Genomic DNA, 50,845 nt, shown 5'->3' with positions numbered 1-50,845 from the left:
GTTCACCGAAATTGCGCCAGACGGGCTTTCAACGCTCAGGGTGACCGGAACTCCCCACGCCGCCTCCGGTGACTCCACGACCTGAACCAGCGGGCCGCTGGTGTGCGTGAACTGACCTGTCGTGGCGTTGATCGTCACGTTGCACCCGCCCGCGCCAGCCTTCCAGCGATCGTAGCCATACACGCCCGCGGCAAGCGCGCCGCCAGCGAACCCGCGCTGGTTGATCACCGGCACGCCGCAGTTGATAAGCATGTTGCTGCCCATCAGGCCGCCGATGTACGCGCTCGGAATGCTGTCACCCGGATTCAGCTCCGACGGCGCCACCACCGCTCCGCCGGTGGTCTTGAGGAACTTCAGGGGAATGATGTCTGCCATGTCAGGCCTGCGTCGCGAAGGGTGAAGAGGTGCCGTTTGCCAGGTACGCAGGCACGGTGCCGTCGGCGTTGAGCGGCACCGGCGAGGGCGAGCCGTTGGCGAGGTAGGCAGGCATGTACCTGCTCAGCGCTGCCGCGTTGTCGTGCACCCAGGCGCCAGCGACGCGGATGTAGTCCACTCCGCTCGTGCTGTTGAACCAGCGGTCGCCGTCGATGATGGCTCGGCCAAAGTCGCCCGCCACTGGTGCGGTCGCCTTGATGACGAAGTCGGGGACAACCACGGCGCCGGTGCGGGCGTTGACGCTGAGAACCGAGCCGCCGCTGGGCGCCAGTAGCTCGGTCCAGTCGCTCATCGTGCCGCTGGTGCCGCTGTTCTTGATGTAGGACTTCGACAGATCCGTGCGGACGGCGACGTCGCCCTCCTGGGCGGTCAGCGCCAGCTGCGCGGCCTGGCTGCCGACGACGAATGTCTCTGTGATCGCGATCGCGGGTAGCTGGGCGCTGGGAATCCTTAAATCAGCGCCCAGCGTTGCCAGCCCGTTCGGCTGCCCCTTCTGCGCCGTGATGCGCGCGTCTGCGCGCGCGTCGGTGAAGTAGAGGTTAGACCCCTCGGCCAGGTCGGTGGTGCTCGCAGGCTGCGTGCCCTCTACCCTCCCCTTCCCGTCCCGCGTGATCTTGACCAGCGCCGCGCCGACGCCGCTGTCGGGCAGGTCCTCAAGGCTGATCGTCGGGTCGCCAGCATCGCTGTCGGGGTTGGTGATGTCGATCCCAACGCCCGCCTGCAGCGACCGCGTCACCCATTCCCCGCTGGCCTGCCGCACCGCGAATCCGTTGGTGGCCAGCTTGGCCAGCTTCTGGATGTTGGCCGGCACTTCGCGGATCAGCTTCCAGACCGTGGCCGAGGCGCTCTGGTTGCTCGCAGGCGGGTTGATGATCTGGTCTGCGGTGAGTAGCTTCCCATCGGCGCCGTAGAGATTCTTGCCCAGCGTCGCGCCGTCGGTCGCATCACTGTTGAGGTGAATGACCCGGCCGAGCTGGTCCTTGAGCTGGATCTTCTTACCGGCCATTACCCGCCCCCGGCGCGGTCCGCAGCGATCACGGCTTGGCAGGCTCGGAGCTGGTCGTCGGCGTCACGCCCGGCTCGAACAACAGCTCCCGCAAAGCTCTCTCGGCGCTCGGCGGCCGCATCACGTTCGATGGCGGCGGCGGTAGCGTCGGACAGACGCTGGATCTCGCAGCTTGCCCACCCGTCGCGCAGCCGGAGCTGACCACTGCGCAGCTCAGCAGCAACAGCAGCAGGGACGGTCGCGGCCTCAGTACGGTCTTCTTCATGCTTCACTCCAATGTCGGCCACTGCAGCGGCCTGGGTGTGTTCGGTGGCGCGCACGTCGTTGACCTGCTGCACCTGCGCGGTGGCGGCGCCGGCCTCCTGCCGCGCTTCTTTGCCCTCGGCGCGGTCGCCACGCCAGGCCCAGCCGGCGCCAAACATTCCGGCGGACCAGCCCGCGAACAGCGCAGCGCCGATAGCGATCTTGATCGCGGTTGGACTCATTTCACCCTCCGGAAGGGCCGCGCGCCCTGCTGTTATTGCCGAAGTAGTAGCTGCCGATGCCGCCGTTGTTTGCCACCAGAGCTCCAATCAGCAGCATGAGGGCGTTCTCGTTGTTCGCCGGCACGTTCACATAGAGCAGTGCCGCCATGGCCATGCCCAGCAGGAAGACGTGCAGAACGGCCAGGCCGAACCGGGCAGCCCCTACATTTCGAGTCGCGAAGGTCATGCGGCACCTGCCAATGCGTGGATTTCCTCCAGCGCCCAGTGGTACAGGGGCTGGTCGATTACGGTCACACGGGTGATGCGTTTGTCACGCACCACCTTGACCTTCACCTCAGTGGATTGCTGGATGGCCAGCAGAACGAACCCGATGCGCTGTTTGACCGGATCCGGTTCCTGCATCACCGACAGGGCGTCGCCGACCATTTCGCGGACATTGGCCAGCATCTCGGCCGTTGGCCGGCCGCTTCGGTTATCCAGCACCAGCAGGACGCCCTGCAGCTGGCTGATCGGCGACACCTTCGCCTGCTTCTTGGACGCGGGCATCAGTTGTCCCGCGCGGCGTACCGCAGGTTGCCGGCCACGCGCCGCGTCCAGCCTTTGCCGAACGCATCGAAGGTGCCCAGCTTGGCGTAGAACTCCAGGCGCTCGGCGTTGAAGAGCAGCACCAGGTCGGCGGGATCGGCTTCAGCCACTGCGGCCAAAGTACGAGGTCCGATAATCCCATCGTCCGCCACGCCTGCAGCCCGTTGAATCCAGCGGACGGCGTTGCCGATGCCATGGTTGACTGCCGCGTCCAGCGCTTGGAATGCAAAGGCCCTTGGCAGCTGGTCGCCGCTCACCCGCTGCCAAAAGTCGCGGCGGTAGATGGCCACGGCGTCGGGCCGGGTCAGGGCCCGGATGTTCAGCTGGGGATAGGACCGCTTGCTGATTCCCCACTGGGTCTCGCCGCCCGGGTCCCGGGGGTTGTTCACGTACCCACCCTCATGGGAGAGGACCCGGTCAATGATCTCGTCGAATTGGCTCACGGCCGGCCCCTGCTGTTGATGGGGCCATGCTGCCCGGGCGCCGGGCGGGTTCAACGGAAGGCGCCTGCCCCCGGTAGGATTGGCGGTGCGACCCAGCCAATCAGCTACCGGAGACAGACATGGAAGAAATGAAGGTGTGGCGGGTGATGGTCCGAATCGGGGACAACATCGCCAACTGCGACATGGTCTACATCGAGGGGATACCCCATCTGGTCTGGGAATGGGCCTCGGACGCTGCCAACGAATATCCCAGCGTCACCATTCCTCTAGACCCGAAACACCTTCAGTTCAGCCCTGGGGCTGAAGGGTACGAGTTTGTATATGGCCCTGGAGTCGAAGAGCCCGGCTCTGCTTCTTGACCTGCCTGGGATTCTTGCGCGCGGCAGCACGCTTCAGGCGCTCCCATATGGGCTGCGCCTCTGCGTTGAGGGAGCAGACGAATCGAGTGCCGGGGCGTCGGATGGGTTCCATGACCCCACCCTACCCCCACTCCGATCCCCTTCAACGGACGGTGCTACGATGCCGACGGCCCTGGATTGGCCGGGGCGCCAAAGGAGAAGGCAATGAGCACCGAACACGATGGAAACGTCCTCGTCGATGAAGACTTGGTCCGCGCAATCTTCACCCACGCCGCTTCCCGAGCCATTGGCGGCTCTTATCTGAATCCGGCATTCGACGCGATGGCTGACCAGGCCCACGAGGCCGCAGCCGCATATGCCGTGTCCCTCGCCCGCCGCCGCGGCCAGGCCCAGGAAGCATGGCTCGACATCCTCTAGGGGTGACCAGCCGCTCCGGCCGCCCCACGCGGCCGGGTGCTACCATCCGGCCCATCAGCCGAGGCAGCTGGCATGGCAGCTGCCGGAAACCATCCACCAGAAAGGAAGCTCAGTGATTAAGAGAATTCTCACCGTTGTTGCATGCGCCGCGCTCGCAGGCTGCGTCTCGAACTCCGGGATCGTGCCCGATGGCCCTGACGGCTATCACATCGCAGCAAGAGGCCGGACTGGCTTCTCTTCATCGGGAAAGATGCAGGAGAAGAACTACAAGCAGGCTGCTGAATTCTGCGCCCAGAAGGGCAAAGTGATGCAGACGATGGCGGCCGACTCCAAGCAGGCGCGTGCCTTCGGCGGTTGGCCGGACGCGACGCTGCATTTCCGCTGCGTGACGCGCACAGAGTAACCCCATTGTGAAAAGCCACGAACCCAAGGGAGCGGGCACTGTTCCCGCGCTTGCGCCGCCACTCACCGTGCGGGCGTATGTCCAGCAACACTTTAGGGGAACCGTGGCAAAGTTCATCGCATGGGCGACGCTTGCCGCCCCGGTGACCATGGCCATCCGAATCCGCGAGAGCGGGTTTGCATGGTGGAAGGTGGCCCTCATGCCAGTCGCATGGGCCATGGCTTGCGCGCTGGCTTGCTTGTTGGTGGGATTGGTCCTGGCTGCCTCCGGATGGTGGAAGATCCACACCACCATCCGCCCCATCATCCCCGCAAGCATTGCCATGGTCGTAGGCATCCTTGCCTACGTCCTGATGGTCAACCTTTACTGACCTGCCCGGCTTTCCGGCGTTCCGCCAACGATCTCAATTTCCAACGGATCGTCCGTCCCAGCGGTTGCTGTGGCGGCCAGGTAGGCGGCCAGGTCGTTGGCCCGGCGAGAGCCGGGGGGTAGCCTCGACAGCTCGATCAGCGCCTTGCGACCGTTCGAGTCCACCATCATCCTGGCCACCTTGTTGAAGCCAGCGATAGGCGCCGCCGTGGCCACTCCCGCCTTGAGGCTCATGTTCTTCATTGCGTCAATGAACCCGTTCGAGGCATTCATCACCTCGTTGTAGGCCCCGGTGCCGCTGAAGTTGGTGCCGAACTTGTCGCCCATTCGCCGCGCTGCCTGGAGGGCGTCCATGATTTCCTCCATTTCGTCGGGGTTGAAGGTGGACTTCAGGCGCTCGATCCTGTCCGGCTTGTCGCCCCCCAAGGCTCGGATGAATCCGCCGGCGTTGAACGGCACATGGTTCGCGCCAGCCGAGGCCGGCGCGCTCTGCGCCTCGCTCAGGGCGTCCTCCACGATCATGCGCTTGTACTGCCCCCACACCTCCGGCTCGTTCCGCTCCATGAAGTAGCGGACCTGGGCCAGTTCCGAGGGCTTCATCGCGTTGATCCGCTGCACGACCGTCTCCGGCGGCAGGGAATAGGACGTGAAGCCATCCACATCCAGCTTGTCGCCAAGGAGGCGGCGCAAGGGGCTCTGCTCGATCTTCCTGAGCAGGTCAGTGTGGTTGCGGTACTCGTCGTTGGCTGCCTTCAGCATCTCGCTGGGCTTCATCACGGTTGAACCTTCCGGGACGATCCCGTTCTGTCCAAATCCGGCAGCCTCGTCCAGCCTCTGGCCTGCAGCGTCGATGTCATCGCTGATTGCGCCATACATGCGCTTGGCAAACGCCTTGTTCACATTGCGGTCGACGTTGCTCAGCAGGTTGGATTGCCCCCTGGCCGCTGCCCCGTAGGAACTGCGAGACTTTCGGGCGGAATCCAGGCTGAAGCCATCCTTCCCGCTCAGTTCGTCCAGCATGCGTTGCGCCTGCAAACGGACACGCCGCGCGTCCGCGCCAATGACGTCGGCGTTCTCGCCGATGATGTCCTGCAGAACCTGCCGGGTGCGCGAATAGTCGACAACGGGCGCGTCGCCGACCATCTTCCGGATCGCGCCGTACTGCTGCTTCGCCATTTCCTCCCGGCGTGCGCCCACGCTCTCCACCGCCTTGTCCACGGCACCTTGGACGCGGTCGCCGATGCCTTGCGGCGACGCACTATCCGGCGAAATCCGGTCCATGATGCGGTTGACGTTGTCGATCGCCTGGTTCGCGATCTTCTGGTCTGCCTCAAACGCAGTATCCGCCGAGAAAACGCTCTGCCTGGCCATGTTCTCCATCGCAGTCTGGCCACGGCCGCCGCTCACCATGCCCGGCGTGAAATCGATGCCGGTGCGCTGCGCCAGCGCTTCGCCGTCGGCCGCGTAGTCCTTGGCGTTCGCCCTGCTGTTGAAGAAGTTGAGGGCCCGGGCGGTGATGTTCTGCGGAAGAATGTTCTCGCCAAGCCGCATTGCACCACGGCCGGCCGCCGAGAGACCGCCGCCGAGCGCCGCTCCAATGAGCGTGTTATCCAGACGCTCACCATCCCTTGCTACCGGCTGGATGGCCCCTTGGATCGCGCCGCCCGCCGCCGCCTGGCTAATCGCTCGGGTAAGAGTCGCTCCCTTGGATGCCACACCGGCCGGCAGCAGCGGAGCAGTGTTCGCGATGTCGCCGATCACGCCGCCGAGGATGCCGCCTCCGCTGCTGGTTAGCGCCTGGCTGTCTACGCGCTCCTGATTCGTCTCCCGCTGGAGGTCGCGCGACATGCCACCGAAGTAATCGGCCGCGCTCCTGCGGAGCCCACCCAGGGTTTCACCACCGAAGTCCCCGAGCACATCAGCAGCACCCCCGGTGAGTGCCGACACCGCGTCGACGTACCCCTGTTTCGCGCCCTGGTACAAGGTCGGGAGCGAGCGGCCATAGCCCGCGACGAGGTTGCTGAGGAAGCTGGTGTCGTCGATTTCCCCTTGTCGCCGCTGTTCCAAGGCCTTTCGCTCAGCCTCCCAGCCGGCCTCTGACAGACGCCCATCGGCATGCCGCAGCGGAGGTCCGGCTTGCACCGTCGGCAGGGTCTGAATTTGCTCGACCTCGAAACCAGGCGGGGGCGGCGGCAGCGCGGGGGCGGCCGGCGCGGTGGGTTCCAGGATGAAGCCGGGGGGAAGCGGAGGCGTAGCCATTATTCGGGTACCCACTGACCATTACGGAGGACCACCACCTGACCGGTGTTGGGGTTGCGAGCGCGCTGCAAGGGGGATGCCGGCGGGCCGCCGAAGGCCTCGGCCGCACTGGTTGGTGCAACAGCTGCGGCGGCTGGTGCTGCGCGCCCCGCAGCGATGCGTGCGGAATTCACAACGGTGTTCAGCCGATCCTGCTTGTCCTTGACCGTGTCCGAGCTGTCGCCCAGCTGCGGGAAGAAGGACTTCCGATAGCCCTCGAGCTGCTCCTTCGTGTACGCCGCACCAGTGCCGAGCGTCAGCGCGGCGTCCAGGATATCCAGCTGCGCTGCCTCCACCCGCTGGCGCTCGCTGGAGTTGGCGAGATTTCGTGCGGTCTCACCGGAGAACGGAATGTTCCCTGCGAGCGCCGCCAAGATCCCCGGCTTTGCGGCGGTTTCGTCGTCAGCAATCGCGCTGTTCATTTGCCCCAGCGAGCCCTCAAGACGAGCCAGGAGCGTCGCCGACTTCCGCTCACCCTCGCTGGGCGCGCCGCTGGACTTCATCGCGGGGTCGGCCGGCCCACCCGGGATGAATTCCAGGTTTCCGTTGTTCCAGCGGTATCCCGAAGGCGCCTTCATTCCACCGCGGCCGCCGGCAGTATCAGCGCGGTCCAACACCGTGGCCTGCCTCGTGCGTGCGGCCGAAGCGTTGGAGTTTGCAGCGCTGGCGTAGCTCGCCGCTGCCGCTGCGTTCCGCTGGCCGATGGTCGACTGGCCCACAGGGGTCGTGTGGTACTGCTGGTCGGCCTCCAGATACGGGTTATAGCCGGTGCCATCGACGATCTTCGTCAGCTCAATCGGCCCCTTCGCCAAGCCCATGCTGTACGCGCCGGCTTCAGGCAGATTGCCGCCCAGGGCCGAAGCGACGATGCTGTCGCGGTTCCCGAACTCCTGCCCGGCGAGGCGAGCCGCAGCATATTCGTTGGGGTTGAGCCCTGATCCAGCGAAGGCGCCTGCGACGCGCGCATCGTTGGGGCTCCAGCCACTCGATTCGAGCGCTGCGGCAAGCCCAGTCTGCTGGTTCCGCTGCCTCTCCGCCTCCATCGCCTTCTCGCGGCTGTAGCGCGCGGTCTGCACCAGCTGGTCCAGCTGCGCTGCCTTGGCCATGCCACGGTCGTAGGCGTTCTGGCTGCCGGCACCGCCGAGTCCAGCCAGCGCCTGGCCAACGGAGGTCCAGCCCTGCGGCGGCGCGGCGTTGGCCTGGAGGATGCTCATCAGGTCTGCCATGTCAGTAGCCCCAGCGCTTGGAGTTGTTCGCGAAGATGGCGCCGTTGTTCGCCGCCGTGATGCCGTTGGCCTGGCTCGATAGGCCGGAGGCATCTGCCCCGCCGCCACCAGCGGCGCCGGCATAGGCATTGGCCACCTGGACGAAGGCATCGAGCCCCGGGTTGCGGCGGATTCCCTGCAGCCGCAGGTTGGACAGGAAGTCCTGGCCGGCCGAACGGTTTCCGATCAGGCTGAGCGCGGTGCTGAGCTGCGCGTTCTGCTGCTGCTCACCCTGCCGCTGCCGCACCGGCGCGTCGATTCGGCTCATCAGGCTGGCGGTGTCGCCGGCGTAGTCGCTGATCCCCAGCGCGGCGTCGTTTGCAGCCTGACGGTATGCATCGGACACGCCGCCGACCTGCCGCAGGCCGGACGTGGCCGAGCCCTGCGCGGACCGCACCTGATTCATGTACTGGTCCAGCATCGAAGACCGGCCGGCGTCGCCGTCGCTGGCAGCGCGGTCGGCGATGGTCTTCATCACCTCCTTGTCGGCCTCGTTCTGCCGCGCGGCACGCTGCTGGATCTGCAGGCCCAGCTCGTTGTCCTGACGCTTCTGGGTCTGGTGGGTGTTGTATTGATTCGCGGCGGCGCCGATGAGCACGACGGCAGTTGCTACCCAGGTCATTTCGCTTCCCCTTCGATTTCCAGAACCGCGTCGTCCGGCATGATTACGTAGGCCTCGATGCGCTCGAGGTCGGTTTCTTCGGTCAGGTGCGAGGTGATCAGCACGCTGTCCTCGTGTGCGTAGATGGCCCGCTTCATGCCGGGCTGCGAGTCGATCACGTGCGTGCCCTGCAGCTCGACCATGCCCGCCTCGGTGCGCACGGTGACGTGCCCGGTGACGATCAGGGCGTGCCGGTGCCGGTGCCGCTTGCCCACCACCAGCGTGCCTGCCGGCATCGCCAGCTTCCGCAGGTACTGGCCGGGGAGAAACGTGTGCTCCACCGGCAGATCCACCTGCGGCAACTGCGCGGTGGCCTCCTGCAGGAGCTGGATGTCGCCAAGCGAAGGGTTGCTGATCGGCGCCATCAGCGCGTCCAGCACCACCAGCGCGGTGGGAGCGTCTAGGCTCATCGCCCACCTGCCCCGGCACCAAAGCCGGGCTGATAGATCAGGCCGTAGGCGCGGCTGCCGCGGCGCTCATCTGCCATGTTCTTGGAGTTGGTGTAGATGTTGGCCAGGCCGCCGAAGACGTCGCCCAAGGCGTCGGCCTTCATCGCACCGCGCCCGCTCTCGAGGTTGGCCTGCATGGCCTGCGCCGCCTGCTGCGCGCCGCTGGTCAGGCCCATGCCGGTGCTGGCCTGCGAGATCAGGTTCATGCGGGAGGTGTCGTCGGCGGTGCGCAGGTCTGCCGCAGCCTGCTGCGCCAAGCGGTCAGCGCTCAGGATGCCGGACTGGTAGTTCTCGCCCAGGGTGCGGTTGGCGTCGATCGACGCGGTGCCGCCGGTGAGCCCGTTGCGCGCCATCGCAAACCGCAGGCTTCGGTCGGCCACGCCCTTCTGCCGCTCCAGCTCCTTCGAGTAGAACGACCGCGTCGCCGCCAGGAAATCGTCGATCTCTGCCTTGCGCGCAGCACCGCCGTAGATCCCGTTGATCTGGTTGACGGCCTGATCGATGTTGTTCTGGCGCCAGGATTCCTCCTGCGCCGCTTTCGTGGCCGAGCCGTTGCTTCCGCCGCCCATCATTCACCCCGCAATCTGGAAAAGTGGGCGATGTCCTCGCCCCTGATGCCGTAGCCGCGCGCCACACCCTCTGCCCGCATGCCCAGGGACCGCTCGAACCACTCGATAGCCTTCTCGCGCGTGGTCAGGGCGCTGGTCTGCACTCGGTGCGCCTGGGTGGCCAGCAGCGAGTCGATCAGCCAGCGGGTGGCCTTCGTCATCGCGCGCCACTGCTCGTTCCAGCCGGCCTCCGAGCCGACCATCCACGACTGCCACACGCCCGGCGCCACCGGATGGAAGCCGCCTGCAGCTGCCGGCATGCCGTCCCTCCCCACCACGGTGAGTGCGAAGGGCGCCGACTGCGCCCAGGTGTTGATCAGCCAGTGCGCGGCGGTGTCCGGGTCGTAGGTGCCGGTCCCCAGCACCGCCAGCAGCTGCGCCTGCTCGGTCTCGCGCATGACCTCGGCCAGCGCCAGAAGGTGGACCGGCCGGCACGGGATCACGTTGGAGGGCAGGTGCGCTTTCTGCATGGGCAGATTCTTCCAGCGCAGGCCGGGCGTTCAACGGATTCACGACATGCCCCGCAGGTCCTGCAGGTACAAGCTGAAAGCGTTCCACTGCCACTTTTCGGTACCGTCGTAGGTCAGGCGGACGGAGAACGACGGCGCCGACAGCGGCATCGGGATGACCATACCCGGCACCGTGTCGGCCGGCACGGTATACGGGGTAGTGAAGTAGCCGCCGTTGCTCTGGTCATAGCCAAAGGACACCGCCACGTCGCTGATGCCGACGATATCGAAGCCATATAGGTTCTTGGTCACGCCGGGCTGGCCGAAGTCGAGCCAGGACCACTGGATCTCGCCCTTAAACGGACCGACGATGCCGGGGGATGTCTCATCCCCCACCTCATCCTCGTCAAACACGTGGATGTAATCGCCGGACCGCAGGTACAGGTCGTCCCCGGCGATGCACCATTCATCGATGTTCAGCGCGATGGTGTAGCGCGACCAGGCGCCAACCTGACCGGTGGCGCTGATCGAGTACACCAGGATCGTCGAGGACTTCATCAGGCGTCCCAGGCCGTGAACCCGGCGGGCGGCGCGTACTGGAAGGGTCCGGCAAAGTTGGCCGTGGCCTTTGAGCCAGCCGAGTTCGTGATGGCCGGGTAGACCGCGTCCTGAACGGTGTTGAAGGCCGCGCCCGTCCCCGCTGCTGGATTCCCAGAGGCGAACCAAGTGCCGTTCTTTCCCCACCAGATCAGGTCGGCATCGAGGTCGACAGCGACCATCAGGATGTCGTTTGCAGCCAATGCTGTCCCATAAGCGGTGGAAGTACCTGCGCCATACTTGTTGCCGGAGTTTGCCAGCAGGCCCCAGTCCGAGTTGCGGTTGGTGCTCACCACGGGACCCTGCCCAACTTGCGCAGAGCTGGCGTTCGACTGCGCAACTCCAACGGTCGGCGTCCCAGCGCCCGTCACGACATCCATCCGTACTTCGAAGTACCGCTTCCCAGTGGAATTTGCTCGGCTGGCCAAAACCATGTTGCCGATACCGGAGTTGGTCGCTGTATGGGTCAGGCCTCCATTACTGATTACGCCTCCCATGGAGTTGTTGAAGACATTCCTGTCCCACACGCAGCGAGTCGAGAGAATGGCCAGGACCTGAAGAAGCGTCGCCTTGCAGGTGATGCCGCCTTGAACCAATGCCAGCAGCTCGGCGCCAGTGACAGCTCCTGCTTGCGGCAGAGCGGAGATAGGAGAATCGGCCATCGTTATGGCTCCAGGTGGATGTAGTCGAAGGATTCCTGCAGGATCGGATCGCCGTTCTCCTGCAGCAGAAGGTTGGATGGGCGAACGTCGCCGGTCCCCCGGAAAATCAGCATGTATTGTCCGGCTGCGGGCTGATACAGCCCCTTTGGCTTCGTGCCGGACGCGCCAACTTCACGCATGAGGCCGTCAACCAGCGGGTCGATCGGCATGCCAACATCGCCAGCCTGGTAGTTCGTAGAGCTCGCTGCGATGCCGATGGAACGAATGCCCTGCGAGGCCAGGAACAACAGGTCGTTCGACACCGGGGCGATGGAACGGTGCTGGGTGCTGCCGAGCGGCAGCGCGTCGATGAAGGCCATGCTGGCCGGGTCTTCGTCGATCTGCCAGAGCTGGAAGGCCTCGGAGTTGAACACCACCAGGTTGCCGCGGTACAGGCCCATCGCAGCGACCGGATTCGCGCCGTAGTTCTGCAGACCCGTTGGCAGGTACCCCGCGTCATCCGTGCTGGTCCAGTCCAAGGGGTTCACTGTGGCGCTATACCGCACGATGTCGTCGTCACCGGCAAACACCTTGCTGGCCCCTATGACCACAATGTTCGAATCCGGGCAGTTCTCGTCCTCCACCCGCCGCGACACGGTCTTCCAGTTGATCGTGCCGTCCTTGACGAAGCCGCCGATGTCGGTGGGCCACGCCGGTTCCGTGTCGCCGCTCACGTACAGCGGCGAAGCCTCCCAGGTGACGCGCGTCGATGCCACCGCCTCCCAGATGACCTCGTTATCGATGACCTGCTGGCCGAGGATGGGCGGCCAGGCCGGCTCGTCTGGCGCCGAGAAGCCTGATTCCGGCTGCACAGCCTTGTAAACCAGCCCATCGGGCAGCCCGGCGAACGTTCCCGACACGGAAAGGTTGTCGCCCCAGATTGGGTGGTTGTGGTCCGCAACCGAGAACAGCGCGATGCCTGCGCGCGCGTAGGCCGCACCTGCAGGCCGGGTGGCGGTGACCTTGGACTGGTGCCAGGCACCGCCGCTCCCGTCGCTAACGACGTTGCCGCGCTCCAGCGCGATCTGGACATCGTCGATGTCGTACCAGCGCACCTCCACCCAGCCGCGAGTGGCGCCCGCGATCGAGGCGCCCTGGTTGATCATCGCGGTGGCTTCGAACGTGCTACCGGTGCTGGGCACGACCAGCTGTGTGCGGTTCAGTGCCAGGCCGTCGGCTACGTTGCCGGGCATGCGCACGCAGTTGCCGTTTCCGGAATAGCCACCGGTGGTGGAGAACTCCGCGCCGCCCGTAAAGTCCCAGTTGACGTTGCCAGCGGCGAAGTCGCCATTCTCGACCTGCGCTGCGGTCGGCGACGGCGCGGTGATGGGCTGAACGATGTCGCCAGGCTGGTAGAGGGTGCCGGGTTGCCAGAGTGGGACTGCCATCAGCTGTTCCCCGTGCCGTAGCGGTCTTTCACGTCCGGCGGGACCGCAGGCGTGTCGGTGGTGTTGGTGCCGAGTGCGTTCTGGATATTGGCGTCCTCGAAGACGGTCTCGCCGGCGTTTGTCGGCCACACCGGCTCGGTGGTGCCAGAACGCGCCGAAGCACCGGTGGTCTCGATCACGGTGTACTTAAACCCGTTGTCGGTGGTTGGCACGACCACATCGCCGACGGCCCTGGCCACGTTGGGAGCCCAAGGCACGTAGCCGGACCTATCGCTCTCCAAGCGGTACGCCAGCCCGTTGCCATCGGTCGGGCGGACCAGTGCGCCGGGGAAGTAGGTCTTGCCGGGCTGCCAGATCTCGCCCTTCTCCAGCCAGTAGTGCACGTAGCGAGGGTCGGACGCCCCTTCGAACTCTGCGACGACGTATAGGTAACCGAGGAACGGCATCGAGAAGTGGATCTCTTTCAGCGGCGCGCCGGGCACGGTGGGGTGCCGCAGCACCTCGATTTCGACGTCGGGCGACGTGGAGGCGATGACGTCGTTGGCGAAGACCACGAACTTGCCTTGGAAGAACACCAAGCCCTTCGTGCCGGGCGGCAGGGCGTGGGAGATCCGGGTGCCGGGGCGCGACTTGATCGTGCGCGCAGCGGTGACATAGCCGTTAACCAGGTCGTAGACAGCGTCCTTGGACGCGCCGCCCTTGTCCCGAAGCCGGGTAATGCCGGCTTTGACGGCGGAGAGGGATTCCTGCTTCACGGGTTGTCCTCCGGCCAGCCGCCCACGGGGATCGGGCGCACGGCATTACGCGGATCACTGGTCCCGGGGATATAGCGGCGCGTCATGTGGCCACCGCGGATCAGGTCGCGCACGTAGGACTGCAGCTGCGAGGCATAGTTGCCGGCGTCTGGCTGTCCGTAGTGCGCCTTGGCGTTGGCCAGGGACAGCAGGAAGATGGCCTCCGGGTCCACAGTCGTGTAGTCCGTGCCGGCCTGCAGCGGTTCGAGCCCGAACTGGCCTTTGATCCGCAGCTGCCAGGTCGCATCCGAGGGCGCAGGCCAAAGCTCGATGCACTGCCGGATCTCGTAGTGGCTGGGGATTCCCGGGCCGCGTGCGGTGTACATCACCGGGTCGATGCCGCAGTACAGCGGGCGCCAGCTGCCGTCACCCTGCGAGATACCGGCCCAGGTGATCATGCGCGGGTCCAGCCGCTTCGTGCAGAGGTCAGCGTTGGCGTCCAGATCGTAGAAGCGCGTGCCGGGCACCAGGTCCCAGGTGTAGAAGCGCTCCCGGCGGAACACCGAGTAGCGCCGGAACAGCAGCTCCTGGGCGCTTCGGATGAAGTCGTCGAGCAAATCGGCCATGCCCGGCGGCGGATTGTCCGCCTGCGCGGAGAAGCCGAGGCGCCGCAGGAGCCGCTTCCGCATTTCGGCAAGCGTAGTGCGCTCGTAGTCGTCGTCGCACGCGCAGTTGTAGCTGATGGGGTCTGCCATGGGTGTTCCCAATGAAAAGACGGCCAGCAAGGTTTCCCCAGCTGGCCGCCACCCCCGCCGCCAGCGGAGGGTTACTGGTCGCCGGTGCGCTTCTCGCGCTCGGCTTCGATCGCAGCGTGGACGCCGGCGCGGTCCTTACCAGCCGCCTCTTCGTCCGCCAGCTGGTCCAGCTCGTCATCCGACAGGCCGCCAAGCTTCGCGGTGATCTGCGCGATCGTGCCGCTGGCCAGGCTCTCGTCGGCGTCGTCGTCCTCGTCGCCTTCATCGCTGGCCGGCTTGATGCCCGCAGCCTTCAGGCGCTTCTCCAGATCACGCAGCTTCGGATAGAAGAACTTGCGCGCCCGGTCGCCTTCGGGCGTCGGCTGGTACTTGGCCACCAGCCCGTCGAAGGCCTTCTGGGCGTCGAAGTCCTCGACCTCGATGTCCTTGGCCTGGTCTTCCAGCTCGTGCACCAGGTCCTCGCCGTAGATCTCTTCCAAGATCGGCTGCTCGTACTCCGGCACCAAGGCCGGGATCTTCGTGCTCGCGTCGCGGTCGATCAGCAGCAGCACGTGGGGGATCTTGACCTTGGCCATTACTGGACTCCTTCGAGCGTCAGCTCGGTGGCCGCCGCCGGCGCGGTGGTGACGTTGGCCCGGATGAAGTCGGGCAGGTCCGCGATTTCTACCGGGAAGGTGGTCGCGGAGTTGAGGGTCTGGATGGTGGTGTAGGTGCCGGCAGTGCCGTCAGCCTGCTTCGGCGCGCCCTGCAGCTGCACTACGCCGGTGCCAAGGCCGCCAGACGGGCCGAACAGCAGCCCCTCGCGGCCCTGACCGCCGAGCAGCGGGGTGACGTTCAGAGCCACACCAGCACCAGCGCTGACGGTGGCCGGAACAGCAATCTTTTTGATGTTGGGCATTTCAGGTCTCCCGCCGGCGAGGGGCTGCCCCGCCGGCTGATGTGGGGTCAGGCGATCGAGAAGACCGCGTTGCTGTTGCGCTTCTTCATGGTCAGGCCGTAGTCGGCGGTCTGCCCGAAGTAGTGCGTGTAGCGGTCGTAGACGCGCGGCGGCGTGCGCTTGACCATCCAGCGGCCCTGGACCGGGCGCAGCGTGATGGTCTTGCTGTTGAGGAAGTAGCCGCGCTTGGTCCACGGGTAGGTGATCGCACCCAGGCGGGCGTCGATGGCCTCGAAGGACGGATCCCACACGACCGGCACGCCCTTGAAGGCCAGCGCCTTGGTGGACGGGTCGACGGTGATGCCGCCGGTGGTGTTGATGCCCACGGTGATCTGGCGGGCCATCACCTTCAGCGCATCGGCCTGGATGGCGTCGTACATCGCCGCGCCCACCAGGATGAAGTTGGGCGCGCCCATCTTTCCGTAGGTGGTGGTCTGGCGCCACAGGGTTTCCAGGTGGCTGATCAGGTTGCCGGCGGTGGCCGTGCTGATGCCCATGTCGGCGAAGTTGCGCCAGTACGGCGAGGTGGCCGCATCGATGCCGCCGACGACGCCCACGTTCGGCGTGGTGCTGACCAGCAGGTCCAGGCCCGGCACAGCCTTCGGGTTGGTCGAGCCGTCCAAGTGGACTTCGATGTCCCAGTTTTCCTGGAAGCCATCTTTCAGCGCCGACCAGTTCTCGTCGAGCAGGTTGACGATCTGGATCTTCTCGGCATCCGACATGACCGCGTTCTTGTCGTCGGTCAGGATGATGCCGTTGTTGGCCAGCTCGGTCTCGTTCAGCGTGAAGCCGTCGTGCGCTTCGTAGTGCTGGTACGGCGCCTTGCGGACGGTGTCCTTTCGGTTGTAGGTGACTTGGTCGTCACCGGTGTAGTTCTGGTAGTTCGAGTCGTTCGAGATCCGCACCTTCTCGTTGAAGATGCCGTTGCCGAAGGTCGATTCCTTCTTGTTGGCGATCAGCCAGGAAGCGAACGGGCGCTCGGTGGAGAACTGGTCGATGGGGTCGTTTGCCGCGTACGACTCCATCTGACGGTTGGCACCAGCCAGCAGCTGGGCAGTGGTCAAGGGCATGGTTGTAGCCTCGAAGGGAAAGAAGGAGGCCCGTGGGGCCTTGGGTCTTTCCGCGTTCGAGGGGCGCGATGCCTCAGTACAGCGCTACCGGTGGCGAACCCGGCTTACGTCACACGCGGTGTCGGCATCTGCCGATGGGGGCGACTATGCGCGAGGGGTCGGTACTGTCAACGGACAAAAAGAAACCCCGCCGGAGCGGGGTCGTTGGGGTCAGGCTGCGGTTGGATGGTCGGGCCGGGGCGTGCCGGCGAGGTCGGCCAGGGAGTCGGCTTCGGTCAGCGCCGAAGCGGCGAGCCGGTCACGCAGGCGGAAGCCCAGCAGCGGCCAGATCTTCGCCACGGCGTTCTGCCGCGCGATGGTGCGGCCGATCTCGGCGTCAAAGTTCTCCGGACTGGCGCAGGCCGACTCACCTGTCACGGTGAAGCCGTTGCGCAGCGTCAGCACGCAGAAGGTCAGCAAGCCCAACGACTGAGGGGGCGGCAGGACTTCGCCGGGCTGGCCGCTCGGGTCATGGCACGGGGAGGCGTTGTAGCCGTCCGCCGCCGTGAAGTAGAACGCGCCAGTGATCTCGCCCTCAATGTGGGCCGGGGTCACACGCGGTGCGGTCAGCCCCTTGGCCTGGATCTGTTCTTCGATGCTCTTATCGTTCATAGCTGGCGGCTCCGTTGGTGGGTGTTTCGGGAAGAGCGGCCAGAATCCCAGCCACCCGCCCATGTGCAACGGACACGAAAAAGCCCCGGGGTTGCCGGGGCTGGTATCAGGTTTCTATAAAGCCGACGCTGCTTTTACAGCTCAGCCCCACATCCCGTACCGCACGATCAGGATGGCGTGGATCTGCCGGGCCAGCTTCGACGGCACCGGCCAGCTCATCGGCCCTGCGCCTGTGCTTCCGCCACGCCGAAGGAGAAGGCGTCTGCCGGGTTCTTCGGAGTGGCCGGCACGGCGGGCGCGGCGCTGGCGCGTGCCGGGTTGTTCGGGCGCGCGGCCACTGCCGGTGCTGCTGCCGGGAGGGCCGGAAGGCGCTGGTACGCCTGCTGGATCGCCGCAGCCCACTGTGCCGGCGGCAGCGTGTTCTGGATGATGTCCACCGTCGGCGCCAGGAAGGCGAATTTCTGTTCGAACTGCGGATCGGTGGCGCGCAGCTGCTGGCCAATGGCAGCCACAGCCTGCAGGCCCTGCTGCTCGGCGACCTCCGCCTGCTGCCGCTGGTGCTGGGTCTGCTGGTGCTCGGTCTGCAGCACGCCGCGCTGCCGGTGCTGGACCAGCTCGACGGCAGCGGCACGCTCCAAGTCGCCCGACCTCACCTTCTCGGCCAGGTCCGGGTGCGCGCTCAGCGGGTCGAAGCCCGGCGCCTCGCGGCCCAGCTTCTGGCCCAGGAACTGCAACTCGGCCTGCATGGTGTCGTACGCGCGATTCATGCGCGCCGGATCGCCGGAGTTGATGTCGGTCAGGTACAGCAGCGTGGCGCCGAACTGCTGCGGGTTGGTGCCGGTGCGCTCGATGGTCTGTTCCCAGTCGGTCACCTTGCCGGCGCGGTCCCGCAGGCTCTCGGCTTCGCTGGCGCGCTCGGACAGCTCGCGGAAGCGCTTCTGCGTGCGCTCGTTGGTGATGCCCAGGTCCTTGATCTCGTCGTCGACGGACTTCGGGGCCTCGGGCTGAGCAGGAACCGCGGCGGGCGCTGCAGCAGGCGCGGCGGCAGCTGCAGCAGCAGGCTGATCGCCATCGGCGGCAGCGGCCGGGGTATCGCCCTCGCCTTCCACAGCTGCAGGTGCGCCGTCATCGGCGGGCGGCACGACTGCCGGCGCGGCTTCAGACGTCTCCGCAGCGCGGGCTTCTTCCACGCCGGCGGAGAAGGCGTCCAGCTGCTCAGCGGCAGGCGCTTCGACCTGTTCGGCGACAGTCTGGTCGGATTCGGGGGCAGGCGCAGCGGCCTGCGCGGCTTCGTTCGGGTTCGGCATGGTGGTTCCTCGTTTAGGCGGCGGGGAGTTGGGGCGGCAGCATTTCGGGCGGCAGCTGCATGCCGGGGTCTTGCATGGCCATCGCGGCCGGGTCGTTGGCGGCCGGCACCGGGAGGCCATCGGGGCCAGGTGCACCAGGCATGCCGGGCACCACGGGCGTCATGGGCGGGGCCTGCGGGATGATCGAGTACGGGTCGATGCCGGTATCACCGGTGCGCTTGATGGTTTCCACCACCAGCTGTTCCAGGCTGTCGGCGATGTCCAGCGGCGAGGCGCCACGCATCTCGCCGATCTGCATCACCGCCTGCTGCAGCTGCGGCAGGAGCACCGACCACTGCTGCTGTTTCATGGCCGTGGCCGGCTTGCCCGAAGACCCGGCGCGGATGTCGACGGTGACCAGGGCCTCAATCATCGACAGCTCGTCGGTGTTGATCCAGAACGCCTCCGGGCCTGCGATGGCCACCACGTCGTCATGCGTCAGGCCGTTGGGCGACATGGCGCTCTCGGCGGTGTACTGGGCGAAGTCGCTCAGCACCTCGTCCAGCGAATCGCGGGCATAGCCGATGCGGGACTCTGTGCCCTGCTGCTGGATGTCTGCCTCGGTGGCGGTCTTAGCCACGGTGATCGTGGAGGACAGCGCCTCCTGGATGCCCCAGATCAGCTCCAGTTCCGAGCGGATGGTGGATGTGTCGTAGAGCGCCGGGTCGATCTGGTTGTACTGGATCGGGAAGACGACTGTATTCGGCGAGTTGCCGCTGAGGTTCAGCCCGATCATTTCCCCGATCGCACCAGCCGCCATCTTGCTCGCTTCCTGCTCGTCCACCGCGCCCGAGTCGAAACCCAATTTCGGAATGGCGCGACGGCGGTGCTCGCGGTAGTTGGTGCGGATCCGGTCGTACTCGTCCAGCAGCTCGCGGGAGCGGTCCACCAGAGACTGCGGGTGCCGGCGACCGTCGACCCACAGCGGAGCCCACTGGAAAAACGGATAGAAGCGGCTGGTGGCCTGGTCCGGCGTCACCCAGGCGCGCAGGTAGCGCTTCAGCCCCACCGCGATCGTGGCGAACTGCCGGGTCTTGAGGTTCCAGATCTCCCACAGGCAGACGCACGCCTCATCGCCGCTGGCCGTGGCCTGGCCGGCATTGCCGGTCGAGTAGGCGTCCGCATCGGTGTCGCTGATGCTGCCCGCGTCCTTCTCTTGGTCCGACGGGCGCACGTTGTAATACTTGGTCGCGCTATCCAGGCGCTCGGCGTGCTCTGGATACGCGGCCTTGGCATCAGCCACCGGCATGAAGATGCGCTGCGCGATCCAAGGGCTGTTCACGTAGTCGCGCAGGCACGGCAGCGACACCGCGCACTGCATGTCCTCCGCGCGCACGAAGTCGAGCACCAGGGCACTGGAGATCACCGTCTCCACGCCCTGCTCCAGGCTGGCCATCTGCTGCTCGTACATGGCGCGCAGCTCGTCTGGGTTCGGGGCGTCGCCCTCGGCCAGCTGCCGCTCGGTCGCCTGCAGCGCGGCGATCTGGTCGCGCAGCGTGCCGATCTGCTGCTCGGTGGCCGGATCGCGGCCGGTCTCGCGGTGCCATGCGGCCTTGAACCAGCCGAGACCCACGCTCAGGCCCGAGCGCACGAAGGGATCAGCCACTGCCTTGAGCCTGCCCTTTTTCCACAGCGATTCGATGACGATTTCCAGCGTTCGGGCCAGCAGCTTGGCGTCTTCCGTCCGGCTGGAACCGGCGCTGTCGGCCGGCTGCACGCTGGCCTCCGGGTTCCGGGCATACAGGAAGCCGGTCAGGATGTTCACGTACGTGGCCGCGATCGGCACCGAGACATCAAAGACCTGGGGGTCGGAGGAACCGCGGCAGTAGCGCCGGTCGCGCGCATAGCCCTTGCGCGCATGCTTGTCGAACTCGCGGGCGAACTCGATCCGCTTGTGCCAGGCCCCGACGTCGGCCTCTTCCTGCAGGATGCGGTTTGCCTCAGCTGCCCGGGCCTGCTCGGCCGCCGCGTCAGCGTCCAGCACTTCCACGAAGGCGAAGTCGGTGGTTTCGGGCGTCACAGGTTGCGTCTCCTACGGTCTTCCACGTCATTCGCGTCGTCGGGCCGGGATTCCAGCCATCTGCGGGTATGGGGCACCAGGGGGGCAGTCCGTTCAACGGATGGGCGCTCGCGGGCGCTGGCCACGGCCGGGAACCTGGTGTGGATGAAGTAGCCCAGGGCGTCGGGCGGATGGTCGAAGCCGGTGGTTTTGTCCGGCATGCCGTTCTCGTCGTATGCCTGCTTCTCCAGCGCCTCGGTGGTCTTCGGGCAGCCGTACGGGTTCACCAGCAGCCGGCGCTTGCCCTTCGCGTTGCAGATCATGGCGTTGACGCTGACCACGCGCGCGCGGATGCGGGGATTGGCGCCAGCCACCCGGACGGTGAAGCCCGCAGCCCGGAGCAGGCCCAGGTCAGAGACGCTGGCGTTGTTCGTGTGCGCGCTGCCGCCGCTGGCATCGGGGTAGACCGTGATGCGGTTCTCCGGGAAGCGCTCCCGCAGCGCGGTGATCATGGCCGGGGTGTCGCGGACCCCGGTCAGCTCTTCCAGCGCCATCGGCTGGTCGTTGCGGATCACGCAGACCACCGCGGTCATGTTCATCACGTTAAAGTCCATGCCGACGTGCAGCGCCTCACCATCCGCGATCGTGGCCGTGGTGCCGTTGAGCTTCCGGCTGAAAGCGCCGTAGACCGAACCCGTGGTCAGGTTGACGAACAGCCCCCGGATGTACGCCAGCACGAGCTGCTCCGGGTACGTCTCGAACAGCGATTCGATGTAGTCCTCTGGGAGGAACGCCTCGTTGTCGTAGGTACTGGCATGCACCTTGCCGTACAGCGCGGCCTTCTTGGGGTCGCTGCCGGGGATCTGTTCGAACTGCTCGTAGACGAAGTTGAAGCCCTCGGGCGTGGTCGTCACGTCGATGCCGTTCTGCAGGCCGGGCGCCTTCACGCGCAAGCGGGCGATGATCTTGCGCCAGGCCTCATGGGCCTTCTTCTTCTTCAGGGTGTCGATCTCGTCGACCAGCGCCTTGCCCACCTTGAAACCCACGATGCTGGCCGGCTTGTCCATCGATCGGCAGATGACCGTGCTGCGGTACTGCCTGCCCGCATACAGGTGCACCTCCTTGTTCGACTGGTTGATCTGGGCCCGCAGCCCCCAGTCGAAAGCCACTTCCTCCACGGTCGGGTAGAAGATGTCGCGGATCTGCGGGTAGCTGGGGGCGAAGTAGCCAGCCGGGATGCGCGGGAACTGCCAGGCGTGCTGGCACAGGGATCCGCACCCTACCCAGGTCTTCCCGGAGCCGAACCCACCCACGAAGGCGCGGAACTTGTGCGGCAGCGCCAGGAACTCGGCCTGCGGCTCGTTAAGCGTTGGCATTCTTCCGCCCGCTGATGATCTCGACCTTCACCGACGTGGGGACTGGCGTCTCTGCGGGTTCCACGCCCTTTTCGAGGCCGGCCAGCTTCGCCTTGCCCATCGTGGCTTGGACCATGGCGGCTCCCTGCCGCTTCCGCTTGGCCACGATGCGAGCCTCTTCCAGCTCCTGCAGCAGGCTGGCCATGGTCACGGAGTGGCCGACCAGCGCAACGGCCCGCAGCTCGGTGAGCCTTGCGGCTATCTTGGGGTTGTCCAGCAGTTCCTTGGCCGAGCGGTTGATGGTCTCTGGCTTGGCGTTCTTGGCGTTGTAGCAGAGGCGGTAAGCCTCGCTGGCGTTGCCGGTCTCGAGGTAGCGCTGGCAGAAACCCTCCTGCTTGGGGGTCAGCTCTCCCATGCCCGGGCACCCTTCCGAAGGTTGTCCGCCGCCCACAGCGGCTGCAGGTTGCTCAGCGCCCAGCATTCCCGGAACTGGGCGGGGTCGGTGTGATCGAACCACGCGCAGGGTTTGATGTGGTCCACATGCCACTGGCCGTAGTTCTCCCAGCTCATGCCGGGGGTGAACTGCGCCTGCAGGTGGCTCACCAGGTCTTCGGCCGAGTAGCCCAGCCGGCTGAACAATGCTCCATCCGACCTGCCCTTCAGCGCCGCCCACAGTCGTGCAGCTACTGCGTTGCGGATTCGCGCTGACGGGTTGGTGGCGCGATGCTCCCTGAGCGCTGCCGCCCGGCGGGCGGAAGCATTAGTCATCTGGAGCCGGTAGGCTTCCCGCTCATCGTCCGATGGGGTGAGTGCGGCGAGCAGCTCGTCGCTCTCCCACGCTGCGCAGGCAAGCTCGGCGAGGGTTACGCCAAACAGCGCGGCGATATCCTCTTCGTGCCAGCACCACAGAGCCAGCAGCCTGGCCTGCCTCAACTTCTCGGGGGTTGTGAGATCGGCAGTTCCCAGGGGGCAAGTGTCAGCGCGCCTACCGGACGCGCCCGCCGCAACGCGGCAACCCTGTGCTGCCTGCTGGCTGTTGTCGACACCTGCCGGCTGGTCGTCCCGGTACTGGGTAGCGCCCCGGGTGGCGCGTCCTGCATGGAAACGGGTGTGCATGTCGGAATTGGGCGTCTGGCGGTCGCTCATGGGTCCATTACGCCTGAGCCGCAAGGTGGTTCAACGGAGCCGGGTTGGCCTTGCCGCGCCTGCGCCGGGTGGCCAGATAGCACAGCGCCTCGGCGAATGCCCCGTGGAACCCCCACAGGTCGAACTGCTCCGGGGTGTCGCGAAGCTCGCGGCCCAGCTCGCCGAAGTGGAATGCCAGGTCCTCGGCGATGTCCTCCACTGCCGGGCATGCCGAACCGCTCCCGTCGCTGTGCCGGCCGGCGTACTCGCAGACGAACCACTCCGGGTGGGTGCTGGTCATGGTGTCCGCGCTGACCGACTCGCTGCGCAGGGCGTAAACCCTGCCCTCTGGATCGGCGAACACCAGCGTCCCGCAGCTCCGGGCCCGGCGGACCTCTTTCACCTTGGCCAGGGCCCGCTCTGCCACCCGCTGCACGTCAGCGCGCACGGACACGACGCCCACCGGCAGGCAGGGCCGGTTGAACTGTCGGTGCGGGGCCTTCTCCATGGTCCGGCCCCGCTGGAGGCTGGTTGCGGTGGTCATGCGCAGATCAGGTCGGCTCCGGGCGGACGGCGCTGACGGTGAACTCGATGTCCTCGGCCGCCCTGATGTATGCCTTGCGGGCCAGCGGGCTGGCTGCCGACGCGAGGCGACGGAGGCGTGTTGCGCATACCAGCACCGCGCTCGCCGGCACGAGCCCATCCGGCACCGACATGGGATTCCCCATATCGCCCTCGGGCGGAGTCAGGGAGGCGCGGGTGTTCCATCGGGCCACCGCAGCGGCCTTCGCGGCTTCATCCTGCAGCTTGTTGGTAGCCCACGAATTGCTTCCACTTTCCTTCATTTGTATGGAGCAATGCGTGCAACCGACACGCCACGTTTGATTCCAGACCTCGTTGCCAGAGTCGTACACGATGGATGCGGGCCGCCCGCAAAACGGGCACGGCTTCAGTTCGTTCTCGGTCATGCTCGCGGACTCCCGTAATCGAACCCCACCTTGGGCCGCACAGCATCGAAGTACAGATCCCACATGTCCTCCCACGCCTCTTCCATCGTGTTGCCGCAACCGGTTACGCCCATCCGGCGGCACCACCACTTGCCGTTCCAGAACCTCATTCGCGCCTTCATGCCGCATGCTCCTGGTTGTCGCCGGTCAGGTGGCTGCCCAGCTGGGTGTTTTCGTGCCACAGGGCCATCAGCAGCGCGTCGGCGCGGCCGTTGTCCTTCTTGCGGGCGAGGGTCTTGCTCTCGGTCGGGAAGCGAGTGATAGCCAGCAGGCGTGCCGCGTCCTTCTCGGTCTTCAGCAGGCCGAAGTGCCGCTTCCACTGGCTGGGGATGACGCGGGTCGTGGGGATGCCCAGCACCTCGAACACCGCCTGGAGCTTCCCGGCGGTCTGGCCGAAGCGGAAGGCGCTGGTGCCGCCGTCTGCCGGGCGTGCGCCCACCTTCTCGATGCAAGCCGAGACGTAGGCTCCTGGGTGTGCGGCGCGCTGCTCGCGGATGAACAGCACCACGGCGCGGGCGTCCACCTCGCCCCAGCCGTCCACGTCCACGGTTGGCATGTCCAGAATCGGGCCGGGCTCGCCGTCGATCAGCGTGGCCACCGCGCCGGTGAGACCCGGGTCTACCCCGAACGTGAGTCGCATGGTCATAGATTCCCCCTTGTGCTCATCAGCAGCAGTACGTTGCGGATCGTCACGTTCAGCGCGCCGATCTCGTCGAGTTTGTAAATCCGCCACATGGTCTTGCGGCCATGCCAGCCGTTTTCGCTCCCCTGGTGGCAGTCCTTGCACAGGGCCACGGTGGTGAAGTGGTCGCCCTGCACGATGTGGTGGGCGTCGCTGGCGCCGTCGCTGAAGCTGCCGCAGACGCTGCAGGGGCATCGCTTCACCAGATCGATGTGCGCACGCTCAGCCTTGGTGAGGGCCTTGGAGTTCTTCGTGCGCATCAGGCAGCTACCTCGGCGCGCTTCGCCCGCGCCGTGGCCAGAACTTCTGCGTACGCTTCGGGGTGCTGCCGGTCGAAGGCAGGGATGCTGCCGCGCGCCCAGCGCCCTTCGCCCTGCTGCTGCAGCCAGCCATCGGATGCGCAGAAGCGACGCGGGTCGACGCCGTGGGCGCGAACGCCCTTCGCCGTGGTGAACCCGTCCAGCTCAATGTCGGCCAGCACCTTCAGCGCTCCGATCTTCCAAGGTGTCAGGCGCAGCGGCGCCGGCACACCTGCGGCGACCAGCGGCACGATCTCGGGCAGTTCGCACCTTTGCTCAGGGTTCCAGTCGAACCAGGCTGGCTGGCCCCAGTCGTGCAGCGCACCGCCAGCGGTGTCCCATGGGGCAATGCTGCGCATGTTCTGGCGGTGCACTTCCCGCTGTATCTGCTCGCCGGGCTGGGGATTCCAACGCCCGCTGCAGCTGTCCGGCACCAGGACCTGCACGCCCAGCGAGTCGAGCATGCGGGCTATGCCGTGATTCGCCTCGGTCGTGCACGGAACCAGCACAGCGCGAAAGTCCGGGCCCCTGCCGTGTCCGCCGTACCAATGCGACGGCAGGATCTGGTCGGCCACCTTCGCGTTGAGCTGAAGCTTCGCCTCGATGCCGAGCTGGTGCCCGGTCGCCGCCCACACCGCGAGGATGTCGAAGCCCGCCGTTTCCGGATAGACCACCCAGCCGCCGGTCGAGGTGAGGCATTCGATCAGCCGCGCGCACAGCGCAGCCTCGGTCGGGTACAGCGCCTTGATCTCTGCTGCCTTCATGCTGCGGCCCTTCCCTCAGCCAGCCGCTGATCGCGCATCGGCGCCACGTCGCGCAGCCGCACCTCGTTGTCGGTCGCCCACCACTGGGCGTAGGTGATGAGGTCGGCCATATCGGCCACGGTCATGCGCCGGGTCTGCATCGAGAGGTTGACGATGCTGCTGCCGTCGAGCGTGGGGACGATGTCGCCCTGCTGCCGGTTCGACTCGCGCGCCCAAGCGTCGACGAGCAGGCGCTTCCAGCCCTCCCCGTCCATCCAGCGGCCGGCCCACTGCTTCTGCTGGGCGATCTCGCCGCAGATGGCGTGGAACATCGCGTTCTGCTCCAGGCTGCGGCTGGGCTTGTGCTCCTGCACGGTGACGCGCACGTCCTGGCCAGCTTCGAGGAAGCTGCAGGCGAAGTGCCAGGCCGCCGCCATGCGTGCGCGCGCATCGGCCGCGCGGAGGATGTAGGTTCCGGGCTTCATGCGGTCTCCCTCACGTTTTCGAGCACGCGCCGAGCCATGGACCGGTACCACGTGGCCAGAGCGCGGCCGATGGGCAGCAGGCCTTCCTCGGCTTCGACTGGCAGCAGGTCGGCCTCGATGGCCTCGGCCTGCTGGATGCACCACTGGGATCGTTCTGCGGGCGTCATGCGACCTCCCCGAGCTCATCGGCTGCGCTGCGATTGACGAAGGACGTGGAGCCGCCGTGCCAGGTCACCGGCACCGTGCCGATGTTCCCGTGGCGGTTCTTCACGACGTTGATTTCGGCTGGCGAGCGCTCGGCCTGCGGGTTGGACAGGTCGCGCCACAGCATCATGATCTGGTCGGCTTCCTTCTCGATTTCCGAGCTGTCAGCCAGGTGCTTCATCTGCGGTCGTTCGCCGTCGGCCTCTCGGTTCACCTGCGCCAGCGCCACCACCGGGATGCGGAGATCGCGGGCCAGGTTCTTCAGGGCACGAGCGATGCTGCCGACCTGCTGGTACTTAGGCGCGCGTGCCATCGAAGCAATCTCGATGCGCTGCAGGTAGTCCACGTACAGGGCGCGGATGCCGAGCTGATGCTTCCACCGGCGTGCTTCGCGGATCACCTCGGTGATGTCCGGCGACGGTCGATCGAGGATCCGCACCGGCATGGCGCCGTAGCGTTCCGCCGCATCCAGCAGCGCATCGACTTCCTCGTTGCGGAACTTGCCGGCACGCAGGCGGCCGACGTTGACGCGGGAGCCAGCAGCCAGCCAGCGCAGGCCCACCTGGTCCGCCGGCTGCTCGCCGGAGATCAGGCCCACCGGCCCTGCCTTCGCCGCGGCGGCGGTGGCGCCCAGCAGGAACCCGGTTTTGCCCATGGCCGGGCGCGCGCCGACGATGATCAGGTCACTGTCGTGGAAGCCGCCCAACGCCTCGTCCAGGTCGTAGATCCCGGTCGACACCCCGATCAGCTTGCCGCCGTTGCGCTGCGCCTCCAGCGCCTGCGCGATCGCGGCATCCAGCGCCGACTGCGCGGTGTGCTCGAAACTGCGGTCGACCGTGTGCAGGGCCATCAGCCGCTGGATCGCGGCATCGACCGCGCCGCCCTGCCGGGACTGCGCGCCGTCCTGCAGCTCCCGGGCGATGTCCAGCGCTTCGCGGTCGCGCCATGCTGCCGTCAGGATCTCGGCTTGGTAGGCCGGCTGGCTACTGGGGTACAGATCCCGGTCGGTACCGATGGCCGTTGCCAGGTCCCGAAGCCGATTGCTGCCCATGCGCTCGGCGACATCGGCGATCGTCACCGGGTCCACCGGCTTGTCCCCGGCGTCCATGCTGCGGATCAGCTCCCACAGCTGGCCGTGCCCTTCGTTGGCGAAGTGCGCCGGCTGCAGCGGCATGTCCACGATGCTGGACGGCCGAGCCATGGCCGTGTGCAGCACCTGGCGCTCGACCTGGTGCACCGCCGCGCGTTCGTTCTCGGCGAGGGTGCTCATGCGCTGAGCCTCGGCAGTGCGCCCTTCTGCGGCGCAGCGGCGGTCGGCTGATCCCGGATCCAGTCGGCGCGCAGCGATGCCCAGCCGCGTTCGCAGCACAGCCTCACCGCCGATTCCAGGCTCATGCCGGCCTTGGCCGCCTCGCGTTGCAGCCCGGCCACCGCCGTTTCCGTCAGCGGGAGCTTCTTGGCCTTCCGGACAGCGAGGAAGTCAGCCACCAGATTCTCGGGCAGCCCGGGGAGCAGTTCGGCAGCAACCTGCGCAGCGCTACCCTGACGGTTGCTTCTGACGGTTCTTGATGGTTCTTTACGGTTAGACGGCACCTCCTGCGGGGGTAGGCGCATCTCCTGCGGGGGTTTCGGCATCTCCTGCGGGGGTACCGACGCACCTGCTGCGGGGTGCATCTCCTGCGGGGGTGCATATGCTGCGGGGGTTATGCGGTAGGAAGTGTGCCTCCCATTCGACCGATCAGCAGTCAGGATCCCGGCCGCCTCCAGCCACTTGATCGCGTTCTGAACTGCGCGCTCGCTAAAACAGGTGCGCTCGGAGATCGTGGTGATGGACGGCCAGCACACGCCCTGGTCGCTGGCGTTGTCGGCCAGGGAGATCAGCACGGCTTTTGGGGTGGGAGGCATCTGCAGCGGCCAGCACTGCGACATGATCATCGTGCTCATGGCCACTTGATTCCGAGGCTCTGGGCCAGCGGCGCCATCGCCCTGGCCAAGTTGGTGAACTGGGCGATGGCCTCGGCATGCTGGGCGTCCGGGCAGGTCAGGAACTTCTCGACCAGGTAGTGCACCGGGGATACGTCACCGGTCTCCTTGATGTAGCGCTCCAGCTCGTCGATCGTCATGCCGCGCGGTTTGCCCGACGTGTCGCCGCCGGCCAGCTTCTCCGACAGCTTCGACGGCGCCAGATCCATCTTGCCGGCCACGGCCACGACGCCGCCGTGGTGCTGGACCTGCACCAGCAGCAGCTCTCGCAGGCTCCTGGATGTGTGGGTGAGTCCACCCTGGTAAGTGATGCTGAGGTGTCGCATGGATGCCCCTTGCTGGGTCGGGGGGAATCCCTGGGACGGTGCCGTCCCCCGAATTCCCCTGCTTGGTTCTGAAAATGGCCGCTCCCCAAATCGGAGAACAGCCAGTGGTGAAGTCGCTTCAACAGGGCCGGTCAAACGTCCTGTCGCTTATTCGGGTCGGTGGCAGGTGGTTCACCGTCGAGCGCGTCGGGCGGAAGGTGAACGTGCTGCCGGTGAAGCAGGCGGTGCGGGTGCCTCCGGACAATGGGACGGGCGTAGTTGTGCCCTTCCCCGCCAGGGGGCGGTGAGATGGGGGTGTCAGGGAGAGCTCTTGCGAGCCCGGACTTCTGCGACGACTGCAGCGATCACCAGAACGACCGCAGTGCAGCAGCCGTAGCCAATGAGGCCGGTTCCGGTCAGGTGGGCGAAGGTCATGGGAATGAGCCAAAGACAACTGATGCCAAGGCCCAAGGCGATTCCTTTGGCGAACGCGGACTTGAGCATTCAGATCACCTCGCTGATCGGGACGGCCTTTTTCCGACGTGCCGGTTCCTTCTTGGCCACGGGCGCAAACAGGTCTGGGCGCTTCTGCGCGGCCTTCCAGCACCACGCATCGGGGATGGGTTTGCCCTCGTCTCGGCCGGTCATCGACTGCCGCGGCAGGCCAAGGAAACGGGCGAACTCGGCGTTGGTCTCGATGCCGAGGGCGGATTTTGCTTCGGTGAGGGTCGGGTTCATGCCGGCAGTAAATCATTGGTTACTGCCGGCAGTCAACCATGATTTCCCCGTTTCCGTCAATCATTCGTTACATGACTATTGGCGCCCGACTCGAAGAGCTGCGTAGAACCGCTCAGCTGACCCAACAGCAGATGGCCGACATCGTCGGCACGTCCAAGCAGTACGTGGGTCGGCTGGAGAAGGGCCAGAACCAGACGCCGAACGGCGTCTTCCTGACTGAGTGGGCGCGGCACTTTGGTGTCAGCGCCAGGTGGCTTTCATCCGGCGATGGACCGCGCAATGCGGCGGTCGCCAGCCCGTCTCAGTCTGAGCGACCGGACTTCAGCAAGATGGCCGCGTCGGTCCTGCTGCTTCGGCACTACCTCGATTTCACCGGTGACCCACCGGAGTGGATCAGTGACGAAGTTCTGCTGGAGACGGCGTTTGAGGTGGTCGAAGAGTTCGGCGCGGAAGTGCGCCAGGAGAACGTCTTCGACCTGACGAAGGTTCTGGCAAAGCGAATCAGGGGCTCACAGGATGCAGAAGGACAAGTTCGAGGAACTCGCACAGCGGCTGGCGGCTAGGACCGCCGCTCTTCGGGGACAGGCGCAGCAGCGCCCTACCCTGCACGTCGTGCAGAACACGCCGGCAGCCGAGCGCGAGGACTTCCGCATGGACGTGGTGCTGCGTGAGTCCCACTGCAGGATGATTCGCCACTTCCGCCGGCGCTGGGGGCACCCCATGCAGATGGTCATCGACCAGGCCTGCTTCGGCTACACCGGCATCGAGCAGTTGCCGGACGACGACCTGATCCAGCTGCACAAGGACCTCGAACGCGCCGAAGACTGCATGCGTGACGGTGTGGCCTTTGAGGACGCCGGCCTCCTTCGCTCTCGGTACGGGTGACCAATGGGAATTATCTCCGCGCTGCTAGCAATTGCCCTCGCTTCGTCGCCCACCGCCGACGAGATAGCCGAGGTGAAGAAAGAAACCGAGGAAGCGGCACGCATCTATGCTGACTGCGCTGGTTTCTGGGACTACATGTCCAGCACCCAAGCGAAGGCGGGTCACCCGGCGGCGGCTGAGCAATTGAGGAATCTGGGGAACGGTGCTCAGACGGCCGCCCTGTGGCTCCACGCACAGACCCACGTGGTTGCTGGGGGCAAGCCGGTCAGGTATGGCACTTGGCTGCCCCTGATCGCTCCGCGCAGAGAGGCTGCCGCACTTCGAGCTTCAGCAATGGAAGAAGCATCAGACGCCGAGTGGCTGCGCAGCGAGGGCGAGAAATGCACCGCGATGCTGGAGGGCCAGCAGCAGGCAATCGACGCGATCCGCGCAGACACAGTTCAGCGGTCCATAGACGACCAAAACTGAACGAATTGTGCGCCGTTCAGTAAAACGTTCGCCCAGAAAGTAACTTTTCGTTGACTTCGTTAAGTAACCGATGATTTACTCTCCCCGTCGGCCCACTCCGGGCCATCCAACGGGTCGAGACCATGTCGCTCCATACCGACACAGATATCAGCCGCGCCGCGCAGCTCTCCTGGGACAACCTCAGCGAGGACGAATCCGGCGACCTGGCCAGCGAAGCAGCCGCCGATCTGGCCCGCAGCCTGATCAACGACCCGGCAGCGTGCCGCGAGGCTGAGCAGTGGACCGCTGGCACCTTCGATGGCGACCACTACACGGACGTGACGCTGGCGCTGCACCAGCTGCACCACACCGACCCGGCGGACCTGTTGGACTCGCCGCTGCTGGCCAAGCTGTACGAGCTGGCCAAGGTCGAAGCCGCCGCGATCGACGAGCAGCTGCTCGAACAGGCAGTGCAGCAGGTGGCGGCATGAGCGCCAGGAAGCTGTACCCACATCGCGATTTGATCAGCACGGACCCGGAATCCGTGCTGCGCTGGGCGGGAACGTGGTTGAGCGGGGAAGCCGCACACCACGCCGAGCTGCTGCGCGCAGCGGCGGACGCTGTTGCCGCGCGCGAAACCCAGCTCGCAGAACTGATTGCCGCAGATCAAGAATTCGATGTTGCGAGCGCCGAGCACGACGAATCTGCCTCCTACGACGACGACGGCGCATCCGTTCCAAAAGCCGTGTATGAGCGCATGAAAGCAGCATCGGCACGCCGGGCAGCTGCTCTCACCCGCGCCAATGGCGGTGTCGCATGACCGCTGACGACCGCGCCGCACACTACTTCGCCATCAAGACGATGGCTGCCTACTTCCTTGCCTTCTGCCTGGGAGTCCTCTTCGCCGTCATCTGCCAAGGAATCCTCAAGTGAGCCTCTACAACATGCTGTTCGGCAAGAACCCGCACTCTTCCCTGCTGCTGGCTGTGATCGGCCTGCGGGAGAACGACGTTGAGCGCCTGCGCGACGTTTCGTTCACCGATCAGAAGATCGAGGTGTATACGCGCACCGGTGGCGGCAACCGCGAAGACTACCCGAACCTGGCCATGCGCCGCGCGCCGGGCTGGGAAGGCAGCGTCGATGACGAGTTCGACTGCACCTATTGCACGGACACCTTCGCTGTTCCTGCGGAGTGGGCCGCTGATGTGGCGGGGCTTTCCGATGTTCTGACCAACGGCCTGCGCAGTGAATTTGGCCTGCACTTGGCGAAGACGCTTCGCCGCGAGCCGACCGAAGACGACCTCAACACTAAGGCATACCAGGAGGAACGCGAACGCCTCCGCGCCACCAGCCACAAGATGGCGAACGGCCACACGTTCGTGCCGCTCACGGACGCTGCCATGGAGGTTGCGCTCAAGCTCGCAGAAGCGAACGGCGGCGCGCTGCGCAGCTGTTGGGGAATCTTGCCCATCGTGTTGGAAATCAAAACGAACCACATTCCGTTCCCCAATGCTCTCGATCCGAAGGTGAAGACCGCGCTGATCCGGGCGGAGATCGACTACCCGCACTCCTGGCAGATCGACACGGAGTACTGGGCCCACTGCGTGGAGCGCTTCTCTGCCGACTACCCGCTGACGATGGCGAAGATCACGGAGGCCGTCGATTGCCATCTGTCGCGGCGGGCTGCGCGATGAACGACACCGACTTCATCAAGGGGATGCAGCAGGGCCTGCCGCCTATTGAACCACCCGGCATCGCGGGTCTGGTCGTAACCGAGATCCGCATGGACGGCCTGCTGCTGGGCAACGCGGACATCGAGATCAACAGCCACGAAGCGATCCACGGGATCTGCGCGGAGGAAGACAGCGATGCGTGACCTCCTCACCCGCACCGGCTGCCGCAACCGCACCGACTTCCTCGCCTTCCTCGCCGCGTACGCGCTGCTGGCCTACCTGGGCTGGCTGCTGGTCTGGCCGGCCTGATCTTCCCCGCCGGCGCGGCCGGCTCAACGAGAGGCACCACCGATGTTTGAGCTCAACGACGCGACCGCCAAGGTCGCCAACTTCAACCCTCGCGCCGAGCGGCATGGCGACGAGAACAAGCTGGCAGGCGACCTGAAACTGGTCGTGGCCGTCAGCAGCAGCGTGCTGGATTACTTCCAGAAGGGCCTGCGCCAGGCGCTGTACCGCAAGGCCGCGCAGGGCGAGCAGCAGGACCTGATCGACGGTAGCGACGGCCTGACGGCGGTCAAGTTCCCGAAGCTGGGCGCGCTGCCGTGGGACGAGGAATACCCGGGCTACTCCCTGCTGATCGGCGGTGGCCTGGGCCTGACCGATCCCCTGGTCATCAAAGACGTGACGCTCAAGAAGCTCTCCTTCGAACCCCTCGAAGGCGGAACGCTGCAGCTGACCTTCAGCGCCGTGTTCCACCCGACCAAGGCTGAAGCCGGTGCCTTGTGCGAGCAGATCAAGAACGAAGTGCAGCTGACCCTGGTGTCGCCGCTGAACCAGAGCAAGGGCGACAAGCCCGTGCAGGAAGACCTGACCGCCGCCGCGTAACCACCACGGGGCTGCGAGCGAATCCTCCGGGCTTTGAATTTGTGGCACCCGGCGCAGACCCTCCTTCTCCCCGCTGCCCGCTCCCCACGGGCAGCACCACCCCGCGCCGGCCGGGGCTCCCCAAGCCGGCACCTATCCCCGAGAACAAGGAATTGCCATGTTGAATATCAACGAAGAAGAGCTGCAGGCCGCGATTGTCGCGAAAGCCGCAGACCAGCTCGTCAGGAACGACGAAGACCTGTCAGGCATCGTTGCGAAGGAAGTGGGCCGGCGCATCAACGCCATTTTCGTGGATCGCGTCGAAGCACAGATCCAGGTCGCCATTGATGCTGCTGTTAACAACGCCTTCGATGAAGAGTACCAGCGTGTGACGCAGTGGGGTCAGCCCGACGGCCCGTCCACCACCGTCCGTAAGCAGCTGGAGAAAATCGTGAGCGGCTACTGGTCTGCCAAGGTTGATGCCAAAACTGGCAAGCCGTCGACCAGCGACTACTCCAGCGTGACGCGCGCCGAGTACCTGATGACCACGATCTGCGCCGAGGACTTCAGCGCCGCGATGAAGCAGAGCGCCCTGAATGTGACCGGCGCCCTGAAGGACGGTCTTCGTAACCAGATCGGCCAGCAGATGGACGTGATCCTCAACGAGCTTTTCCGGGTCAAGAGTCTGCAAGACCAAGGCAAGGTCGAAAAGCCCTACTGAACCCCGCAGGGATGCGACCGCTCGCCCGGCAGCGGCTCCGAAAGCCGGGCACCTATCCCACCGCGAGGCACCAATGAACCAGATGGCCACCATCGATGACTCGGTATACGGCACCAAGGACGCCTTCGTCTCGGTGCTGACCGACCGCTCCATCAACTTCGACCGCGAAGCCGAGTTTGCGCTGCAGGCGCTGTACGGCAACGACTACGCGATGAAGATTGCCAACAGCAACCGGCAGTCGGTCATCAACGCCGTGGTCAACATCGCGGCCATCGGCATCAGCCTGAACCCGGCGAAGAAGCAGGCATACCTGGTCCCGCGCGACGGCAAGATCTGCCTGGACATCAGCTACATGGGGCTGATGGACCTGGCCATCGACTCCGGGTCGATCCGCTGGGGCCAAGCCGAGCTGGTCTACGAAAACGACACGTTCGTTATGAACGGGATCGACCAGCAGCCCACGCACCGACGCGACCCGTTCGCCAAGGACCGGGGCGAAATCGTTGGCGTCTACGTGGTGGTGAAGACCGCCGACGGGGACTACCTCACCGGGGCAATGTCGGTCGATCAGGTCAATGAGATCCGCGACCGCTCGGCTGCGTGGAAGGCATGGATTTCGAAGCAGAAGTCGTGCCCGTGGCTGACCGACTGGGGCGAAATGGCGAAGAAGACGGTGGTCAAGCGCGAGTACAAGTACTGGCCAAAGACCGAGCGTCTGGCCACCGCGATCCACCACCTCAATACCGAGGGCGACGAGGGATTGGCGGTGCTGAGTGGCCAAGTCGTGGGCGCTGCCGCGCTTCCGCCGCCGGAGGACACCGAAGAGCGCCGCGCTCTGTACGCCAGCCTGCAGGACATCGCCACGGCCGGCATGGAAGCACTCTCCGAATCGTGGGGGAGGCTGACCCCGCAGCAGCGCAAGATGATCGGCGGTGCCGGCCTGGACGCGCTCAAGGCTGAGGCCGAGAAGGCCGGTGCCGAGGTGGTCGACGTCGAGAGCAGCGAGGCGCAGGCATGATCCTCTATCCCTGCGACCAGGGCAGCCTCGAGTGGCACCGTGCCCGCGCCGGCGTCATCACCGCTAGCATGTTCAGCACGGCCCGCAAGCGCGTGGGCGAGCTTGACGAGCGGCAGAGCCAGTACGTTGCCGCTGTGCGCGCTGGCACGCCCGAGAAGGCGGCAGCGGCTGCGGCCGGGTACAAGGTGCTGCCGAAGTCCGCGATCATCGAAAAGGCGCTGCGCGGCGAGCCCGTGGGCGACTACAGCGAAGAGGCCAAGAACTACGCGTTCCGCCTGGCCATTGAGCGCATCAGCGGTGAGCCGCTGGACGAAGGTTTCGAGACGTTCGCCATGCGCCGTGGCAAGGACCTGGAGCCAGCCGCCCGGGCCGAGCACGAGGTGCAGTCCGGTTTGATCGTGCAGCGCGCCGGCTTCGTGCTCAGCGACTGCAAGAAGTTTGGCTGCTCGGCCGACGGCCTGATCAGTACCGACGGAGGCTCCGAGTACAAATGCTTCATCAACCCGGAGAAGCTGCGCACCTTCCACGTCGACAACGACGCCAGCGAGGTGTTCGAGCAGGCCCAGGGCTGCATGTGGATCACCGGTCGGCATTGGTGGCACATCGGGCTGTACTGCCCGGCGCTGGAGCCGGTCGGCAAGCAGCTGTGGTGGCGCCGGTTCGAGCGGGACGAAGCATTCATCAGCGAAATGCGCGCGGACCTAGTGCAGTTCAGCCAGATGGTCGACCGCTATGAAGCTGGGCTGCGGGAACCCGCGAAGGCGGCCGCCTGATGGACGCCACGCGCTACCCCACCAGCCAGGAACGCTCGATCCGCGCCGGGCGTACCCGCGCTGCGCTGTACGCGCACGTCGTCGAGGGAAAGCTGGTGACCACCAGCCAGATCGCGAAGCGCGCGGGCGTACCCATCAAGACCGCATACGACCGCGCCAAGCGTGGCCCCTTCCCCCTCACCTGGGCGGCGCTGTGCAGCCGCAGGAAGCTGTCGGCATGAAGAAGCGCTGCACCAGCTGTGAGCGCCGCCTGCGCCTGGAGCAGTTCGCCAGCGACGGCAAGCGCGGCAAGTCCGCCACCTGCACCGCTTGCGCCACCGACAAGCGCCGCATGCGCGATCCCCTGCCGCCGATCCCGCGTGATCCGGCGCAGGTCCACATCAACAACGCTTTCAACCTGTGGCACGGGCCGGTGAGCCGCGTGCTGCTACGGAGCCACGCATGACCAGCATTCACGCACAGCCGGTGTTCGACGCTGCCACCGCGCGCGAGAAGGCGCAGCAGGCCGAGCAGCTGGCCGCCGAGATCGCAGCGTTCCAGCGCGGCGGCGGCAAGGTCCAGATCCTGGGCAACACCCCAATCGACACGACCTCCATCAGCCGCCGCCAGGTGGTTGAGGGTGGCGCCGACCGTCGCAAGGCCAAGAAGGGAGCGAACGAATGAGCCGCCAGCAAGCCACCCGCGCGCCGAAGCGCAACGACGGTTTCTCCTGGGGTCGGTTCCCCGTTGGCAGCACCGGCACCGTCACCTACCGGCTGTTCCGCCGCGACCACAAGGGCGCGCTGCACATGTCGATCCTGAACTTCTACCCGGCCCGCGACCGCCGCGCCGACATTGCCGTGGCCCTGCGGCACGCCTGCCACCAGCTGCGCGATCGCGTGGATGAAATCAACCTTGCCGCAATGGGAGTGGCAGCATGAACACCGAGATCAGTAATGCAGCAGTTCCTGGCGCGCCGACCCACTGCAAGGAGTGCGGCAGCACCGAGTTGGAATGGTTCTCACATGTGCGCATTCTCAACGCCGTGCAGCAGGGGCAGCTCAATACCCACGACGTGGGTTGCGTGTTCGTGCTTGGCTGCATTGAATGCTCCGAGTCGCTGAGCATTGTGAAAGCCGAAGATGTTGCTGGGCTGTTGAATGCCGCCCCTCCCGCTCAGGGCATCGACCTGGGCCAGGTCCGTGAGGCAGTAGAAATGGCAATGGAAGTGCCGATCAAGGATCGGACACAGCGACAGCGCCTGGCGGGTCTGCTGGCCCTGATCGACAGCCAGCCCACCCTGTCCAACGCCACCCCACCGCAGGACCTGCGAACGCAGCTGGGCGAGGTGCGCTGATGCCCGACGTCATGCTCTACCCGCTGAAGTACCTGATCGCCGGGTTCCTGCTGCTGATCGGTTGGCTGGCGTTCTGGCTGGTGGCCACGATCTGGCGCGCGGCCGTGGCAGCGCTGCGGTGGTGCTGGCGCCGGACGGTGGCCCATGGCTGATCTGGCACTCGACTTCGGCGACGCGGTGCAGCGCACTGCGCACGACTTGGCCAGCATGGAAGGCGTGGACCTGGCCAAGGCGCGGCCGGCCGTGGTTCGGCTTTGGGAAGCCCGCGGGCTGGCGTTGCACCACCTGTCCGCCGGCGACATGGCCGAAGCACTGAAGGTGATGGCGCATGCCACGGGCGGTGCCCGATGATCCACGTTGGCGACTGCCTTGAGGTGATGCGCGGCATGGCCGATCGGTCCGTGCAAACCTGCATCACCAGCCCGCCGTACTTTGGACTGCGCGACTACGGCGTCGACGGTCAGATCGGGCTGGAGGCCACTCCGGGCGAGTTCGTCGGCCGCCTGGTCGAAGTGTTCCGGGAAGTGAGGCGCCTGCTGCGCGACGACGGCACCCTGTGGCTGAACCTGGGCGACAGCTATGCGAGCAAACCCAACGGCAGTGTCGGTGCCACCGGCCTGCAAGGCGGCCTATCGCCCCACGTGTCCGTCCGTCAGGCCCACGCTCGCCGCTCGGCGCGCATCCCGGACGGGCTGAAGCACAAGGACCTGATGGGCATCCCGTGGCGCGTTGCCTTTGCGCTGCAGGAGGACGGCTGGTATCTGCGCCAGGACATCATCTGGTCGAAGCCGAACCCGATGCCCGAGAGCGTGGAGGACCGCTGCACGAAAGCGCATGAATACCTGTTTCTGCTGAGCAAGTCGTCCGATTACTACTACGACCAGAACTCAATCCGTGAGCAGGCAGCACCGAGCAGCGTCGCCAGGTGGGCACAGAACCTGGATGGCCAAGCCGGCAGCGACCGTGTCCCGGGGAAAACCAACGGTGCGATGAAAGCGGTCGGCGGGCGGTCGAAGCGGGACACCTTTGCTCGAGCTGGCAAGGTCGCGGACCACGTGGTGCCTGGCCAATCGGCTGCCCAGCACCGCTCCGACCGCGAGGAAGACACCTTCGACATTGCCTCGCGTAACAAGCGCAGCGTATGGACGGTGCCGACCATGCCCTTTAAAGAGGCGCACTTCGCGACGTTCCCGGAGCGCCTGATCGAACCTTGCGTGTTGGCCGGTGCGCCTGCCGGGGGGGTGGTCCTTGACCCCTTCATGGGCGCAGGCACGACGGCGGTGGTCGCAGAGCGCCTTGGGCGCCGCTGGGTGGGCTGCGAGTTGAATCCCGAATACGCCGCGATCGCCGAGGCGCGCATCCGGATTGCACAGCCGGGTCTACCACTGGGAGCCATCGCATGAACCCGCAGCTCTTCCCCCGCCAACCGCGCCGCATGAAACAGCCGGCCAAGGACATGCTGCGCGAGCAGCTGGTGCTGGCTGCAGATGAAGTGATCCGCCTGCGCGCGGAGAACCTGGCACTGCGCGACGCCGCACACCAGGCTGCCGAGCAGCTGCGCGCTGCCGTGGCCACGAAGTAACAGGAGAAAATCAGCATGGCCGACAGCCCCTACCTGTCCCGCGACGACATCAAGGACCTGTGCCGCACGCCGCAGCGGAAGCGCCAGGCTGCGTTCCTGATCCAGAACGGGATCAGGCACTATCTCGACGCACACGGCTGGCCCGTGGTGCTGTGGTCCGCGATCGAGGGAACCCCGGAGCCGAAGAAGGCGCCGGCCGAATGGAAACCGAACAAGGCAGCGTGATGGGAAGGAAGCCGACCAACCCCGGGGCGATCCCCAGGTTCCGCAGGCGCCGGCAGAAGTCCGGCGTGGTGCACTACTACTACGACCACGGCGGCAAGCCTCGGAAAGAGACGCCGCTGGGTAGCGACTACGGCCTGGCCATCAAGGCATGGGCCGAGCTCGAGCATGCCAGCACCATTCCCGCCGGCGCCGCGCTGACCTTCCGGCAGGCTGCTGACCGCTACCGCGCCGAGGTCATACCCACCAAGGCGCCCGGCACCCAAACCGTGAACCTGCGCGAGCTGGATACGCTGCTGCGGTTCTTCGACGATCCGCCTGGCCCACTGGAAGCGATCCGCCCCGTGCACGTCTTCAACTACCTGCAGTGGCGCAAGGCGAAGGTCAGCGCGAACCGCGAGAAAGCCCTGCTCTCGCACCTGTGGAACTGGTGCCGGAAGAAGGGCTACACCGACCTGCCCAACCCCTGCGCCGGCGTGAACCGCAACCGCGAGCGAGGGCGCGACGTGTACGTGGACGACGAGGTGCTGCAGGCGGTGTACGACGCCGCCGATCAGGTGCTGCGCGATGCGATCGACCTGGCCTACCTCACCGGTCAGCGACCGGCAGACGTGCGCGATCTGGACCGGCGCCACATCAAGAACGGCGTGCTGAGCTTCCGCCAGGCGAAAACCCGCGCACCCATCCAGCTGTCGATCACCGGCGAGCTGAAGGTGCTGATCGACCGGCTCCTGGCACGCAAGCCGCCGGAGGGTGCGCCGATCAGCACGCGGCTGCTGCTGGGTGAGGACTGGCTGCCGATCGGGAAGGATGCACTGCGCTACCGCTTCGACCGTGCGCGCGAGCGCGCGGGCATCGAGAAGGACGCCTTCCAGTTCCGCGACCTGCGGGCCAAGGCCGGTACCGACAAGGCCGATTCGGCCGGCGACATCAGGCAGGCGCAGCAGCAGCTCGGCCATCAGTCGGTGACCACCACCGAGATCTACGTGCGGAAACGCAAGGGCGCATTGACCACGCCGACGAGGTGACCGCAGGCCGCCATGCCCTCGTGATTCCAGTCGATTGCGGAGCGGCCCCAAAAATTGCGGAGCGAAAAAAAGGCTCCGGATCGCTCCGAAGCCTTGGTAATGCTGGTGGGCCGTGATGGATTCGAACCATCGACCAAAAGATTAAAAGTCTTCTGCTCTACCGACTGAGCTAACGGCCCATTGCATGCCCCGACTTCGCGCCGGGGGTGCGCATTCTAACCCATCTTGCGCCGCAGGCGTACCCCGGCGCGTCACGATCAGGCGTAGCGGGTCGGGTCCGGCACGCCGGCGTCGGCGAAGCCTTGGGCGCGCAGGCGGCAGGCGTCGCAGTGGCCGCAGGCCGCACCCGTGTCGTCGGCGTTGTAGCAGGAGACGGTGAGGCCGAAGTCCACGCCCAGGCGCACGCCTTCACGCACGATGTCGGCCTTGCTCAGGAACTGCAGCGGGGCGTGCACCTGGATGCCCGCCCCTTCCACGCCGGCCTTGGTGGCCAGGTTGGCCAGGGTCTGGAAGGCGCTGATGAACTCGGGGCGGCAGTCCGGATAGCCGGAGTAGTCCACCGCGTTGACGCCGCAGAAGATGTCGTTGGCGCCGAGCACTTCGGCCCAGCCCAGCGCGACCGAAAGCATGATGGTGTTGCGGGCCGGCACGTAGGTGACCGGGATGCCCTCGCCGCCCGCTTCGGGCACGTCGATGTCGTCGGTCAGGGCCGAACCGCCGATGCTGCGCAGGTCGACGTTGACGGTCTTGTGCGCGGCCACGCCCAGCGCCTTGGCCACTGCGGCGGCGGCATCCAGTTCGGAGGTGTGGCGCTGGCCGTATCGGACGCTCAGGGCGTGCACGGCGAAGCCCTGCTCGCGGGCCATGGCGACGACGGCGGCGGAATCCATGCCGCCGGACAGGAGGACAACTGCGTTCTTCATGAGGGTGTTTCCGGTGGGTTGCGGGAAAGCCAGCACGCTGTCCCGCGCCGGTACATCAGGGGCGTTCGAACGGGCTCAGCGACCCGGCTCGTCGTCCCACAGAAGCTTGTGCAGCTGCATCTGGAAGCGTACGGGCAAGCGGTCTTCGACGATCCAGTCGGCCAGCTCGCGCGGCGTGACCTGGCCCTTGCTGGGCGAGAACAGCACCATGCTGCGCTCGTTCAAGCGGTGCTCGCGTACCATCGCGCGTGCCCACTCGTAGTCCTCGCGACTGCACAGCACGAACTTGATCTGGTCGCGGCGGGTCAGCAGCGGCAGGTTTTCCAGGCGATTGCGCGCCATTTCGCCCGAACCGGGCGTCTTGAGGTCGACCACGCGAGAGACGCGGGGGTCCACGCCGCTGACGTCCAGTGCGCCCGAGGTCTCCAGCGAGACGTCCATGCCGGCCTCGCACAGCTTCTCCAGCAGCACCAGGCAGCGCTTCTGCGCCAGCGGCTCACCACCGGTCACGCAGACGTGCTGCACGCCCTGGGCCAGCACCTCGGCCACGATCGCGTCGATGTCCCACCAGGTACCGCCGTGGAAGGCGTAGGCGGTGTCGCAGTAGGTGCAGCGCAGCGGGCAGCCGGTCAGGCGCACGAACACGGTCGGCCAGCCGGCGGCATCGGCTTCGCCCTGCAGCGAGGTGAAGATCTCGGTGATCTTCAGGCGCGGCAGCGGGGATTGCACGATCTCGCTCGGGGTGGCGACGGCGTCGGGCGTGGTGGTGGTCATGATGGGAATCAGAGATTGCGTGTGTCGGAAACGACAGCAGCCACGCAGGGCGTGGCTCTACCGGGGTGTGGCGTCCGTGGTTCAGGCCGATCGCGTCGGTGCCAACGGGGAATTATACCGGCCTGGGCCGGGGGCTGCCTCAGCGGATCTGCTGGCCGAGGCGGATGGCCTGCAGACGGTCCTGCGCGGTGCGCGCGGCATCCGAGCCGGGATAGGTGTTGACGACCTGCTCCAGGGTGGCCTGGGCTTCGTCGATCCTGCCTTCGCCATACTGCGAAAGGCCGACCTTGAGCAGGCCACCAGAGGCCTTGTCGTGGGTCGGGTAGCGCGCCAGGAGGTCGCGAAACTGCGCCTCGGCGAGCGGGAAATTACGGGTGGCGTAGTAGCTCTCACCCAGCCAGTACAGGGCATTGGGGGTGTAGACGCCATTCGGGTACAGCTCCAGGAAGCTCAGGAACAGCTGCGCGGAGTCGTCGTACTTGCCGGCCTTGAGCGAATCGAAGGCGACATTGTAGGCAGTGCGCTCGTCGCCGCTGGCGGCCAGGCTGCCCGGATCGCCGTGTACGGAAGGCGGCCGCTCGGTGGCGGCCGCTGCCGGTACGGCGGGCTTGGGTGCAGCAGCGGGTGCATTCGGGGCCGGAGCGGCCGGCAGAATCGGGGCGCTGCCCCCTTCAATACGGTTCAGACGCCCGTCCAGGTCCAGGTACTGGTCCTGCGAGGTCTGCTTCAACTGGGCGTTTTCGTGCTGGAGCTGCTCAACGGTGCTCTGCAGCTGCTGCATCTGCTGACGCAGCTGGGTGACCTGGTTCAACAGGTCCTGGTTGGAACTGTTGTTGTAGGCCTGCTGTTCGAGCGCGCCAACGCGGTCGGCCAGGCTCTGCCGCTGGGCCTGCGCCGGTGCGGCAGCCACGAGGGCTGCCGCAACGACCAGCATCAAGGTTTTGATGCCAATGCGCATGGATTACTGCGCGGTGTAGACGATTTCGACGCGACGGTTCTGCGACCAGCAACCTTCGTTCGACTCGGTGCAGACCGGACGCTCTTCACCGTAGGACACGACGGTGATCTGGCTGGCCGAACCACCGTTGGCCTGCAGGGCCGACGACACGGCATTGCCACGACGCTCGCCCAGGGCCTGGTTGTACGCGCGCGAACCGCGCTCGTCGGTGTGGCCCTGCAGGGTCATGCGGGCCGACGGACGGTCACGCAGGTACTTGGCGTGGCAGGCCATCTGGGCCTGGAACTCCGGCTTGATCGCTTCCTGGTCCAGGTCGAACAGCACGACGCGCTGACGCAGGCAGGCGTCGGTGTCCAGGTCGCCCGGGCCGTACAGGCCGGAGGTCGACGGGCCGGTCGGCTGGGTGGTGCTGCCGGTGTCAACCGGAGCTTCCGGAGCTTCCTTGACCTTCTTGGAGCAACCGGCCAGGACGGCCACGGACAACAGGGAGACAAGCAAAACGCGGGAGGTCTTGTTCATGAAATACCTTTGAGGCTCCTAAAGCCGGATGTGGGATGAATACGTGCGGATCTTAACACTCTGTTAGCGCTTTGTACGGTATGGCGACCACGAAGGTTCGCGGACGTCACCGTCGGCCAGCACCAGGCGCTGGCGGACGCGCGCATCAGCCGACACCGCATAGAGCACGCCACGGCCACCTTCGCGGGCGGCGTACAACACCATGCTCGCGTTCGGCGCGAAGGTCGGGGACTCGTCCAGCGAGCCCGGCGACAGCGTGCTCCAGCGCGGGGAACCCAGGCTGCTGTCCATCATCGCGATCTTGTAGGTGTTGCCGCTGCCCTGCGCCACGACCAGCTTCTTGCCGTCGTAGGAGATGCTCGGGGTGGCGTTGTAGTTGCCCTGGAAGGTCACGCGCGAGGCGCTGCCACCGGTGGAGGGCACCTGGTAGATCTGCGGGCGACCGCCACGGTCGGAGGTGAAGTAGACGCTGGAACCGTCTGCGCTCCAGGTCGGCTCGGTGTCGATGGCGAAGTGGTTGGTGAGCTGGGTGAGCTGCTTGCTGCCCAGGTCCATCACGTAGATTTCCGGGTTGCCGCTGCGCGACAGCGACAGGGCCAGGCGGCGGCCGTCCGGGGAGAACGAGGGGGCGCTGTTGATGCCGCGGAAGCTGGTGACCAGCTCACGGGCGCCGGTGGAGATGTTCTGGATGTAGATCGCCGAATTGCCACGCTCGAAGCTGACATAGGCCAGGCGGTTGCCGTCCGGGCTCCACGACGGCGACAGCAGCGGCTCGGCCGAGCGGACGATGGTCTGCGGGTTGAAGCCGTCGGAGTCGGCCACCATCAGCGCGTAGCGCATGGCATCGCCCTTGCCGCTGGCGGTGACGTAGGCGATGCGGGTCCAGAAGGCGCCGCGAACGCCGGTGATCTTCTCGTAGATGGCGTCGGCCATCTGGTGGGCGACGTCGCGCATGGCATTGCCACGGGCGGTCATGGCCAGGCCGAGCAGGCGCTCGCCCTTGGGCACGTCGTACAGCTCGTACTCGACCCGGTAGGCGCCGGCGCCGGCGTCCATGACCCGGCCGACCACGATGTAGTTCTGCTTCAGCGCGCGCCAGGTGGCGAACTGGATCTCGCTGCCACGGGTCGGCTTTTCAACGATCTGGGCTTCCGGCAGGGTGCGGAACTGGCCCGAACGCTCCAGGTCGGCGCGTACCACCGAGGCCACGTCGGTCTGCGGCGCGGCGGCCGAGCCCTGGTAGGGCATGGGGACCACGGTGATGGGCAGCGCGGAGGCGTTGCCGCCGATGATGTCGATATCCAGGCCCCTCTGCTGCGCAACGGCGGCAAAAGGCAGCAACAACAAGACCGCGAACACGGCAAACCAGCGAGGCATCTTCTTCATGGGCGCTCTATAGGGGGAAAACCAGAACGAGGGATATCAGCACGGCGGTGAACCGTTTCGCAATGATGAACCAACCGGGTGTGAAATCCGAGTGGTCGCGGCGCTGGAAATCACGGCTCGTTAACGAAACCGCCCGGGACCTCAGTCCTGGGCGGTGAACGTAAAGTTGAGCTGGCGCGCGAATACGGTCTCGAAACCGCGGTAGGGCAGCGGCTGCGCGTTGAGCACCGCCGCTTCGATGGAGCGGCGGCCGGCCTCGTCGAACGGGCAGTCCGGGCTGACCTTGGCCGAGCTCACGTTGCCGCCGGGCAACTGCACGATTTCGATTTTGCAGCGCTGGCCGAACGGCACGTTGTCTGGACGGGTCCACGACGCCAGTACCTTCTGCTGGATGGCCGCAGCGTACTTGGCACGCAGGTCGTCGCTGGTGCCGCCACCACCGGCGGCCGGCTGCGCTGCGCCGGTGGCCCCGGCGGTGGACTGGCCGGTAGCGGCACGCGCGGCGGCCAGCTGGCGCAGCTTCTGCTCGGCCAGCTTGGCTTCCTTCTCGGCCGCCTCGCGGCGGCTGCGGATCTCGGCGATCTTCTTCTGGCGCTCGGCTTCGGCCTTGACGTCGTTGGCCTTCTGCTCCTGCTCGGCCAACTTCTTCTTCTGCGCGGCCTCTTCCTGCTGCTTGGCCAGGCGCAGCTTCTGCTCGGCTTCTTCCACGCGCTTGCGCTCGGTCAGGTCGATCTGCTCCTGGCGACGCTTGGCTTCCTGTTCCTGCTTGGCCTTCTCGGCGGAGATCGACATCGCGTTGACCGCGGCCTGGTCGACCGTGTCCGGCTGGGCGATGCGTTCCTGGGCATTCTGCTGCTGCGGGGTCGGCGCGTCCTGCGGGCGCGGCTCGGGCAGCGGCTGCGGCGGCGGCACGGTGTCTTCCTCCACCGGAATCGGCTCGGCCACCGGTTCGGGCAGGTCCGGCAGCTTTTCCGAGGCGCGCAGCGCCTGGCGGGCAGCGGCAGCCTCCGATGCGCTCAGCTGCAGGCTGGCTTCAATCGCCGGGTCGCCTGCTGCCGCTTCGGTGGAACGCTGCGGCGACCACAGCCACGCGGCGATGAACACCATCGCCAGCAGCAGATGCACGAGGATCGCCAGCGCGATCGGCAGACCCCACTGTTCCTCGGGCTGGCGCTGCGGGGGCAGGACGTCAGTTTGCATCGGTCGCCAGACCCACCTTTTCCACGTTGGCGCGCTTGATCACGTCCATGGCGGCCACGACCTTTTCGTAGGCCACGGCCTTGTCGGCAGCGACGATCACGCGCAGGTTCTTGTCCTGCGCGGCCATCGCGCCAAGCTTGGCCTGGAGTTCGGCGGCCTCCATCGGCGCCGGGTCCTTGGCTTCGGGCAGCTTCAGGCTCAGCTGGCCGTCCAGGCGGACCGAGACGATCACCGGGTCCTGCTTGCTTTCCAGGGCCTTGGCCTGCGAGCTGGGCAGGTCCACTTCAAAGCTCAGGGTGAGCAGCGGCGCGGTGACCATGAAGATGATCAGCAGCACCAGCATGACGTCGATGTACGGCACGACGTTGATTTCGGATTTGAGCTTGCGGCGCTTGCGGCGGCCGATGGCAGCGGTCATGGCAGAGTCCTTGTGCTGGGCGCTTACTCGTCGCCTGCGGACTGGCGCTGCAGGATCGAGCTGAACTCTTCGGCGAAGGTTTCAAAGCGGACCGACAGGCGCTCGACGCGGGTGGTGAAGCGGTTGTAGGCCCACACCGCCGGAATGGCCACGAACAGGCCGATGGCGGTGGCGAACAGCGCTTCGGAAATACCCGGGGCGACCGAGGCGATACCGGCCTGCTCGCCGCTGTTGATCATGTCGTGCATGGTCACCATGATGCCGAACACGGTGCCGACCAGGCCCACGTACGGCGCGGTGGAACCGATGTTGGCCAGCAGCTCCAGGCTGCGCTCCATCTGGTCCACTTCGCGGGTGTAGGTGGTGCGCATGGCGCGCTGGGCGCCTTCCAGCTGGGCGCGGCCGTCCAGGCGGCGCTTGTCGCGCAGGCGGGTGAACTCGCGGAAGCCCGCTTCGAAGATCGCCTCCAGCCCGCCCACCTTGCGGTTGCGGTCGGTGGCGGCGCTGTACAGCTTGCCCAGGTCCGCACCGGACCAGAAGCGGCTTTCGAACTCGTCGGCCTCACGGTTGGCGGCGTTGAACACGCGCGCCTTGCGGAAGATGATCACCCAGCTGATGAACGAGCCGACCAGCAGCAGCAGCACGATGATCTTCACCGGCAAACTGGCCTTGATCATCAGGTCCAGGTAATTGATGCCACCGCCGTGCGCGGCCTGGGCGACGGTCTGCGACGCGGCGCTGGTGACTTCCTGCGGCAGCGCTTCGACCACCGTGGCCTGCAGGGCCAAAAGCATTGCGATCATCCGTTGTTCCTCAATATGCGGCTGTTTGAATAACGTGGGGTTTCAGCGCGGCGTGGAGAGCATCGTCCATGCCGCGCGGCTTGAATGTGGAGGCGTCCAATGCCGCGATCTTCACCTGCGCGGTCAGCAGCGTTTCATCGCCGCGACACACCGCCTGTTCGAACACCATGCTGGCGCGCTTGCACTGCACCAGCGTGGCGGTCACCAGCAGCGCGTCGTCCAGCCGCGCCGGCTTCAGGAACTCGAGGGTCATCGACCGGACCGCGAACACCAGGCCATGCTCGGTGCGGGTGCGTTCCTGGCCGTACCCCAGCGCCCGCATCCATTCGGTGCGTGCCCGTTCCATGAAGGCCACGTAGCGGGCGTGGTAGACCACGCCGCCAGCGTCGGTATCTTCCCAATATATGCGTGTCGGCCAACTGAACCGCGCGTCAACCGGCATCGGGGACCTCCGCGAACAGGTCGGCCGGCGGGTTCTTCGGCTTCAGGCCCAGGTGGCGGTACGCCTTGTGGGTGGCCATGCGGCCGCGCGCGGTGCGCACCAGGAAGCCCTGCTGGATCAGGTAGGGTTCGACCACGTCTTCCAGCGTGCCGCGCTCCTCGGAGAGCGCTGCGGCCATCGATTCCACGCCGACCGGGCCGCCGTCGAAATAGTCGATCAGGGTGCGCAGCATGCGCCGGTCGAGGTCGTCGAAGCCTTCCGGGTCGACCTTCAGCATCTGCATGGCGGCCTGCGCCACGTCCTGGTCGATATGCCCGTTGGCCTTGACCTGGGCGTAGTCGCGCACGCGGCGCAGCAGCCGGTTGGCGATACGCGGGGTTCCGCGCGAACGGCGTGCGATTTCCGCCGCGCCTTCGGCGGTGCAGTCGATGCCGAGGATCGCCGCCGAGCGCCGGACGATCTTCGTCAGCTCCTCGGGGGTGTAGAACTCCAGCCGGTGCACGATGCCGAAGCGGTCGCGCAGCGGCGCGGTCAGCAGGCCGGCACGGGTGGTGGCGCCGATCAGGGTGAACGGCGGCAGGTCGATCTTGATCGAGCGCGCCGCAGGGCCCTCGCCGATCATGATGTCGATCTGGAAATCTTCCATCGCCGGGTACAGCACTTCTTCCACCACCGGCGACAGGCGGTGGATTTCGTCCACGAACAGCACGTCGTGGGGCTGCAGGTTGGTGAGCAGCGCGGCCAGGTCGCCGGCCTTTTCGATCACCGGCCCGGAGGTGACCCGCAGCGCCACGCCCAGCTCGTTGGCGATCACGTGGCTCAGGGTGGTCTTGCCCAGGCCGGGCGGCCCGAAGATCAGCACATGGTCCAGCGCATCGCCACGGGCCTTGGCCGCTTCGATGTAGATCGACAGCTGCTCGCGCACGGGCGCCTGGCCAAGGTAGTCGGCCATGCGCTTGGGGCGGATGCTGGCGTCGGTGGTGTCATCCTCGCGGGTGGCACCGGCGCCAATGATGCGGTCGTCGGTCATTTCCCGATTATGAGGCAAAAAGACGCGAATTCGACGTAGTGCCGGCCGCCGGCCGGCTCCCCGTCAAATTTCGACCTGCGCGCCCAATTCCACGAGACGATTCCCCGGAATCCGGAAGAACCCGGTCGCCGGTGCCGCGTTCCGGTGCATCAGCGCGAACAGCTTGTCGCGCCAGATCGGCATGCCGCGGTTGGCGGTGGCCACGATGGTCTCGCGGCTGGCGAAGAAGGTGGTGTCCATCGGGTCGAAGTAGATCCCGCCGCGGTCGCACGAGCGCATCAGCGCCAGCGGCACGTCCGGGGTCTCCATGAAGCCGAAACGCACGAACACGCGGTAGAACTCATCGCCCACCGACTCGATCTTCAACCGCTGGCCTTCCATCGCGTAGGGAATGGGCAGGGTCTCCACGTGCAGGAACACGTTGCGCTCGTGCAGCACCTTGTTGTGCTTGAGGTTGTGCATCAGCGCATGCGGGGCCACCGAAGGGTCGGCGGTGAGGAACACCGCGGTGCCCGGCACGCGTACCGGCGGGGCCAGCATCAGCCCCGGCAGGAACGTATCCAGGCGGATGCCGTCCTTGCGGATCTCATCGCGCAGCAGCTCGCGGCCACGCCGCCAGGTGCGCATCATGGTGAACAGCACGATGCCCAGCACCACCGGGAACCAGGCGCCCTGCAGCAGCTTGGCGCCGTTGGCGATCACGAAGCCCAGGTCGATGATGAAGAACACCACGCACAGCGGAATGATCCAGTAGCGCGAGGTCGGCCACAGCGCGCGGGCGACCAGGACCAGCAGCAGGGTGTCGATCAGCATGGTCGCCGACACCGAGATGCCGTAGGCCACCGCCAGGTTGGACGAGCTGCGGAAGGCCAGCACCAGGCCGATCACCATCACCGCGATGCCCCAGTTGATGCCCGGAATGTAGATCTGGCCGATGGTGTCGTGCGAGGTATGGGTGATGCGCATGCGCGGGATGTAACCCAGCTGCATGGCCTGGCGCGAGACCGAGAACGCGCCGGTGATCACCGACTGCGAGGCGATCACCGCGGCCATGGTGGCCAGGATGATCATCGGGTACAGCGCCCAGTCCGGCACCGCCTCGAAGAACGGGTTCTTCACCGCGCCGGGGTCGTTGAGCACCAGCGCGCCCTGCCCCAGGTAGTTCAGCACCAGGCACGGCAGCACGAAGAAGTACCAGGCGTGGCGGATGGGCTTTGCGCCGAAGTGGCCCATGTCTGCATACAGCGCCTCGCCACCGGTCACCGCCAGCACCACCGCGCCGAGGATGAAGATGCCGTGCCAGCCGTGGTCCATGAAGAAGCGCACCGCCCAGATCGGGTTGAAGGCCTTCAGCACTTCCGGGGCGTCAACGATGTTCCAGATGCCGATCGCAGCCAGCGAAACGAACCATACCGAGGTGATCGGCCCGAACGCCTTGCCGATCTTCTCGGTGCCGAAGCGCTGCGCGGCGAACACCAGCAGCAGCACCACCACGGTGATCGGCACGATGAACGCATGCAACCCAGGCGCGGCCACTTCCAGGCCCTCCACCGCGCCGAGCACGGAGATGGCCGGGGTGATCACCCCGTCGCCGAAGAACAGCGAGGCGCCGAAGATGCCCAGGATGCCGACCACGTAGGCCGAGCGCGAGCCGTTGCGCATGGTGCGCTGGGTCAGCGCCATCAGCGCCATGATGCCGCCCTCGCCGTCGTTGTCGGCGCGCATGATGATGGTGACGTACTTCAGGGTCACCACCAGCATCAGCGCCCAGAACGCGAGCGAGAGCACACCCAGCACGGTGTCGTGGTTGCCGACCAGGCCGTAGTGCTCGGAGAAGGCTTCCTTCAGGGTGTACAGCGGACTGGTGCCGATGTCGCCGAACACCACGCCGATCGCACCGACCATCAGGGCCAGGCCGCCGGCGGCCGGCGCATGGCCGTGCCCGGCGTGGCCGCTGTCGTGCTGGGAGGAAGAGGTGGACATGGAACTCCGGACAGGCGTCAGTCGATGGGGAGGAAGGCCGGCGCGCTCAGCGCAGCGCGGCCTGCAGGGCCTTGCGGATCACGGTGGCGACGTCGTCGCCCTCGCTGTTGGCATCGCGCGCCATGCGCGCCGCTTCGGCCGGCTTGTACCCCAGCTGCTGCAGCGCCACGGTGGCTTCGGACACCGGGTCGGTGGCCATCGCACCGGCAATCGGCGCGCCGCCCCCGCTGAAATTGGCCGCGCGGTCGCGCAGCTCCAGCACCATGCGCTCGGCGGTCTTCTTGCCGATGCCGGGAATGCGGGTCAGCGCGGTGATGTCGCCGGCCTGCACCATCCGTGCGAACTCGTCCACACTCACTCCCGACAGCACTGCCAGCGCGATCTTGGCACCGATCCCGCTGACCTTCTGCACGTCGCGGAACAGCCGACGCTCGCCCTCGCGCAGGAAGCCGTACAGCGAGACGCTGTCTTCCTTCTGTGCGTAGTGGGTGAACAGGATCACCTCGCGGCCCAGGTCGGGCAGG

The 50,845-nt window shown here is 66.3% G+C and carries 76 protein-coding genes and 1 tRNA gene (2 of these 77 only partly in view); 26 read left to right on the top strand and 51 right to left on the bottom strand.

From position 1 onward, the window contains the following. The 6 genes in view from C2U58_RS07870 to C2U58_RS07845 are tightly spaced (at most 1 nt apart) and all read right to left on the bottom strand, a layout consistent with a single transcriptional unit that may run on beyond the window. Positions 1-375, bottom strand: partial view of a hypothetical protein gene (locus C2U58_RS07870; RefSeq protein ID WP_102945323.1) — the 5' portion only. The gene continues 516 nt to the left of window position 1, outside the view; 375 of the gene's 891 nt are visible here — the first part of the coding sequence; its start codon is at positions 373-375; the stop codon falls past the left edge of the window. A gap of 1 nt (position 376) precedes the next feature. Next, positions 377-1,441, bottom strand: a complete 1,065-nt coding sequence (locus tag C2U58_RS07865) for a hypothetical protein (protein WP_102945322.1) — start codon at positions 1,439-1,441, stop codon at positions 377-379. Beyond that, on the bottom strand, positions 1,441-1,926 hold the full coding sequence (locus C2U58_RS07860; protein ID WP_102945321.1) for a hypothetical protein: 486 nt from the start codon (positions 1,924-1,926) through the stop codon (positions 1,441-1,443). The genes C2U58_RS07865 and C2U58_RS07860 overlap by 1 nt, the downstream gene beginning before the upstream one ends. A 1-nt stretch (position 1,927) precedes the next feature. Continuing rightward, positions 1,928-2,152, bottom strand: a complete 225-nt coding sequence (locus tag C2U58_RS07855) for a hypothetical protein (protein WP_102945320.1) — start codon at positions 2,150-2,152, stop codon at positions 1,928-1,930. Then, positions 2,149-2,472 (bottom strand): hypothetical protein, encoded by a 324-nt coding sequence (locus C2U58_RS07850; protein WP_102945319.1) that lies wholly within the window; start codon positions 2,470-2,472, stop codon positions 2,149-2,151. The genes C2U58_RS07855 and C2U58_RS07850 overlap by 4 nt, the downstream gene beginning before the upstream one ends. Further along, positions 2,472-2,954 carry a glycosyl hydrolase 108 family protein gene (locus tag C2U58_RS07845; protein ID WP_102945318.1) on the bottom strand — a complete coding sequence of 161 codons (483 nt, stop codon included), beginning with the start codon at positions 2,952-2,954 and terminating at the stop codon, positions 2,472-2,474. Before C2U58_RS07845 ends, C2U58_RS07850 begins: the two co-directional genes overlap by 1 nt. Before the next feature lie 119 nt (positions 2,955-3,073). Here C2U58_RS07845 and C2U58_RS07840 point away from each other — a divergent pair, with 119 nt between their 5' ends. The 4 genes from C2U58_RS07840 to C2U58_RS07830 all read left to right on the top strand — a co-directional run bounded on the left by C2U58_RS07840 (position 3,074) and on the right by C2U58_RS07830 (position 4,503). Beyond that, a complete protein-coding gene (locus C2U58_RS07840) occupies positions 3,074-3,313 on the top strand; it encodes a hypothetical protein (protein ID WP_102945317.1) in 240 nt (79 codons plus the stop codon). Between the two features lie 204 nt (positions 3,314-3,517). Continuing rightward, positions 3,518-3,730, top strand: coding sequence for a hypothetical protein (locus C2U58_RS07835; RefSeq protein WP_146033432.1), 213 nt, complete (start codon positions 3,518-3,520; stop codon positions 3,728-3,730). Positions 3,731-3,842: 112 nt separating this feature from the next. Further along, entirely contained in the window at positions 3,843-4,133 is a 291-nt protein-coding gene (locus C2U58_RS19830) for a hypothetical protein (protein ID WP_146033431.1), read from the top strand. A 103-nt stretch (positions 4,134-4,236) separates the two neighbouring features. Further along, positions 4,237-4,503 (top strand): hypothetical protein, encoded by a 267-nt coding sequence (locus C2U58_RS07830; protein ID WP_146033430.1) that lies wholly within the window; start codon positions 4,237-4,239, stop codon positions 4,501-4,503. Here the strand turns inward: C2U58_RS07830 and C2U58_RS07825 are convergent. From C2U58_RS07825 to C2U58_RS07670, 32 genes are all read right to left on the bottom strand, one after another. Next, positions 4,497-6,761, bottom strand: coding sequence for a hypothetical protein (locus C2U58_RS07825; protein WP_102945314.1), 2,265 nt, complete (start codon positions 6,759-6,761; stop codon positions 4,497-4,499). The genes C2U58_RS07830 and C2U58_RS07825 overlap by 7 nt on opposite strands. Then, complete coding sequence (locus C2U58_RS07820) at positions 6,761-8,026, bottom strand: hypothetical protein (RefSeq protein ID WP_102945313.1); 1,266 nt, start codon at positions 8,024-8,026, stop codon at positions 6,761-6,763. Before C2U58_RS07820 ends, C2U58_RS07825 begins: the two co-directional genes overlap by 1 nt. 1 nt (position 8,027) lies before the next feature. Next, the gene (locus tag C2U58_RS07815) at positions 8,028-8,687 is read right to left on the bottom strand and encodes a hypothetical protein (protein WP_102945312.1); all 660 of its coding nucleotides are present in this window, start codon (positions 8,685-8,687) and stop codon (positions 8,028-8,030) included. Continuing rightward, entirely contained in the window at positions 8,684-9,136 is a 453-nt protein-coding gene (locus tag C2U58_RS07810; RefSeq protein ID WP_102945311.1) for a hypothetical protein, read from the bottom strand. The genes C2U58_RS07815 and C2U58_RS07810 overlap by 4 nt, the downstream gene beginning before the upstream one ends. Further along, complete coding sequence (locus C2U58_RS07805) at positions 9,133-9,744, bottom strand: hypothetical protein (RefSeq protein ID WP_102945310.1); 612 nt, start codon at positions 9,742-9,744, stop codon at positions 9,133-9,135. Before C2U58_RS07805 ends, C2U58_RS07810 begins: the two co-directional genes overlap by 4 nt. Further along, positions 9,744-10,253 (bottom strand): hypothetical protein, encoded by a 510-nt coding sequence (locus tag C2U58_RS07800; RefSeq protein ID WP_102945309.1) that lies wholly within the window; start codon positions 10,251-10,253, stop codon positions 9,744-9,746. The genes C2U58_RS07805 and C2U58_RS07800 overlap by 1 nt, the downstream gene beginning before the upstream one ends. Positions 10,254-10,292: 39 nt before the next feature. Continuing rightward, a complete protein-coding gene (locus C2U58_RS07795) occupies positions 10,293-10,790 on the bottom strand; it encodes a hypothetical protein (protein WP_102945308.1) in 498 nt (165 codons plus the stop codon). After that, on the bottom strand, positions 10,790-11,491 hold the full coding sequence (locus C2U58_RS07790; protein ID WP_102945307.1) for an SPRY domain-containing protein: 702 nt from the start codon (positions 11,489-11,491) through the stop codon (positions 10,790-10,792). Before C2U58_RS07790 ends, C2U58_RS07795 begins: the two co-directional genes overlap by 1 nt. Positions 11,492-11,493: 2 nt before the next feature. Beyond that, positions 11,494-12,918, bottom strand: a complete 1,425-nt coding sequence (locus tag C2U58_RS07785) for a hypothetical protein (RefSeq protein WP_102945306.1) — start codon at positions 12,916-12,918, stop codon at positions 11,494-11,496. Then, on the bottom strand, positions 12,918-13,673 hold the full coding sequence (locus C2U58_RS07780) for a hypothetical protein (protein ID WP_102945305.1): 756 nt from the start codon (positions 13,671-13,673) through the stop codon (positions 12,918-12,920). The genes C2U58_RS07785 and C2U58_RS07780 overlap by 1 nt, the downstream gene beginning before the upstream one ends. Then, positions 13,670-14,407, bottom strand: a complete 738-nt coding sequence (locus tag C2U58_RS07775; protein WP_216362392.1) for a hypothetical protein — start codon at positions 14,405-14,407, stop codon at positions 13,670-13,672. Before C2U58_RS07775 ends, C2U58_RS07780 begins: the two co-directional genes overlap by 4 nt. Positions 14,408-14,478: 71 nt before the next feature. Next, the gene (locus tag C2U58_RS07770; RefSeq protein ID WP_102945304.1) at positions 14,479-14,982 is read right to left on the bottom strand and encodes a hypothetical protein; all 504 of its coding nucleotides are present in this window, start codon (positions 14,980-14,982) and stop codon (positions 14,479-14,481) included. Next, the gene (locus tag C2U58_RS07765; RefSeq protein ID WP_102945303.1) at positions 14,982-15,305 is read right to left on the bottom strand and encodes a hypothetical protein; all 324 of its coding nucleotides are present in this window, start codon (positions 15,303-15,305) and stop codon (positions 14,982-14,984) included. The genes C2U58_RS07770 and C2U58_RS07765 overlap by 1 nt, the downstream gene beginning before the upstream one ends. A 47-nt stretch (positions 15,306-15,352) precedes the next feature. Beyond that, a complete protein-coding gene (locus C2U58_RS07760; RefSeq protein ID WP_102945302.1) occupies positions 15,353-16,414 on the bottom strand; it encodes a phage major capsid protein in 1,062 nt (353 codons plus the stop codon). Positions 16,415-16,624: 210 nt separating this feature from the next. After that, on the bottom strand, positions 16,625-17,065 hold the full coding sequence (locus C2U58_RS07755) for a Gp49 family protein (protein WP_102945301.1): 441 nt from the start codon (positions 17,063-17,065) through the stop codon (positions 16,625-16,627). Between the two features lie 215 nt (positions 17,066-17,280). Then, entirely contained in the window at positions 17,281-18,372 is a 1,092-nt protein-coding gene (locus C2U58_RS07750) for a hypothetical protein (RefSeq protein ID WP_102945300.1), read from the bottom strand. A gap of 13 nt (positions 18,373-18,385) precedes the next feature. Beyond that, complete coding sequence (locus C2U58_RS07745) at positions 18,386-20,431, bottom strand: hypothetical protein (protein WP_102945299.1); 2,046 nt, start codon at positions 20,429-20,431, stop codon at positions 18,386-18,388. Continuing rightward, positions 20,428-21,786, bottom strand: coding sequence for a phage terminase large subunit (locus C2U58_RS07740; protein WP_102945298.1), 1,359 nt, complete (start codon positions 21,784-21,786; stop codon positions 20,428-20,430). The genes C2U58_RS07745 and C2U58_RS07740 overlap by 4 nt, the downstream gene beginning before the upstream one ends. Continuing rightward, on the bottom strand, positions 21,773-22,180 hold the full coding sequence (locus tag C2U58_RS07735; protein WP_102945297.1) for a terminase small subunit: 408 nt from the start codon (positions 22,178-22,180) through the stop codon (positions 21,773-21,775). Before C2U58_RS07735 ends, C2U58_RS07740 begins: the two co-directional genes overlap by 14 nt. Then, complete coding sequence (locus C2U58_RS07730) at positions 22,168-22,911, bottom strand: hypothetical protein (RefSeq protein ID WP_102945296.1); 744 nt, start codon at positions 22,909-22,911, stop codon at positions 22,168-22,170. Before C2U58_RS07730 ends, C2U58_RS07735 begins: the two co-directional genes overlap by 13 nt. Before the next feature lie 7 nt (positions 22,912-22,918). Continuing rightward, the gene (locus C2U58_RS07725) at positions 22,919-23,344 is read right to left on the bottom strand and encodes a hypothetical protein (RefSeq protein WP_146033429.1); all 426 of its coding nucleotides are present in this window, start codon (positions 23,342-23,344) and stop codon (positions 22,919-22,921) included. Positions 23,345-23,441: 97 nt separating this feature from the next. After that, positions 23,442-23,858: a Lar family restriction alleviation protein gene (locus tag C2U58_RS07720; RefSeq protein ID WP_172448101.1), complete on the bottom strand. Its 417-nt coding sequence runs from the start codon at positions 23,856-23,858 to the stop codon at positions 23,442-23,444. Positions 23,859-24,015: 157 nt separating this feature from the next. Next, a complete protein-coding gene (locus tag C2U58_RS07715) occupies positions 24,016-24,537 on the bottom strand; it encodes a hypothetical protein (protein WP_146033428.1) in 522 nt (173 codons plus the stop codon). 2 nt (positions 24,538-24,539) lie between these two features. Then, positions 24,540-24,839, bottom strand: coding sequence for a hypothetical protein (locus tag C2U58_RS07710; protein WP_102945292.1), 300 nt, complete (start codon positions 24,837-24,839; stop codon positions 24,540-24,542). Further along, positions 24,839-25,642 carry a hypothetical protein gene (locus tag C2U58_RS07705; RefSeq protein ID WP_102945291.1) on the bottom strand — a complete coding sequence of 268 codons (804 nt, stop codon included), beginning with the start codon at positions 25,640-25,642 and terminating at the stop codon, positions 24,839-24,841. The genes C2U58_RS07710 and C2U58_RS07705 overlap by 1 nt, the downstream gene beginning before the upstream one ends. Further along, positions 25,639-26,106 carry a recombination protein NinB gene (locus tag C2U58_RS07700; protein ID WP_172448100.1) on the bottom strand — a complete coding sequence of 156 codons (468 nt, stop codon included), beginning with the start codon at positions 26,104-26,106 and terminating at the stop codon, positions 25,639-25,641. The genes C2U58_RS07705 and C2U58_RS07700 overlap by 4 nt, the downstream gene beginning before the upstream one ends. Beyond that, positions 26,103-26,273, bottom strand: a complete 171-nt coding sequence (locus tag C2U58_RS20050) for a hypothetical protein (RefSeq protein ID WP_172448099.1) — start codon at positions 26,271-26,273, stop codon at positions 26,103-26,105. The genes C2U58_RS07700 and C2U58_RS20050 overlap by 4 nt, the downstream gene beginning before the upstream one ends. After that, positions 26,270-27,580, bottom strand: a complete 1,311-nt coding sequence (locus tag C2U58_RS07695; RefSeq protein ID WP_102945289.1) for a DnaB-like helicase C-terminal domain-containing protein — start codon at positions 27,578-27,580, stop codon at positions 26,270-26,272. Before C2U58_RS07695 ends, C2U58_RS20050 begins: the two co-directional genes overlap by 4 nt. Beyond that, the gene (locus C2U58_RS07690; RefSeq protein WP_102945288.1) at positions 27,577-28,254 is read right to left on the bottom strand and encodes a helix-turn-helix domain-containing protein; all 678 of its coding nucleotides are present in this window, start codon (positions 28,252-28,254) and stop codon (positions 27,577-27,579) included. Before C2U58_RS07690 ends, C2U58_RS07695 begins: the two co-directional genes overlap by 4 nt. Continuing rightward, a complete protein-coding gene (locus C2U58_RS07685; protein ID WP_102945287.1) occupies positions 28,251-28,619 on the bottom strand; it encodes a hypothetical protein in 369 nt (122 codons plus the stop codon). Before C2U58_RS07685 ends, C2U58_RS07690 begins: the two co-directional genes overlap by 4 nt. Positions 28,620-28,916: 297 nt before the next feature. After that, entirely contained in the window at positions 28,917-29,102 is a 186-nt protein-coding gene (locus C2U58_RS07675; protein WP_102945285.1) for a hypothetical protein, read from the bottom strand. Beyond that, positions 29,103-29,336, bottom strand: a complete 234-nt coding sequence (locus C2U58_RS07670) for a hypothetical protein (RefSeq protein WP_102945284.1) — start codon at positions 29,334-29,336, stop codon at positions 29,103-29,105. It abuts the gene before it with no gap. Positions 29,337-29,374: 38 nt separating this feature from the next. Here C2U58_RS07670 and C2U58_RS07665 point away from each other — a divergent pair, with 38 nt between their 5' ends. The 22 genes from C2U58_RS07665 (at position 29,375) to C2U58_RS07565 (ending at position 39,885) form a co-directional block, all read left to right on the top strand. Beyond that, entirely contained in the window at positions 29,375-29,899 is a 525-nt protein-coding gene (locus C2U58_RS07665) for a helix-turn-helix transcriptional regulator (protein ID WP_102945283.1), read from the top strand. Further along, positions 29,853-30,221 (top strand): hypothetical protein, encoded by a 369-nt coding sequence (locus C2U58_RS20255; protein WP_102945282.1) that lies wholly within the window; start codon positions 29,853-29,855, stop codon positions 30,219-30,221. Before C2U58_RS07665 ends, C2U58_RS20255 begins: the two co-directional genes overlap by 47 nt. Before the next feature lie 3 nt (positions 30,222-30,224). Then, positions 30,225-30,689, top strand: a complete 465-nt coding sequence (locus tag C2U58_RS07655; protein ID WP_102945281.1) for a hypothetical protein — start codon at positions 30,225-30,227, stop codon at positions 30,687-30,689. A 122-nt stretch (positions 30,690-30,811) separates the two neighbouring features. After that, a complete protein-coding gene (locus tag C2U58_RS07650) occupies positions 30,812-31,159 on the top strand; it encodes a hypothetical protein (protein ID WP_102945280.1) in 348 nt (115 codons plus the stop codon). Further along, positions 31,156-31,488 (top strand): hypothetical protein, encoded by a 333-nt coding sequence (locus tag C2U58_RS07645; protein ID WP_146033427.1) that lies wholly within the window; start codon positions 31,156-31,158, stop codon positions 31,486-31,488. Before C2U58_RS07650 ends, C2U58_RS07645 begins: the two co-directional genes overlap by 4 nt. 109 nt (positions 31,489-31,597) lie before the next feature. Next, entirely contained in the window at positions 31,598-32,362 is a 765-nt protein-coding gene (locus C2U58_RS07640; RefSeq protein WP_102945278.1) for a hypothetical protein, read from the top strand. Next, positions 32,359-32,544, top strand: a complete 186-nt coding sequence (locus C2U58_RS07635) for a hypothetical protein (RefSeq protein ID WP_102945277.1) — start codon at positions 32,359-32,361, stop codon at positions 32,542-32,544. The genes C2U58_RS07640 and C2U58_RS07635 overlap by 4 nt, the downstream gene beginning before the upstream one ends. A 148-nt stretch (positions 32,545-32,692) precedes the next feature. Then, positions 32,693-33,226 carry a hypothetical protein gene (locus tag C2U58_RS07630; RefSeq protein ID WP_102945276.1) on the top strand — a complete coding sequence of 178 codons (534 nt, stop codon included), beginning with the start codon at positions 32,693-32,695 and terminating at the stop codon, positions 33,224-33,226. Positions 33,227-33,383: 157 nt separating this feature from the next. Next, positions 33,384-33,926, top strand: coding sequence for a hypothetical protein (locus C2U58_RS07625; protein WP_102945275.1), 543 nt, complete (start codon positions 33,384-33,386; stop codon positions 33,924-33,926). A 73-nt stretch (positions 33,927-33,999) separates the two neighbouring features. Next, positions 34,000-34,944: a recombinase RecT gene (locus tag C2U58_RS07620; protein ID WP_102945274.1), complete on the top strand. Its 945-nt coding sequence runs from the start codon at positions 34,000-34,002 to the stop codon at positions 34,942-34,944. Further along, positions 34,941-35,717, top strand: a complete 777-nt coding sequence (locus C2U58_RS07615; RefSeq protein ID WP_102945273.1) for a lambda exonuclease family protein — start codon at positions 34,941-34,943, stop codon at positions 35,715-35,717. The genes C2U58_RS07620 and C2U58_RS07615 overlap by 4 nt, the downstream gene beginning before the upstream one ends. Then, a complete protein-coding gene (locus tag C2U58_RS07610) occupies positions 35,717-35,938 on the top strand; it encodes a hypothetical protein (RefSeq protein ID WP_102945272.1) in 222 nt (73 codons plus the stop codon). The genes C2U58_RS07615 and C2U58_RS07610 overlap by 1 nt, the downstream gene beginning before the upstream one ends. Then, positions 35,935-36,162 carry a hypothetical protein gene (locus C2U58_RS07605; protein WP_146033426.1) on the top strand — a complete coding sequence of 76 codons (228 nt, stop codon included), beginning with the start codon at positions 35,935-35,937 and terminating at the stop codon, positions 36,160-36,162. Before C2U58_RS07610 ends, C2U58_RS07605 begins: the two co-directional genes overlap by 4 nt. Then, complete coding sequence (locus tag C2U58_RS07600) at positions 36,159-36,380, top strand: hypothetical protein (RefSeq protein WP_102945270.1); 222 nt, start codon at positions 36,159-36,161, stop codon at positions 36,378-36,380. The genes C2U58_RS07605 and C2U58_RS07600 overlap by 4 nt, the downstream gene beginning before the upstream one ends. Continuing rightward, complete coding sequence (locus C2U58_RS07595; protein WP_102945269.1) at positions 36,377-36,637, top strand: hypothetical protein; 261 nt, start codon at positions 36,377-36,379, stop codon at positions 36,635-36,637. The genes C2U58_RS07600 and C2U58_RS07595 overlap by 4 nt, the downstream gene beginning before the upstream one ends. Further along, the gene (locus C2U58_RS07590; protein WP_102945268.1) at positions 36,634-37,053 is read left to right on the top strand and encodes a hypothetical protein; all 420 of its coding nucleotides are present in this window, start codon (positions 36,634-36,636) and stop codon (positions 37,051-37,053) included. Before C2U58_RS07595 ends, C2U58_RS07590 begins: the two co-directional genes overlap by 4 nt. Next, complete coding sequence (locus C2U58_RS20040; protein WP_172448098.1) at positions 37,053-37,205, top strand: hypothetical protein; 153 nt, start codon at positions 37,053-37,055, stop codon at positions 37,203-37,205. Before C2U58_RS07590 ends, C2U58_RS20040 begins: the two co-directional genes overlap by 1 nt. Next, positions 37,198-37,404 carry a hypothetical protein gene (locus C2U58_RS07585; protein ID WP_102945267.1) on the top strand — a complete coding sequence of 69 codons (207 nt, stop codon included), beginning with the start codon at positions 37,198-37,200 and terminating at the stop codon, positions 37,402-37,404. The genes C2U58_RS20040 and C2U58_RS07585 overlap by 8 nt, the downstream gene beginning before the upstream one ends. Continuing rightward, positions 37,401-38,456 (top strand): site-specific DNA-methyltransferase, encoded by a 1,056-nt coding sequence (locus C2U58_RS07580; RefSeq protein ID WP_102945266.1) that lies wholly within the window; start codon positions 37,401-37,403, stop codon positions 38,454-38,456. Before C2U58_RS07585 ends, C2U58_RS07580 begins: the two co-directional genes overlap by 4 nt. After that, on the top strand, positions 38,453-38,635 hold the full coding sequence (locus tag C2U58_RS07575; protein WP_102945265.1) for a hypothetical protein: 183 nt from the start codon (positions 38,453-38,455) through the stop codon (positions 38,633-38,635). The genes C2U58_RS07580 and C2U58_RS07575 overlap by 4 nt, the downstream gene beginning before the upstream one ends. 15 nt (positions 38,636-38,650) lie before the next feature. Continuing rightward, entirely contained in the window at positions 38,651-38,860 is a 210-nt protein-coding gene (locus C2U58_RS07570) for a DUF4224 domain-containing protein (protein ID WP_102945264.1), read from the top strand. Continuing rightward, on the top strand, positions 38,860-39,885 hold the full coding sequence (locus tag C2U58_RS07565) for a tyrosine-type recombinase/integrase (protein ID WP_102945461.1): 1,026 nt from the start codon (positions 38,860-38,862) through the stop codon (positions 39,883-39,885). The genes C2U58_RS07570 and C2U58_RS07565 overlap by 1 nt, the downstream gene beginning before the upstream one ends. A gap of 103 nt (positions 39,886-39,988) precedes the next feature. Here the strand turns inward: C2U58_RS07565 and C2U58_RS07560 are convergent. From C2U58_RS07560 to ruvA, 13 genes are all read right to left on the bottom strand, one after another. After that, positions 39,989-40,064 (bottom strand) — tRNA-Lys (locus C2U58_RS07560). A gap of 78 nt (positions 40,065-40,142) precedes the next feature. Further along, positions 40,143-40,808, bottom strand: a complete 666-nt coding sequence (gene queC, locus C2U58_RS07555) for a 7-cyano-7-deazaguanine synthase QueC (RefSeq protein WP_102945263.1) — start codon at positions 40,806-40,808, stop codon at positions 40,143-40,145. A gap of 75 nt (positions 40,809-40,883) precedes the next feature. Then, positions 40,884-41,582: a 7-carboxy-7-deazaguanine synthase QueE gene (gene queE, locus C2U58_RS07550; protein ID WP_102945262.1), complete on the bottom strand. Its 699-nt coding sequence runs from the start codon at positions 41,580-41,582 to the stop codon at positions 40,884-40,886. 139 nt (positions 41,583-41,721) lie between these two features. Then, entirely contained in the window at positions 41,722-42,540 is an 819-nt protein-coding gene (gene ybgF / locus C2U58_RS07545) for a tol-pal system protein YbgF (protein WP_102945261.1), read from the bottom strand. A gap of 3 nt (positions 42,541-42,543) precedes the next feature. Continuing rightward, positions 42,544-43,059 (bottom strand): peptidoglycan-associated lipoprotein Pal, encoded by a 516-nt coding sequence (pal, locus tag C2U58_RS07540; protein WP_070206984.1) that lies wholly within the window; start codon positions 43,057-43,059, stop codon positions 42,544-42,546. A gap of 63 nt (positions 43,060-43,122) precedes the next feature. Continuing rightward, positions 43,123-44,445 carry a Tol-Pal system beta propeller repeat protein TolB gene (gene tolB / locus C2U58_RS07535; protein ID WP_102945260.1) on the bottom strand — a complete coding sequence of 441 codons (1,323 nt, stop codon included), beginning with the start codon at positions 44,443-44,445 and terminating at the stop codon, positions 43,123-43,125. A 141-nt stretch (positions 44,446-44,586) separates the two neighbouring features. After that, complete coding sequence (gene tolA / locus C2U58_RS07530) at positions 44,587-45,645, bottom strand: cell envelope integrity protein TolA (protein WP_102945259.1); 1,059 nt, start codon at positions 45,643-45,645, stop codon at positions 44,587-44,589. Next, on the bottom strand, positions 45,635-46,063 hold the full coding sequence (gene tolR, locus C2U58_RS07525) for a protein TolR (RefSeq protein WP_102945258.1): 429 nt from the start codon (positions 46,061-46,063) through the stop codon (positions 45,635-45,637). The genes tolA and tolR overlap by 11 nt, the downstream gene beginning before the upstream one ends. Positions 46,064-46,086: 23 nt before the next feature. Then, the gene (gene tolQ, locus C2U58_RS07520) at positions 46,087-46,866 is read right to left on the bottom strand and encodes a protein TolQ (RefSeq protein ID WP_102945257.1); all 780 of its coding nucleotides are present in this window, start codon (positions 46,864-46,866) and stop codon (positions 46,087-46,089) included. A gap of 10 nt (positions 46,867-46,876) precedes the next feature. Beyond that, positions 46,877-47,308, bottom strand: a complete 432-nt coding sequence (gene ybgC, locus C2U58_RS07515; RefSeq protein WP_102945256.1) for a tol-pal system-associated acyl-CoA thioesterase — start codon at positions 47,306-47,308, stop codon at positions 46,877-46,879. Then, positions 47,298-48,338: a Holliday junction branch migration DNA helicase RuvB gene (ruvB, locus tag C2U58_RS07510; RefSeq protein WP_070206991.1), complete on the bottom strand. Its 1,041-nt coding sequence runs from the start codon at positions 48,336-48,338 to the stop codon at positions 47,298-47,300. Before ruvB ends, ybgC begins: the two co-directional genes overlap by 11 nt. A gap of 63 nt (positions 48,339-48,401) precedes the next feature. Further along, on the bottom strand, positions 48,402-50,243 hold the full coding sequence (locus tag C2U58_RS07505) for a potassium transporter Kup (RefSeq protein ID WP_253256691.1): 1,842 nt from the start codon (positions 50,241-50,243) through the stop codon (positions 48,402-48,404). A 124-nt stretch (positions 50,244-50,367) separates the two neighbouring features. Beyond that, on the bottom strand, positions 50,368-50,845 hold the 3' portion of the coding sequence (gene ruvA, locus C2U58_RS07500; RefSeq protein WP_102945254.1) for a Holliday junction branch migration protein RuvA. It continues 110 nt past the right edge of the window; 478 of the gene's 588 nt are visible here — the last part of the coding sequence; its start codon lies beyond the right edge, outside the window; it ends in the stop codon at positions 50,368-50,370.

The sequence above is a fragment of the Stenotrophomonas sp. VV52 genome (genome assembly GCF_002893095.1).
Lineage (GTDB): Bacteria > Pseudomonadota > Gammaproteobacteria > Xanthomonadales > Xanthomonadaceae > Stenotrophomonas > Stenotrophomonas aracearum.
The sequence above is the reverse complement of the archived record's forward strand: the minus strand, read 5'-3'. Positions and strand labels throughout refer to the sequence as shown.

Bases quoted from the DNA above. Each gene is read 5' to 3' on its own strand.
- C2U58_RS07865 (WP_102945322.1), bottom strand. From the start codon at position 1,441: ATGGCCGGTAAGAAGATCCAGCTCAAGGACCAGCTCGGCCGGGTCATT.
- C2U58_RS07860 (WP_102945321.1), bottom strand. From the start codon at position 1,926: ATGAGTCCAACCGCGATCAAGATCGCTATCGGCGCTGCGCTGTTCGCG.
- C2U58_RS07855 (WP_102945320.1), bottom strand. From the start codon at position 2,152: ATGACCTTCGCGACTCGAAATGTAGGGGCTGCCCGGTTCGGCCTGGCC.
- C2U58_RS07850 (WP_102945319.1), bottom strand. From the start codon at position 2,472: ATGCCCGCGTCCAAGAAGCAGGCGAAGGTGTCGCCGATCAGCCAGCTG.
- C2U58_RS07840 (WP_102945317.1), top strand. From the start codon at position 3,074: ATGGAAGAAATGAAGGTGTGGCGGGTGATGGTCCGAATCGGGGACAAC.
- C2U58_RS07835 (WP_146033432.1), top strand. From the start codon at position 3,518: ATGAGCACCGAACACGATGGAAACGTCCTCGTCGATGAAGACTTGGTC.
- C2U58_RS07825 (WP_102945314.1), bottom strand. From the start codon at position 6,761: ATGGCTACGCCTCCGCTTCCCCCCGGCTTCATCCTGGAACCCACCGCG.
- C2U58_RS07820 (WP_102945313.1), bottom strand. From the start codon at position 8,026: ATGGCAGACCTGATGAGCATCCTCCAGGCCAACGCCGCGCCGCCGCAG.
- C2U58_RS07815 (WP_102945312.1), bottom strand. From the start codon at position 8,687: ATGACCTGGGTAGCAACTGCCGTCGTGCTCATCGGCGCCGCCGCGAAT.
- C2U58_RS07810 (WP_102945311.1), bottom strand. From the start codon at position 9,136: ATGAGCCTAGACGCTCCCACCGCGCTGGTGGTGCTGGACGCGCTGATG.
- C2U58_RS07805 (WP_102945310.1), bottom strand. From the start codon at position 9,744: ATGGGCGGCGGAAGCAACGGCTCGGCCACGAAAGCGGCGCAGGAGGAA.
- C2U58_RS07800 (WP_102945309.1), bottom strand. From the start codon at position 10,253: ATGCAGAAAGCGCACCTGCCCTCCAACGTGATCCCGTGCCGGCCGGTC.
- C2U58_RS07795 (WP_102945308.1), bottom strand. From the start codon at position 10,790: ATGAAGTCCTCGACGATCCTGGTGTACTCGATCAGCGCCACCGGTCAG.
- C2U58_RS07790 (WP_102945307.1), bottom strand. From the start codon at position 11,491: ATGGCCGATTCTCCTATCTCCGCTCTGCCGCAAGCAGGAGCTGTCACT.
- C2U58_RS07785 (WP_102945306.1), bottom strand. From the start codon at position 12,918: ATGGCAGTCCCACTCTGGCAACCCGGCACCCTCTACCAGCCTGGCGAC.
- C2U58_RS07775 (WP_216362392.1), bottom strand. From the start codon at position 14,407: ATGGCAGACCCCATCAGCTACAACTGCGCGTGCGACGACGACTACGAG.
- C2U58_RS07770 (WP_102945304.1), bottom strand. From the start codon at position 14,982: ATGGCCAAGGTCAAGATCCCCCACGTGCTGCTGCTGATCGACCGCGAC.
- C2U58_RS07765 (WP_102945303.1), bottom strand. From the start codon at position 15,305: ATGCCCAACATCAAAAAGATTGCTGTTCCGGCCACCGTCAGCGCTGGT.
- C2U58_RS07760 (WP_102945302.1), bottom strand. From the start codon at position 16,414: ATGCCCTTGACCACTGCCCAGCTGCTGGCTGGTGCCAACCGTCAGATG.
- C2U58_RS07755 (WP_102945301.1), bottom strand. From the start codon at position 17,065: ATGAACGATAAGAGCATCGAAGAACAGATCCAGGCCAAGGGGCTGACC.
- C2U58_RS07750 (WP_102945300.1), bottom strand. From the start codon at position 18,372: ATGCCGAACCCGAACGAAGCCGCGCAGGCCGCTGCGCCTGCCCCCGAA.
- C2U58_RS07740 (WP_102945298.1), bottom strand. From the start codon at position 21,786: ATGCCAACGCTTAACGAGCCGCAGGCCGAGTTCCTGGCGCTGCCGCAC.
- C2U58_RS07735 (WP_102945297.1), bottom strand. From the start codon at position 22,180: ATGGGAGAGCTGACCCCCAAGCAGGAGGGTTTCTGCCAGCGCTACCTC.
- C2U58_RS07730 (WP_102945296.1), bottom strand. From the start codon at position 22,911: ATGAGCGACCGCCAGACGCCCAATTCCGACATGCACACCCGTTTCCAT.
- C2U58_RS07720 (WP_172448101.1), bottom strand. From the start codon at position 23,858: ATGACCGAGAACGAACTGAAGCCGTGCCCGTTTTGCGGGCGGCCCGCA.
- C2U58_RS07715 (WP_146033428.1), bottom strand. From the start codon at position 24,537: ATGCGACTCACGTTCGGGGTAGACCCGGGTCTCACCGGCGCGGTGGCC.
- C2U58_RS07710 (WP_102945292.1), bottom strand. From the start codon at position 24,839: ATGCGCACGAAGAACTCCAAGGCCCTCACCAAGGCTGAGCGTGCGCAC.
- C2U58_RS07705 (WP_102945291.1), bottom strand. From the start codon at position 25,642: ATGAAGGCAGCAGAGATCAAGGCGCTGTACCCGACCGAGGCTGCGCTG.
- C2U58_RS07700 (WP_172448100.1), bottom strand. From the start codon at position 26,106: ATGAAGCCCGGAACCTACATCCTCCGCGCGGCCGATGCGCGCGCACGC.
- C2U58_RS20050 (WP_172448099.1), bottom strand. From the start codon at position 26,273: ATGACGCCCGCAGAACGATCCCAGTGGTGCATCCAGCAGGCCGAGGCC.
- C2U58_RS07695 (WP_102945289.1), bottom strand. From the start codon at position 27,580: ATGAGCACCCTCGCCGAGAACGAACGCGCGGCGGTGCACCAGGTCGAG.
- C2U58_RS07690 (WP_102945288.1), bottom strand. From the start codon at position 28,254: ATGAGCACGATGATCATGTCGCAGTGCTGGCCGCTGCAGATGCCTCCC.
- C2U58_RS07685 (WP_102945287.1), bottom strand. From the start codon at position 28,619: ATGCGACACCTCAGCATCACTTACCAGGGTGGACTCACCCACACATCC.
- C2U58_RS07675 (WP_102945285.1), bottom strand. From the start codon at position 29,102: ATGCTCAAGTCCGCGTTCGCCAAAGGAATCGCCTTGGGCCTTGGCATC.
- C2U58_RS07670 (WP_102945284.1), bottom strand. From the start codon at position 29,336: ATGAACCCGACCCTCACCGAAGCAAAATCCGCCCTCGGCATCGAGACC.
- C2U58_RS07665 (WP_102945283.1), top strand. From the start codon at position 29,375: ATGATTTCCCCGTTTCCGTCAATCATTCGTTACATGACTATTGGCGCC.
- C2U58_RS20255 (WP_102945282.1), top strand. From the start codon at position 29,853: ATGCAGAAGGACAAGTTCGAGGAACTCGCACAGCGGCTGGCGGCTAGG.
- C2U58_RS07655 (WP_102945281.1), top strand. From the start codon at position 30,225: ATGGGAATTATCTCCGCGCTGCTAGCAATTGCCCTCGCTTCGTCGCCC.
- C2U58_RS07650 (WP_102945280.1), top strand. From the start codon at position 30,812: ATGTCGCTCCATACCGACACAGATATCAGCCGCGCCGCGCAGCTCTCC.
- C2U58_RS07645 (WP_146033427.1), top strand. From the start codon at position 31,156: ATGAGCGCCAGGAAGCTGTACCCACATCGCGATTTGATCAGCACGGAC.
- C2U58_RS07635 (WP_102945277.1), top strand. From the start codon at position 32,359: ATGAACGACACCGACTTCATCAAGGGGATGCAGCAGGGCCTGCCGCCT.
- C2U58_RS07630 (WP_102945276.1), top strand. From the start codon at position 32,693: ATGTTTGAGCTCAACGACGCGACCGCCAAGGTCGCCAACTTCAACCCT.
- C2U58_RS07625 (WP_102945275.1), top strand. From the start codon at position 33,384: ATGTTGAATATCAACGAAGAAGAGCTGCAGGCCGCGATTGTCGCGAAA.
- C2U58_RS07620 (WP_102945274.1), top strand. From the start codon at position 34,000: ATGAACCAGATGGCCACCATCGATGACTCGGTATACGGCACCAAGGAC.
- C2U58_RS07615 (WP_102945273.1), top strand. From the start codon at position 34,941: ATGATCCTCTATCCCTGCGACCAGGGCAGCCTCGAGTGGCACCGTGCC.
- C2U58_RS07610 (WP_102945272.1), top strand. From the start codon at position 35,717: ATGGACGCCACGCGCTACCCCACCAGCCAGGAACGCTCGATCCGCGCC.
- C2U58_RS07605 (WP_146033426.1), top strand. From the start codon at position 35,935: ATGAAGAAGCGCTGCACCAGCTGTGAGCGCCGCCTGCGCCTGGAGCAG.
- C2U58_RS07600 (WP_102945270.1), top strand. From the start codon at position 36,159: ATGACCAGCATTCACGCACAGCCGGTGTTCGACGCTGCCACCGCGCGC.
- C2U58_RS07595 (WP_102945269.1), top strand. From the start codon at position 36,377: ATGAGCCGCCAGCAAGCCACCCGCGCGCCGAAGCGCAACGACGGTTTC.
- C2U58_RS07590 (WP_102945268.1), top strand. From the start codon at position 36,634: ATGAACACCGAGATCAGTAATGCAGCAGTTCCTGGCGCGCCGACCCAC.
- C2U58_RS20040 (WP_172448098.1), top strand. From the start codon at position 37,053: ATGCCCGACGTCATGCTCTACCCGCTGAAGTACCTGATCGCCGGGTTC.
- C2U58_RS07585 (WP_102945267.1), top strand. From the start codon at position 37,198: ATGGCTGATCTGGCACTCGACTTCGGCGACGCGGTGCAGCGCACTGCG.
- C2U58_RS07580 (WP_102945266.1), top strand. From the start codon at position 37,401: ATGATCCACGTTGGCGACTGCCTTGAGGTGATGCGCGGCATGGCCGAT.
- C2U58_RS07575 (WP_102945265.1), top strand. From the start codon at position 38,453: ATGAACCCGCAGCTCTTCCCCCGCCAACCGCGCCGCATGAAACAGCCG.
- C2U58_RS07570 (WP_102945264.1), top strand. From the start codon at position 38,651: ATGGCCGACAGCCCCTACCTGTCCCGCGACGACATCAAGGACCTGTGC.
- C2U58_RS07565 (WP_102945461.1), top strand. From the start codon at position 38,860: ATGGGAAGGAAGCCGACCAACCCCGGGGCGATCCCCAGGTTCCGCAGG.
- queC (WP_102945263.1), bottom strand. From the start codon at position 40,808: ATGAAGAACGCAGTTGTCCTCCTGTCCGGCGGCATGGATTCCGCCGCC.
- queE (WP_102945262.1), bottom strand. From the start codon at position 41,582: ATGACCACCACCACGCCCGACGCCGTCGCCACCCCGAGCGAGATCGTG.
- ybgF (WP_102945261.1), bottom strand. From the start codon at position 42,540: ATGCGCATTGGCATCAAAACCTTGATGCTGGTCGTTGCGGCAGCCCTC.
- pal (WP_070206984.1), bottom strand. From the start codon at position 43,059: ATGAACAAGACCTCCCGCGTTTTGCTTGTCTCCCTGTTGTCCGTGGCC.
- tolB (WP_102945260.1), bottom strand. From the start codon at position 44,445: ATGAAGAAGATGCCTCGCTGGTTTGCCGTGTTCGCGGTCTTGTTGTTG.
- tolA (WP_102945259.1), bottom strand. From the start codon at position 45,645: ATGCAAACTGACGTCCTGCCCCCGCAGCGCCAGCCCGAGGAACAGTGG.
- tolR (WP_102945258.1), bottom strand. From the start codon at position 46,063: ATGACCGCTGCCATCGGCCGCCGCAAGCGCCGCAAGCTCAAATCCGAA.
- tolQ (WP_102945257.1), bottom strand. From the start codon at position 46,866: ATGATCGCAATGCTTTTGGCCCTGCAGGCCACGGTGGTCGAAGCGCTG.
- ybgC (WP_102945256.1), bottom strand. From the start codon at position 47,308: ATGCCGGTTGACGCGCGGTTCAGTTGGCCGACACGCATATATTGGGAA.
- ruvB (WP_070206991.1), bottom strand. From the start codon at position 48,338: ATGACCGACGACCGCATCATTGGCGCCGGTGCCACCCGCGAGGATGAC.
- C2U58_RS07505 (WP_253256691.1), bottom strand. From the start codon at position 50,243: ATGGTCGGTGCGATCGGCGTGGTGTTCGGCGACATCGGCACCAGTCCG.